The organism is Bradyrhizobium sp. DOA1 (assembly GCF_001593325.1).
In the GTDB taxonomy this organism is placed as follows: Bacteria; Pseudomonadota; Alphaproteobacteria; order Rhizobiales; family Xanthobacteraceae; genus Bradyrhizobium.
The window spans coordinates 5,753,775-5,811,445 of the sequence record NZ_JXJM01000001.1; the positions used below are offsets into that span (position 1 = coordinate 5,753,775).

Genomic DNA, 57,671 nt, shown 5'->3' on the forward strand with positions numbered 1-57,671 from the left:
CGCCGAATGAAATCGGCATAGCGTGATCTACCGCAACGAAGACCGCCGTCTTTTCTGGAGCTTTACCAATGACAAACTGGGCACATCCTTAGAATGGGAAGCAAGCCCAGATGCAGCGGGGCAAGGGCTATTCCTCACGTCTTTCGTCCGCCAGCCCTGCTTGAGGCAAAACTGGTCCTTGCTGGCTCCCACTTGGCCCGTTAGGGGCAGCGATCTGCATCCAAGCCTTCCCGGCGATGAAGGTTGCGCCGACGCAGGCGAAGGCCTCACACCAGAACGGCGACGTGACGCTCATCTGCGATAACGCGAGCGTCACATGGTAACCAGCGATTCCAGCCGGAATCGCAAAAACCGCGCCGATCGCGCCGCGCACGATGACCAGCCGTGTCACAGAATGGGCAAATTGAATAATAGCAAGCGTCAAGGCGGCACTGACGATCGCGATAGTCAGTGCACTAGTAATCGCACTGCCTCGATCCAAGGCCATCACAGCGGCCTTGACGGCAACAAACAATGGGAGGGCGTATATTGCGAGAGCAACAGTCAGCCAGAACAGCAGACCGAGCCCCGCGAGATTGAGGGCAAGTCCAAGAGCGATCACGGTGGTGGTCCCGTTTGAAAGAGTAGCGACTGCGCCTCCACCACCACCACGGCGCACTTTATGGGATAGATCCAAAAAATGATGAAATCGAGACGCAAATCCGTCTTGTACGGAAAATGCGATTTCCTGGGGCGATTGAGGCGCCCGGCCGCAGCTTGCTATTTTGATTTGAATTCGACCAAGACGGCCGAGGCCAAACCCAGGCCGGCATAGCTTCCCAGCCGGGTTTGCTGTTGTGAAAGCTCGTTTTCAGCTTCGCATCCTCTGCTACCCGCCGACTGGAACGCGGCAGAGCGCGGAATCACGTCCGAATAGATGTCCGAGCATCCTGGAAATGTGCTTGGACATCACGTCTGTAGGCACCCGCAGCAATCATTTGGTGAGCTCAAAAATGACAAGTGGCTGAATGCCGACACGGATAGCAACACCCTGCCCGCCGGCTAGGGATCGAGCCTACTCCGCTTTGATCTGGTCGGACGCGCATTTGCAATGTGTGGCGCTCCAGCAGGGGGATTCCAACCGCCCCAAGTGCACCGTTGCCACCTGAAATGCCGGCCTCAAGCCATATGAATTGGCATAAAAGTAGAGATCGGATACGGGCTTGGCGTGTCAATGAACTAAGCTTGGCTCCCTGATTACTTCCCTCACTAAAGTCTGACAACCACAAGGATGAGGAGCTTCATTCGCCAACTCAGTGTGGTTGCACCTCACCTCGGCCGATGAAATCCAGCACCGACCGAGCCTGAGCGATTTCACGTGAGATACGCTCCAACATCCGTATCGTAGATGCGTGCGTCCGAATGAGACCCGCTCTCTCGCACGCGATATCCAAGTGATGCATGACCTGTTCGTGGGTGGGAGCGACTCGATTCAGGAGCGCGCTGATTGTCAATGATGCGAGCGTGTGCTCAACGATACCGTCTTCGATCTGAATCAATTCTGATTGTCTCTCCTGATCGCTGGGCCGACTCTGACATGGGTTATCGACGAAAGTGTGTGCACCCGAGCAATTTGCTCAACCGGACGCTCACGTTGCGTGATCACTAGTGCGCATGAGGCGGCGAATCAACAGCGTCCCGGCGTTCGCGAGCCGCAGAGGCGCTGGCACCAGAGCGACTCAACCGGCGATCGTACAATCATCTGCTGGCCCTTGATGAGGGCAGATCAAATTGGTTAGAGTGCCGAGCACGATCAGAAATCGTCACACGAACATAAGCCTTCACCATTTCTGAACGCGCCACACTCTTGTGCGTGTCGGGCCAACTTGTCGTATTCTTCGGCTACCTTCAGGAGCCTATCTCTGGGTCTGCCGGGCGGGAGCGCATCGGCTTTGGTCCGCGTTGCGTGCGCGCGACCTCGCCACAGCTTTGGATCGTAGATTGGTCTGTATGTCTTCATGTGGCGATGATGCAATTCGTAGATCAAGATAATACGACGATCGACCTCCGTATCGTTACGTAGGCGACGCATCAGCAAGCCTCCCGCGGCGAATACCGCGCCGTTGCAGCGGCCACTTCACAATGCAAGGCGAAGCAGATTTCTTCTGAACGCCCTGCAAACATCCGAGAGTCCGGATTTCATCGGTTTTAGTGTCGCTCATCCTTTGGCTGCAGCCGGAGCAGATAGGACGATACCGCAATGGTGATGCCACTTCGCAAAGCTTACATACGAGTTTGTGACGTTAGGTTTACGCTCGCAATCGCTTGCGTGCGATTGCAACACATGTTGTTTGTCGCGAACGCGACCTCGCCTGACGTCTGGAATCCGCCAAAGCGTTTCCGAACACGACATCCGGCCGGTTGCGACTTACGTCTGCGGGTCTTGTGTTGGAGAAGGGCATATGCAGTTCAGTGGCGAACGTCTGTCGATCTTGTTGTCCTTGCTCTTGGCTGCGAGCGTAAGCACGATAGCGAAGGCTGACGAGCCCTCGCCGAAATACGTGGAGGTGCTAAGTGCACTGCAGGCCGGCAGGGAAGTGAGGGTCATACTAGACCTCAGTCGCTGTACCACCGTTGATGGCCAGCTCGGGCCGGCTGTGCAGGGCGGGCTGATTATCAGCGCCTTCAGGGTGAGCGCGCAGAACGGCATCAGCTTCGCCAATGCGCATCAAACCTTGGACAGCTCGGGACACCCTATCACCGAATACATCCGCCATAGCCTCAGCCGCGAAGGCAGGCTCAAGGTGAGGGCCTCCAAGCTGGCCGCCGGCGCGGCCGAAGCGGTGAATCAAGGTGAATTCGTTTGCGAGGTGCCAGATGGCGCAAAGTTTGTCTGGTAATCGGAAGAAGCATTGCGAGCGGCCCGGCTGCGCTTAGGTATCGGCGCAAGATTAAGTGGGCAAGTGAGCGCAATGGAACAATCGCGATCGGCACGATGTCAGAGAGAACAGCTGACGACAGCAGATGAGACTCTGTGCGGATCAGCTTGCCGGATCAGCATCATCTACCGCTAGTTGTCGAGATCGAGAGGCGACCAGCGCCGTCATCGGACGCGTGCTTTGGCTAGTAACTAAAGCTCCCGCTCTGTTCAATTGGCGCTTCGCGTTGGCACTAAAGAGGAAGTGACGTTCGGAATGAAAAAATTATTGCTTATATCTGCGATCGCTCTCGTGCTCGCGGCGGTGGTGCCCTCTTTGATCCAAGTCGCAAAGCAGGCTGTGCAAGATCTCGACACCGATACGCTCGCAGCCGAACCAACAAGTCCTTGCATCGGTGGCCCCGATGGATGTTTAAATCCTTCGCCGGATCCTTATGGTCAGTATATCTGCACCCGTTACCCAGAGGCGTGCCGACACTAGGGACCCCAGTATACAAATTGATGCCGCCAGAGCGGCGCGCGCTCCTTTGCGAGTGCGTCCGTTAGTAGCAACGAGAACGCCGCTGTCTCAGAGTGTGCTCCTGGACGACGGAGCTATAGCGGCTTACTACATGGGTGAGGTACTCTCTCATGCGAAAGCCACCCTCACCCGCCTCAACTCAGTAATCGAGAGCGTGTTCGCCACCGTGTGGCGGACGGTTGGGACAAAAGAAATCGCCCTCACCGCAGACCGCCAAACTGGTGGTGTTCGGGCTCATCGACGCAGCGTCAAAAGCGCAGGATTCAGGGCACAAATCGGTCGCCGTAAATCGATGGAGGTGTCAGATTCGGTGACGGCCTCGGGTCATTCCGGTCCAACAAAGCCGCACCTCATGATCAGCCGCATCCAGATTTACGCACAGTTCAGTGGCCGCGGCCGCTGATATAATACGTATTTGATCTCGTCTCTGCTCAAGAGCAGTGGCTGCGAGCGGCTGCTACCAACCTTCCAGCTGCGTCAACGCAAGAATGACTTGCATTAGACGCAACAAGCCGATGCACCCTTATTCCGCCACGATTTTGACGACCTCTGCCAGAGGTCGCGGTTCTACTCGGAAATCGCCCGAAAATGGACGCTCTTGCAGACCAATGAGTCCCAGCGCCATCACGACGGCAATTGAGAACACGCTTAGCGCAGTAATTTGCGCACCGGCCTTCTTCAGGTGCACCAACCCGATTGATATCTGTGTCACCACGCCAAGGATCAGGACGAGAATCCATTTGGCATCGATCGTCCGGTCGGAGGCTAACGCGAGCCGTTCGGAGCGTGCGATGCCCGCTCCGACTGCGGCATTTAGCAAGGTCGTCTGCACCGCCCCGCCCGCCGCTTGGGCGATCTGCGGATCGCTCACTTCTCGCATTAAAGCGGCATAGGCCGACTCAACCGATTGGGCCTCCTGGTCGCGCGCCATCGCAGGCCACTCGTCGTCCACGAGGGCGGCAACGTATTTCACAAGCACTGAGCGGAGGCTGCCCATGTCCGAAACGGAGGCAATACTAACAGCATAGATGTTGCGCAGTTCCGCCGCCTCTGACTGCACCGCGCGGGCCGCCTGACGGTTGCGATCGGTTATATCATTGGCCAGGAATCCGGTCAGGAACGCAAACAACACTCCAACCGTGCCGAAAAACGGAGCGACCACGCCTTCTACGCGGCGCACCGACACAACCGTTGCAGGGCTGAAACTCGCGATTACAATGCCAGTACCAGTCGTTGCGTAAAGAGCGATGAGGACCGCGAACAGCTCAAATGTTGGAAAGTCCAGCCAAGCTTTGATCATTGAGTTAGCCGATCCTCTATTGCAAGACGGCGAATCCGATTGGAGCGTATGAGCATTCGGGTCGGCCAATAATGTATTGGTAGTGAAAGCACAACGCTTCCGCCGCGACAGAATGACCAGGGGGCGGGCCCGTTCACTCAAGGATCTCAGCCATCAGCCGCTATGCGGAAATCAAACAATGGGCTCATCGTCACGGCAAGAAGAAGTCATAGGCTCGCCACTACTGCACGAGATTAGGTGAAGCGCACACGGCGTCGCCATTGCCAAGGTGTTTTCAAACGGGCATGGCCCAGCCCGAAGTCCCTGCCTGGACGAACAAGTCCTGGCGAAGCCAACAGTCCACGTCCGGCCCACCGAAGCAGGCGACGGTCGCCTGAGTTCCGGAACTCCATTGGTCGAAGTCGCTCGATAGCTTGCGCCTGCAAATTTGACGGAAGCGGATCGCTAGATGCGGGATACAATGCTCCATAACGAATCGCTGTCCCAACGCGCCAGGAACATTCTGCGACATTGGCCTTTTTACCGGGTTGCCCCGCTTCAGCGTCAATGAAGACGGCGCTCACGCGCCGTCGCTGCTAAACTTCCAGACCGGGATGCCGAACTTCTTGGCCTTATCGACGAGGTTATCCTGGATGCCTGTGCCCGGGAAGAGCATGATACCGATTGGCATGGCCTCCAGCATCGTGTCGTTGCGCTTGAACGGTGCAGCCTTCGCATGTTTCGTCCAGTCCGGCCTGAAAGCGATTTGCGGAACCTTGCGATTGCTGGCCCATTTTGCCGCGATCAATTCGGCGCCTTTCGGCGAGCCGCCGTGCAGCAGAACCATATCAGGATGCTTTGCGCGAACCTTGTCGAGCCGATCCCAGACGAGCTTGACGTCGTTGAAATCGAGCCCACCGGTGAGCGCAATCTTGGGTCCAGGAGGGAGCATCACCTCGGTTTCGGCCCTGCGTCTGGCAGCAAGAAAGTCGCGGCTGTCGATCATCGCGGCGGTAAGGGTACGATGGTTGACGACTGAGCCAGAGCGCGATCGCCAGGGCGAGCCGGTGTGAACTTCGAAATTCTCGGCAGCCTGGTCGCGAAAGAGCTCCATGGCGTTGCGGCGCTCGATGAGCGTGATGCCTTCGGCGGTGAGTCGTTCGAGCTCCACGGATCGTACTTCCGAGCCGTTCTGGTCGCGCTGGCTCCTCTGCTGCGCTTGCTCATTAGCGTCGAGTTCGCGTTCGATGTGGTTCGCGGCGCGATGGAAAAGATTGACGGTCGACCAGAGCAAATCCTCAAGGTCGGGCTCCAGGCGCGTGTCATTCAAGGTCGAGACAAGCGCATCGAAGATGTCGGCTATGGCGCCGGTGATCGAATTGCTGTCTGGCAGCCGCCGCGGATCGGGTTCGTCCTGCAAAGGACGAAAGCCAAAGAGCTGAAGTTCGGCAAGAGCGTGATCGGTCGGGGATGAAGCGTGGGTTGGCTCGAATTGCGGATCGTCGCTGTCGGTCGTCATGGTTGAGGTCCTTCGCCGGGTCGGCCGCGCCCATCGCGGCCTTCGTGGCGATCATCTGACGGCGGGCGGCGCGGACCAGAACCCAAAGCGAGGCGCTGGGCCGAAGCGAAGCGGAGGATGGCAGAGGCGCGGCTATTTTGGTTCGCGATGCAAAGGCGCGGAACGCGCCTGCGGAAAATAGCCGCGATCTCTGCCATTGCAGGGCCGTGCCGCTTGCCGTCCGATCGCCTCTAGAAGGCCAGGGAGCGGCTCTAGCCGCAAGCCCCAACAGGACCCTTCATGACCGGCCGGCTGATGGAGCGCGACCGGGACGTATCGAGCGCGGACATGCATATGCCGCTTTGGACGCGAAGATAAGGCGAATTCATCCAGGTCGACGCATGCAGACTTTCGCTATAGTTTTGGGCCTGCCAGCTAACGAAGTGACGACAAACGCCAGCGTCCGTCAGCGTGTCGCCATCCTGCTGCTGCTGCATCCGTTTCCTCATCAGTGCAAAACCAGCGCCGGCCAAGTTCGACGCGTTAATCTGACGATCGAGTACGCGACAAATGCGGTGCCCCTTTTGGCTGACGTTTCCTTCGATCACACATTCGAGCGACGGCGCCTCGGGTGACGATCGAGTAGCAATGTTTGAACGGTAGTTGGACTATTGTGGGTGCCCCTCGCGGCGGTTGACAAGTTCGAGCACCGACTGCGCCTTCCGAATTTCGTGTAAGACACGTTTCAATATTCGCATCGTCGATTTTTCCGTCCCAGCGAATCCCGCCTTTTTGCACGCCAGCCGAAAATGATGCGCGACCTGCTGGCGGGTGGGGTTGTCGGATTCTGCAGCGAGCTGGTCGACAACGAGGCCAGCATGTGCTCGGCCATCTCTTTTCCGCCTCAATCAAGCTTTGTGCCCCTCATATGATCGCGTTCGCCTGTAAGAGCTGCGCCGTCGGATTGTCGGCGAAGTTGCGGCACCTCGTCGAGAGAGCCCTCGGGTGGCTAGAGCATCGCATCATGCGCTGGTGATGACACTTGGCACGAAATGCCTTGATGTCCCGTACGAAACGCATGGCTTGAGCTGATGGGTAACCTCGACGGTGCTCCGAGCTCCTGAACGAAAACCAGCTACGTCTAAGCCTTTGCTCGGTTCTTCAAGCTCAGAAGCGCTGGGCGTGGCAAGCAAGCTATTGTGCTCATCGTGATGCAGAGCGCGCATGTTAAGCTGGCGCGATGGCCGATCCGCTGATGCACCGATCTCAAAGTGGCGTAGCTTTGGTCGTGGGCTTTTCGAGCCTACAACCTGCCGCAGCGGCAGATACAAGTTGTTTCAGCGCTTTGGCGGTGCGTTCATTACTAGGCAGGGATATGTAATCCGCATTGTTGAGGCGACTACTTTAGACGTTGGCCCAGATCGCATCAATGCACCTTGCAAGCCTCTCTCAGGTCTGCGAATGAAGTCGTTGATGCGCGGTTTCACGTCTGGCTCTATCGCATTCGGCTTGAGGCTGTGCCGGCATCAACCAGACAATCACATCGCCCAGTTTGCTTTGCAGGTCTCGCCGCATTGGGTCTTCCTAGCCCTTGGTTCAAGATGGCCTCACCCTTGTGACCTGTACTCGTCTGACGGAATGACATCTCACAGCCCGATGTTAGCCTTCCTTGGGCAGCATCCTGATTTGCCAACGGGGACAATGGCCTTCGGTCGTCGGCACGGATATTTTGTCGGCAAGAAACAGCAGGCTGCGGACTTCTGTGCAGTGCGCACGTTCTAAAGAAGCGACGCTCCATAGCACGAGAAGTTTCCTCGACCGTCTGAACGCCGATGGATGTTGACTTCGCCCAAGAGCAGCGCCTCTTAGAAATATATATTGGCGGGAGCGGAGCGCATTGATGGGGAGCTGGCATGGCAAAGCCCCCCGGGAACGGGCAGCAGAACTCTTCCGGAGCAAACCTTTGGCCCTCGGTGATCCTGCATCTTTCTTCAGGATGTATTGGCACCGCGTCAACCGTTGGAAGAGCTGACAGGCGTCAGCGCGACCACTTCGTTACAACCGGGCCAATGAAGCGGATGGCATCCTGCGGAGTAAATTGGAGCTGCAAGGCTGATCGTAGTTCACTGAGGCCGAAGGTTTGCAGGTCTTCGTTAAAGTCTGAAAGCCTAGGTGATAACGCAATCGTCTCGATGCCGGCCTGCATGGCGCGCTCGGTCAGGGCCGCGACGGCAAGATCGCCGGCCGCATCGGCATCACGTGCGATGTAGATGCGGCGTAGCGTCAGCGGAAGGAGCAAGGCGGCAAGATGGTTTGCCGAAAGCGCCGCAGCCATCGGCATCGCCGGAGCTGCGCAACGAAGCGAGAGGATCGTTTCGATACCCTCTCCTGCCGTAAGCACATCATCGACCACACCGAATCGGACCGCATTGCCGAGAAGGTCGCCCATGGCACGCCGCGGCGTGTCAATCGGCGCCTTTCCAAGACGCACGCGATCGAAGCCGTCAGGGTCGAGCCACGTGCGATGCACGCCAGTGGTGCGCCCCTTGAGATCCGTGACACGGGCGATCAATGCCGGCCAGATCTCCGTCCCCGAATCATCATCGGAACGGTAATAGCAGCGCGGGTGGAAGCGCAGCTCGCCATCCTCGACCAAAGCTGCAATGCCCCGCTTGCGCAAATAAGATTCGGCGAGGGTTCCGGCGACCGGCTGCGCCATCGCGAAGAGGCGCGCGGCCGCCCAGGGCGAGCCAGCCAGCGGCTTGTTGTGCGTAACCTTGAGCGATGGGGCAGGATCCGAACGAGGCAAGTTGAGAAATCGTCGTGCCTCGTCCGCGACGTCGCGGAAATCGAGAAGCCCGCAACTTTCGCGGATGATGTCGAGGAGGTCGCCATGTTGGCCCGTTGCGGCGTCCGTCCACTTGCCGGCCGACCCCTTGCGCGAGGCTATCAGGCGCACGAACATCGAGCGGCCTGGTGTGTTGCGGGCGTCACCGACCATCCAGTAGCTGCCTTGGCGCCGGCCGTTGGAGAGATAGTAGCGGCACACCGCCTCGGCTTCGCGCGAGAGATGGTGTGCCAGATCGTGCGGGTGGCGTCCCATCATTCGGCCTCCCGTTCGGTGCCCCACTCGAACGGATCGTGCTCGAGCACCTTAGTGATGATCTCAGCTCCGATTCTATCTGCGGGGATGAACACATGCAGCTTCCAAGAGGTGATCTCGTAAAAGAGGCTGTAAGCCTTGAGACGATCCGGCATCGTGTCGCTGAACCCTGAGAGTTCAATTCGGTGGACATCCATCGCTTGTACGCAACGGCACCCGAGGCGTTCTGCGAGTTTGAAAGCGGGCCGCCGGTCCGCGAGCGCCGCAAACGCTGCGTCCGCCCTCATTGCCGATACATCGGATTCGTCGAAAGCAGTCACTCCGTCGAAATCAGAGCCCAACGATTCCACAATGCGCGTGAGGCCCGAAACTCTCTTTCGTCGTCGATAGGCCCGCAGCGTGGCGTAGGCTGCAAGAAGGACGCCTTCAGTGAGCCTGATCAGGATCCGGCGGAACCGTGGGACATGCGCGATGAACAGCCGCTCCATCCTAGGCGCGGACCAGACAGGCTGCGCACCTTCTATTGATTTGCCCCGCTTGGTAGTCCAAACACCTCCTCGGTATCCGAACACCCAGTTGTCGATCAATATGCGGCCGACGCGGCGCTGCGTCGATAACTGCTCCAGGGCCTGCCTATCTTCGCAGCGGTGCGTATGGACCTTGATACGCCCCCAGTTTTTCCAAAGCATCGGCAACATGGAAATCGGCGATCCTGAGTTGCCAGGGTTAACCGATCCATATTTGCGAAGGGACGGGACGGCTTGCGCCTCGCAGGCTTCCTTGGCCGCTTTCCAAACCCGAGATCCGGTCGCGACAATGAGACCGAATCCGAGCCCCATGGCGCCCCCCCAAGACCAGCTCGAAGCAGAAACCGTGAGGGCTTGGAAGTAGAACGCGGGCCGCGCGAAGAACAGAAGAAGCTGCCGCGCGCGAAAACGCTGCGGACGCTGCGGCCGTCGACTCTGATGGCTTGAACATATGGAAAACCTCAGGAGAGCGGTTGCAGATGGATCCGCCGGTGCTCTCTCGTAATCCGACGGGCTCAAACAGCCCGTCGTCCCTCTTCCTCTCCATCACAGGGAGCCGTGCAAACGCCCGCGCCGGACCAGGTGCGCACTGCCGAATGGGCAAGAGCCTCGGAAGAAATCAGAGGGGCGGAAGAACCCGTCCCTTGCTGCGATCATTCGATGAACAACGACCGGCAAGTCGTCTTCGCTGCCGCCCCTAACTTTTTTGTCATTAATGCGAAATTCGCCCTGAAGGCCGGCTTCTAGCCGTGCTCCGATTCCGGATTGCGTGTCGACTATCGGAGCGGCCCAGATAGGCTGCCACTATCATCCAGAAGACGCTCGGCTATCTATCTTTTCTCGAGATCTTCAATGAGCAACTTCGAGGTTATCCGTCCCCTGGTGTTGTCTGCGATGTGGCGCCGGTGACGTAGCAATCTCTGCGTTGTCATGTCCATTAGCTCCCTCCTTAGGGACCGCTGATCAAGCCCACATCGCGAGGCCAAATGCCACCGGGCAGAATGTTCGGCAGCGCGCCCTGCTAACGGTCTGCGGCAGATCGTACTGACGACTCCGTCGCTCGGCATTATGGTGGTTTGCGCTCTTCAGAAGCAGACTTCGGATTCAGCAATCTGAAGGCAACATAAGTTTCGGATGTTGCTTTCGGCTCAGGATGGGTGCGCGATCAATGTGGTGGTCGATTACACCGATGAGTTGCTGATTGATCTCCGCAACCTGCGCCCGGCGCTTTCTAATGGGCGATGGCCAAAGCAAATTCGTCCGCGTCCAATCCCACCTTCAGGCTGTTCTGGACAATCGTGTGCATGGAGATCATCGAAAATCCGAGCGAGGCTTGCGAAACGCGCAATGCGAAGCCCCTGAAGGGCTTCAGCGGGCTCTTCGAGATCTGCATCCCCCTTCCGGCATGCAACCACTTGTCCCACGACACCACGATGCCAACGGCCTCTAGGGCTCCGCAATTCGCTTTGCCAATCGCGCATCCTCGGACGTGTAACCCAGAAACACTCGCGGCGTGACCGAAGGCTCTGTTCGACGCGTAACTAAGTCCGATGAAGTACCAGCAAGCATTTTTGAAGCCAGTACCTTTGGTACCTTTGTGGCGCCCGCAATCATACTATTATCGCCACCGCCGGCGCTCGCGGCTGATGGAGTGGAACCTGTCATGCAAGTAGTAGGCTGCGCGACTGTGAAAGACGATAAGAAACACTTTATCTTACTTCGACAAAGCCGCTGCAACGCTAAAACCGGCGGGCGTTTCCAGAGAGCCGGAGACGCCGAGCACCAAGGAAATCGCTAAGAACTTCAGCCCGATCAATTCCAAGATGATTGATGCGGATGACCTTCATGCCACCCCGCGAAAGTTCATCGGTAAGCCTATCGAGATTCGGAACGAGAGATGCCTTTCTGCCGCGATTGGCTACCGCTGCATTGCAGATCGGCACGGGACGATCGCCGCTGTGTTCGCCAAGTCCATTGCCCCAGCGGCTGAACGGAAGGGCACTGGAAGACGACTGCGGCACGCTCGAGATGATTGCGTCGCCCGTCTGCCGAAGGAACATTCGAATAGTTCCTGCTGACTACGGCGAAAATCCCCTCAACGGCGCTGCCAAGCGCACTACTGTTAGGGTGAGGAAAATCGAAATCCTACTGGCATCGCGACCAATGCGATAATTCGAAAGTAAAGGAAGCATTTCCGCTGCTCCAGAGACCGCATGGAAACAGAAGCGGCGCGGGATGTATCGACATCGATGACAGTGAGAAAAGCCGACGCGGCAAGATCGAGCATGGAATGCTGGTGACCGCAAGATAACGATCGACACGAACCTGTAGCCATCGTTTAGCTCCTCAGCGACATCGCGGCTGGCTCTATCGACGATGCGACTTTGTAGCGAGTCCAAGTGTCGCTTAGTCAGCTGGATGCCGCGGCCGGCCACGATCTGCCCCTGCCGGCACGGCGGCAGATACCAGGCGCATTTCCGGACCACTATGTGGCTCACGAGTGCCGTCGACGCCATGCCATTCTCAGTCGGGCGCTGGAGAATGTCCCCTGGACACGCTATCGGCTCAGTGAAAGCAGCCGTTCTCCCGTATCCGAGCCAGCAGACTTTCTCGTCATGGTAACACCAAGGATGCCGCTCGAGTACGTTGGATGGCCCACGATCCACCCATCGGCCGGTCTCCGCAACAACTCCGGGCTGCAACATGCTGCTTTACCATCGAGGAGAACAGCTAAAAACTCAAAACGAAGGTAATTTCCTACGTGAGCGTTCAATAGCTAATGTTTAGAGGAATATACATAGGTTTATAATGCGCCTTTTTCCGCTGTGCTTATTTTAGCGAGGTCGTAGAAAGCGCCCAGGAGCGCCTGTCCGGGTCGAATAAAGTGCTGTATTTTTAGCCTGATCATTAATCTCTCCGCCAGAAGGACCGGACGGCGACAAGCATGTTTAACCAGCTCACCACATTGGAACGTTCAGGGACGCAATTCATCGTCGGCAGCATTACGCTAGCAGCAGTGACGCTAGCTTCCTTGTATATCAACAGCCCTTTCGCAGCCACGGCGTTCGCCTATCTGGTGGTGATCTTGCTGTTTTCGCTGATGGGCAGCTTCATCGTATCATTGGTCCTTTCCATCGTCTCCGTCGCTAGCTTAGCCTACGTGTTTACGCCGCCGAGTTTGAGTTTTCGGATCGATGATCCCCGAGACCTTGTGGTGGTTGTCGCTTTCCTGAGCGCGTCGATTGTCGGAACGCACCTGATAGGAAAAGTTCGCCACCAAAGGGAAGTTGCGCGTGAGACCGCGGCCAAGCTACGGCACAGTGCGGCCGATCTGCATAACCGCGAGAAACTGTGGCGCGCAATCTTTGAGCATAACCCGGCCATGTACTTCATGGTCGATGAAGCCGGGACGGTCCTGAACGTCAATACTTTCGGAGCGACCCAGCTCGGCTATACGCCTGCCGAACTAATCGGCGTATCCGTGCTGAAGGTCTTTCCGGAAGACGATCGTGAGGTCGTTCGCAAATGCATTGGGAGTTGTCTTACAGATATCGGCCAATCGCGCACCTGGGACATCCAGAAAGTCAGAAAAGATGGCTCGGTGCTGTGGGTGCGCGAAAACGCCAAAGCCATGCTGTGGGCCGATGACAAGCCCATCGTCCTCATTGCCTGCGAAGATATCACTGAACAAAAGCGGACAGAACTTGCGCTGCAGCGAAGCGAAGCCCATTTGGCCCAGGCGCAGGAATTGAGTCACACCGGCAGCTTCGGTTGGAACGCTGCCGACGAAGTCTTTTGGTCGAAGGAGAACTTCCGGATTTTCGAATACGATCCTGACATCAAACCGACACCGCAACACGTCCTTGACCGCACCCACCCGGACGACAAGGCTTCGGTCCAAGAGACGTTGGATCGAGCGGCGCGAGGCGAGGACTTCGAGCACGAATACCGGCTGCTGATGCCCGACGGATCAATAAAGCACATTCACGCACGAGCACGGGCCACGAGAACGGCATCTGGCGAGATCGAGTTCGTCGGGGCGGCGACGGATATCACGGCAGCGAAGCAGACGGAACGGCGACTGCTCCGTAGTGAGGCTTATCTGGCGGACGCGCAGCAGCTTAGTCGCACGGGCACATGGTCCTGGGACTGCCACCGTCGCTGTTTTGCGTATCGCTCCGCCGAAGTCAGTCGTCTATTCGGCTTCGACCCGGAAGAGCCCGTGACACTTGAGGCCATCCGCTCGCGTATTCATCCTGACGATTTACCGCTGCAGCAGGAAGTACAGCGTCAGGCTATTGAACAGAAAGCCGGCAACTTCGAATACGATTTTCGAATCTGTCATCCCGATGGGGCGATAAGGCACATACACGCCGTTGCGCACGCTGTGTTGGGAAGCGACGGCGTGACAGTCGAACTCATCGGAACGCATATGGACGTCACCGAGCAACACGCAGCTAGGGAAAAGTTAGAAAACACTCTTGCTGCGCTGCGTGAGAGCGAGCAACGCTTTCGTGACTACGCGGAAACTGCTTCCGACTGGCTATGGGAGACCGGGCCGGATCACCGGCTCACACTATCGGAGCACACCAGCGCTACGGGGCTCTTGGCCACAGGGGCCATTGGCCGGCCTCGCTGGGAAATCGCGTGCGACTTTGAAGAAGAACCTGAGAAGTGGCGGCAGCATCAGGCGACGGTCAACGCACATCTCCCATTTCGCGATCTGATTTATCGCGCCATTAGCGCGACCGGCTCGGCCATTTACTTCCAGACCAGCGGCAAGCCCTTTTTTGATGAAAACGGCAGCTTTCGTGGCTACCGTGGCGTCGCCACGGACATCACGGCGAAGATTCGCGCAGATCAGGCAGAACAAGAGCTGCGGAAGTCACAGGCAGATCTCGCGCATGTCACGCGCGTGACGACGCTGGGGGAACTAACAGCCTCCATAGCCCACGAGGTAAACCAGCCGCTCGCGGCCATTATCAGCAACGGCGATGCGTGCCTCGGCTGGATACGCCGCGAAATTCCGGATATTCCCGCCGCGCTCAGATCAGTGGAGTGGATCATTGAGGATGCGGTCCGGGCAAGCGAGGTAATCCGCAGAGTCCGTACACTTGCGAAGAAAGGTGATATCGAGATGGTACCGCTCGATGTCAATGAGGTCGTGAACGAAGCTATAGCGCTAGTGACACGTGAGATAGTTAATCACCAAGTGACCTTGCGAACTGAGTTAGCGCTCGCGCTTCCCACGGTCCTTGGTGACCGGGTTCAGCTGCAACAGGTCATCATCAATCTGGTGATGAACGGGATCGAGGCGATGCAAGAAGTTGACGACCGGGCCCGCGAGCTGGTGATAGAATCATCCATGGACAGTAAGGGACGTGTGCAGCTCTCGGTGACTGATTGCGGCGTCGGCATCGCTGAGGATGATAGGATTCGCATCTTAGATCCGTTTTTCACCACCAAGTCGACCGGCCTTGGAATGGGTTTGTCGATTTGTCGTTCAATCGTAGAAGCTCACGGAGGGCGCCTCTCAATCGTCCGCAAGCAAGGGCCGGGCGCGACCTTTCAATTTGCCCTGCCAGTCGTGTCGTGATTGGACTTTGACTAGCGGCACGGAGGAAGGTCAACGGTCCGCATGTACGATGGCGTCATTGTCTAAACCCACGGCGAGATGCCGATCTCTAACGGATCCTTTCACTGACGGGATCTGGACTTAAGCGCATTCGGATCGGCCCGCAAAATGCTGCAGAGCAGGCCTTCGGCTCTTGCCATCCGGTCCAGACGGCCAGGACGAGTGGGCTGCTGTCTTAGCTTGCCAAGTTGAACATTCACGTCTCCCAAAGCACGGGCCCAGGAAGGCGGAGCGTTCAGGAAAAATCGCGAGGGACTGTGGGCCCACAGACAGCCGCGAGCCGAAGCCTTTTATTTGCGACCTTAAGACTTCGCGAGCAAGCGGCGTCGAACTGTGGCTACCGGTCTACGAGGCAGCAAATAGCCGGGAGCTCGGGCTGGCCGAGCTGGGCATCAGGATTAATTCTGAGCAGTTCTGGCAATCCGCAAGTCCCCATCCGGACTCGACGTTCTGCAGCTGCAACAGCGGGTTTCACTGGAGGAGCCGATCCCCTCTGCACTTTGCAGCTCCAAACCACCCGGCCCGGGCCTCTCCAGTTGGACGAGAAGTGGCTCCGGACCGATCATCTTTGTGAACCAACACTTGCGAGCTGCCGACGGTCGCGGATTACGATTTTGCGCTGGCTTTTTCCGAGAAACTCGAGGACCAACTGCCTGTGCAGCTGGGGACAAGGCGCGCGACACAGTTTCGGGTGTCAGGCCAAGGTGGTCGGCAATATCGGACAATGCGCCGGCCGAGTGCTCGTCCATTTCAAGCAAAAAGGCGGCCACCTCTTCCAGCGAGGTTTTTCGTCCAAGCAGCATATGGTTCTCGGCGTGCTGCAGATTTTTGGCCGTCACCCTGAGCAAATTGCGGAGGACGACCGCATCGTTCTCGGCCGCGTCTTCAAGGCTGGTGCGCCTGATCAAGCGAACTGTCGTCGCGACGACTGCCTCTGCTGTGAACTGATGTCTCTCACCATTTTCAAGTCCGAGGATATCGCGGACCAGATGAAACGCACCCACCTGCCGCCGACCATCCGCAAGCTCGCCGTAAATCTCCTTCCCCATACTGTAACTCAACTCACCCAATTTGACGCTCGGATTTGCGCCGCTTGCAATCGCTAGGTCAGAACGCGAGTTGAAGCGAGGCGCTCTGTTGTTAGTGGGTGGCGCGAAAAAGCATGAGGCACTCCTGAGCTGGGCCGATTGCAGTTTGATGTCCAATCTTCTTTTTGCCATGAGGATCTTAGCTGATGATTAACCCGACATCCCTGCAAAGTTAGCGCCACTGCAGTCAAACTGCAGCTCTTGCCGCCTCGTCAGGAAGCAACGTGGTTTGCAAAGGCTACACTTGTACATCGCTTCAGCTCAGACTCAGCCCTATCAGTCAGCGCGGCTGCCATCCCGCGGAATCGCGGTGGTGAGTTGCGCTTGAGGATGACCGACGGATAAGGAGCGGTGGCGCAACAATACTCCGGTGAGGTGTCCTCACCCGACGTTGAGGCATGGTGAGATACAGGATCCCTCCGCCATTTTGATCTTTGGCGACGAGAAATAGGCGGCAGCGGTCGCGATCAAAAAAAGCAGATGAGGACGAGATCACAATGACTGCGAATTTTCCGGACCATTCGCCGTCTTTCACCATATCGCGCCCTATCCGAATCTCATGCACTAAACCTGCTGCTTCTGGCTGGAAATTGCATTTTTCCAGCGAATGTGCGCTTCGAATCTTGGCCCGACAACGTTCACACTAATGATGTTACGAGCACGACAATGCCGTGTTCGTTTCCGTACCAACCAATACAAAGTGTCGGTCATTGAGGTCCATCTAAACGGTCGCGCCACATGCAAGCGCGTAGTATCGGTTGCCTGCTATGAGAAGCCAGTCTTCTTGCTTCATCGCCCTTGATGCCGGCCTCAGCTGTCGGTTAGATTGAGTTGACTCAATTGGAGATGCTGCAGTGGCAATGGGTACTGTGAAATGGTTCAACACGTCCAAAGGATACGGCTTCATCAAACCAGACGATGGAGGCCCAGACATCTTCGTGCACATTAGTGCCGTTGAAAGGGCCGGCCATACCGGCCTGGCGGAAGGCGCCCGAATTAGCTACGAGCCCAAGGCTAGTCGTTCTGGGAAACTTTCTGCCGAAGACCTCAGAATTGGATGAGCTCGTCGGCAGGGATGGCAAAAGGCGAACTGAACTGCGTCCGGGACTCGATCAAGAAGAAGCATTCCGGCCTCAACACGCTGCGCCGTTGAGGCCGCCTCCTCGTCCATCAACCTAATTGCGTTGTCGAGACACGAGCTAGGGCCGTCGAGCATCTGTATGATCATTCACGGCAGCGAACAGGCTCGTCGACGCAAAACGGGCGTCAGCCCTGTGCCAGAGATTCGTAGAAGCATGAGTACGCGGAGCTGCCCAGCTTTTTCTGACCATCGCAGTCACCTCAAATGAACAAGCTCACCGGCGAGCGAGAGCAACTGGAAAGATAGATAGGGATCAACATACAACGTATTCTCACCCGTACTCCTAGACGTGTATAGGATCAGAGGCATGCATATTCGATCATCGCTGGAGCTTTGTTTCGTGGCACCGCCTAAACGACTAGAAGCCGGTTCTGCTATAGCACAAAGAAGAAGAGGCCGCTTGCCGAATTAGGCGAGAGATCTCGAGCCTTTAGAGGCAACATGGGATTGGTTTTTCATGAACGAGGATTTCTATCGGGCTCGGGCTTCGCAAGTCCGTGACATTGCTGAAAGAGCTGATCCATTCACCAAGCAACGTCTCTTGAAGCTTGCTGATAATTATGAATTCAGGGCGCGCAATCCTTCGCGTGCTTCCCGCCCCACAGCCCGACCGATTCCGCTTCCGTTCACGCAAAATGATCGCAAGGCCTGACTGACAAAGCACTCGCTCGATGGTGAAGCGTTAGCGATTAGCTGCAGTCGCCAGATCTAAGCTTGGGTTGCGCATTCTCTGTCATACCGCCTGCGTCTTTAGCAGCCTTGATCGGTGACGCCTTGACGGATTTGCTAGCCGGCTTCGCCGCGAATTCCAGCGGCTCCTTTGTAAAGGGGTTGATTCCGCTGCGAGCTTCAGTAGCGGGCTTGCTTACGACGGACATTTTTACGAAACCCCGGAACAACAAACTCACCGGCCTCGATGACGGCCTTTGTGTCGGCCTTGGAGAGCTGCGTTCTCAGCAATTGCGTCAATCGGCTGGTTTTTGGTCATCTTGGCCATGATGCATACCTAGACGAGACGCAGAACCCTTGAAGTAGATGTTCTAGGCCGGCCCCATAACTTCGAGCAGGGCGAGACCGCGAGGATAATTTAACGTCGGTTTTCCTCAACTTACGCGCTTAAACCTATTGGAGCCCCAACAAGGGTGGCTTCAACTGAATTTCCGGCACTATGATCGCTTCTAACATCAGACCAAGCTCGGTCGTAAGACGGTACAACTATCCCTCCTTCTCAAATCCGCCAAAGGCTCACGCTGCCTCACTCTCCGCTGTCGCGCTCACAATCGCATTGGGCGAATAGCCTGGATGTCGTCCGCTGTTTGCTGGGTTTGCGGCGCGCAGGCTTGTCCCCTCGCGCAGCCTTCTAATCACGTGGCGAAGCAATTGGCGTGCCGCACGTCGGAACGATGCCGAGCGAGGCACAGCAACCGCGGCGGACAGCTGACCTAGCTTCTCAAGGCGTGCTGTCTGATACCAAAAGGGTCGAAGATCGCGGCGGTGAAAATGACCGCTCAGATGGCGGACCTCATGACGGGCAGTGCGATGCCAATCGATCGGCTCTAGATAGGCTTGCGGCGGGGCCCCTACACGTTTCGGTGCATAGAAATACGATCGCCGCTGAATCAAAGCCGGTCGGCTTGATCAGGGCTTCGACAGCTGGTTCGACGAGCCGCTGTGGCAGCGCTGGCCGCGATTTTCGCAGAGCCGTCGCACTGGCATTGAAGACCGCAAAGCGCCTTGAGGAACGGAATTGCTAGCGCTTCTTAACCGGCGTCTGCAGCTCAGCAGCGATGCGAGATGCTCCAGGTTCTGTCGTCCGGCGCTTCACGCTCAAGTATCAGATCGTTGCTACCCCTCCATTGCTATTGCTTGTGATGGACTGTAATTGCCATTGCTTGACGTCGTCGGCTTGCGCTGAAGCCGGGATTCGTTCTGTGATCCTGACGCGGCTCGCTGACTACGTGCATTTCGCTACGACCCATTCGCCGGTTGGATGCCTACCATAAAAAAAACGATTTTGCCGATCTTACCTGAAGCCCCATAAGTCATGGCCGCGCTTTAGAAGGAGCAATCAGGAACTCGTGCGATTGAATTCTCTCTTCAGTCTGTTGCTCTCCAACTCGACCTGCTCGAGCATGTGGTGGGTTCACCGACGTTCGTTGTCGATCGTAATGCGCCCAGGTCCTGGCGCAGTCGCAAGATAGGCGATGATATGCGAATTCTCCTGGTAGATCGCGATGCCGCCTTTGTGCGAGCCGCCAAGGAAACAATGTTGGTTCGCGGTTTTGCCGTTGATGTAATCCACACGCTTGACGAAGCGGAGACGGCGCTAGGTTGCGCCAGCTATCACATTCTTTTGCTCGAATTGGTTCTGCCGGATGGAAATGGCTTGGACTGGCTGAAACAATTGAGACGCGAAGGATGTTCAATGCCCGCCATGATCATGAGCAGCCTCAACGATCTCGGCACCCGGATTGCGATATTCAATGGTGGTGCCGACGATTTCCTGCCCAAACCGGTGTCTTTCGATGAGCTCATCGCTCGCATGCGCGCCATTTTGCGACGATCGACGCAAATGACGGCCCCCGTCGTCTCCTTCGGCAACTTACATTTCGATCCTATCGGACGGCAAGTCTCAATTGGCGATCGGCCATTGAGAATTGCACGCCGCGAAGTCTGCATTCTTGAACATCTGTTGAGCCGAGCAGGCCGCACCGTGCCGCGGGCGTCGCTGGAGGAAGGCCTCTATGCGTTCGACGACGAAGTCTCAACCAATGCCTTAGAAGTGGGGATCTATCGGTTGCGGACACATTTGAACAAGTCGGGCGCGACGCTACGGATCAAAACCGCGCGGGGCGTCGGCTACGCGCTTGAACTGAAGAACGATCCGCTGCCTCGCCGATCAAACTTGAAAACGACGCTCCCTTGAAGTTCGCCCTTGATCTTCGCAGTCGACGGCCGGTCGCGGTTACAGCCACGTTTCTTGCGTGCCTTCTGTATGCCGTATGCACGGTCCCTCTCGTTCTTGCTCCCACTTCCGCAGCTCAGATAAAGCGCGACTCTAATCAGGGTGCGCCGCGCGCGACGGCTGACAGCCTTAGCGGAACTTTGAATCTTTCCTCCTCGCAGGGCAAGACCGTTCATCTTCCGGCGGCAGCTGCCAGCATATTTGTTGCCGACCCGACGATAGCCGACTACCAGGCGCCATCGAATACGACCATCTTCGTCTTTGGGAAAAAGTCAGGACGGACCAGCCTGTTCGCTTTGAACGACAATGGAGAGGCGTTAGCCGAGTTTCGCGTTGTCGTCACCCAACCTGTCGAGGATCTGCGTGCCGCACTGAAGGCCGAGCTCGGAGACTATCCGATCCAAGTCACTTATACGCCGCGTGGCGCCATTCTTAGCGGGACAGCGCCCAGTGCAGACGTCGTCGAGCGTGCCAAGAAGATCACAGAGCAGTTTCTGGGGGCGGGCGCGCTGGTCGTCAACAAGATCCAGGTCGCGGGCTCATTACAGGTTAATCTGAGCGTGCGCGTGGCGGAGGTCTCACGCAGTGCCATGAAGGAGCTTGGCATCAGCCTTTCTGCATCGGGTCAAAACGGCGCGGTCGTTTTCGGGTTTAGCAGTGGCAAGCCTGGCGGTTCCGGTGCGAGTCAGGGCGGCGGCACGGCAAGTATCGGATTTGGCGCTGGCGGCACGAACATCAGTGCTGTTCTTGACGCACTCGCCAACGAGCACCTCGCGTCAGTGTTGGCGGAGCCAAATCTTACCGCAATGTCCGGCGAATCAGCAAGCTTCCTCGCAGGCGGCGAATTCCCAATACCGGTCATGCAGGACAATCGGCAAGTCTCAGTTCAATTCCGTCAATTCGGAATCAGCCTAGAGTTCGTTCCGACCGTTCTCAACAATAATCAGATCAATATCCGCGTGAAGCCTGAAGTCAGCGAGTTATCGAAAGAAGGTGAGGTCAGCATCAACGGAATGTCTCTGCCCGGCCTCTCCACGCGACGTGCCAGTACTGTCGTCGAGCTTGCCAGCGGTCAAAGCTTTGCAATCGGGGGGCTGATCAGGCGCAATTTCAACACGGACATCACCACGTTTCCTGGGTTAGGCGATGTGCCGATCCTTGGTGCGCTGTTTCGCTCCTCCTCATTTCAGAAGCAGGAGACGGAACTCGTCATCGTTGTTACCCCCTACATCGTGCGGCCAGCATCGTCTGCCGGCAAGATAAGCGCGCCGACTGACCGCATCCGACCACCATCAGACGCGGGGCGAACGTTGACGAATACGTTGGCAAGCTCGCCGCGAGGCCGGGATGCTCCCCGCACCGAACCAGGCGCAACCGGCGCGGCCGGCTTAACTATTGAATGAGAACCGCGATGAGCCTGCGAAACCTGGGCCACCTGATCGCTGTCGCGGCAACCGTGGGCGGATGCACACATACTGATGCGACCTATTCTGGGACGCCTGAGCAAGGAATCCAGGTGGAGCAGAAGACAGCGGTCTTGCGACTACAGGCTCTCGGTCGTGCCGAGAGGTACGGTCTGCGTGATTTCATTGCGAATGCCAGTCGCGGTCGACGGGATGCACTCCATCTGGAGGTCAGTGGCTCGCCCCGGCTGGTTACGCAGGTGGCACACGAGGCACGCACGATGGGCGTTCCATCTTATAATATTCGCCTGTCCGCTTTCCCGGTAGGTCTGCCCTCCCATTTCGGCGTCCGAGTCGAAGCGATCACCCACGAAGCACATCCTCCGGTCTGTCCAAGCCTTTCAATCGTCGGCCCTTCAGTGGACGACAATTCTTTCAATCCAACGCTTGGCTGCTCGATCCGGAATAACCTTGGCGTCATGCTCAATGATCCGGCCGACTTGTTGGAGAATAACGCTGTCATGTCAACCAGCGGTGATCGCGCGGTAGCTCCCCTTACCGCACGGGGGAGCGTCACGCCGGGCAACAAGAGCAACTCGGAAGACGAAAGTCACACCCGGGTTCCCGCAGAAGCCCAATGAGCGGCTCGTACCTGCGCAGAATGAGCATTGGTTGCCACCGTCGACCATTTCGGTAGTCCTCTAAGGCGTGGGCCGCCACAGCAGCTACCCTTCCTCGCGTCGGTTTCAGACCCCGCCAAGCCCGTCAGTTGGGGTCTTTGACTGCGCCGCCCGAACGCATCGAGTTTCCGTGAAGCTAGGCCAGGCCGGCTGCAAAAACTGCCTGAGCGACCCTCTCAAAACACTCCATCGGAACGGCCTTGCCCATCGTAGCCTTTCGAATCAGCTGCCGCGCCAGCGCGGGGTCCCGGATAATACTCAGATGCAGGGTCCGCGCCTGGTCAACCAACCGCGAAGCAGGTTCGCCCTCGGCGCGGCAAACCAATACAGGGACTCCAGTCTCCCCGCGAACATAGCGCAGCCCAATCAATATCGCCGGTCCCGTCAGTATTAATGTAGCGCGATGGATGCCGAGTGGCGCCTCGTTCGCCGATTCGCGACGGAGGCGACGGTGTTCACCCTTTATCTGAGGATTGCCTTCCTGTTCCTTAGTTTCGCGTTTTGCTTCGCTCTGTGTCATGCGCATGTCACGCAAGAACAACCACCGCTGAATTTGCAGATCGGTCAAGCCGCCGATCAGAAATGCCCCAGCAGCGATCTCAATCACAAACTTGAACTCTTTGAAGACAAAGCCAAAACAACCCAAACCGCAGATAGGCAAGTATACCAGCGCCTTCCAAGTCGCGATTACGGTGAAAAGCAGGATTGCGCCGAGAACGAACACTTTGATCAGCGACTTACAAAGCTCGACAAGCGATCTCTGAGAAAAAAGTCGTTTCAGTCCTTTGATAGGATCTAATTTCTCAAGACTTGGTTTTAGTGGCTCCACGGAGAGCGTCAGCCCACCATTAGCCAAGACACTGGCAAGGATGCCCGCAGCCACGGCCGCACCGATGATTGGGCCAACGCTGATCATCGAAAGTTCGATCAATCCGACCAATGCCTGCTGGACCGCACTATTGAATGGCTGCCCCTGCAACTTGTCGACGAGCTGCACCCCTTCACGCCATACGTCTTCGATCGAGCCCGCTCTGAGGCATAAGCAGCCGAACCCGGCGCAGATGCTGAGCGCGCTCACAAAGTCATTGCTGCGAGGGATCTGTCCTTTCTTGCGCGCCTGCCGTAACTTCTTAGGAGTTGGCGGAAGCTTTTTTTCTTCGCCCGAATCGTTCATTTGAAGAACTTCTCGAGCCACTCCAGCACGCCGTAGAACTGGATAATCTCCGCTCCCATATATTCAATGAGGAAGACGGTGTAGCTGACCATGATGACCCCAAAGGCGACATTCTTGATGATGGCGGAGAGATCGTTCAGCTTAATCTGCGGCGCAAAGCGCCCAAGCAACATGAGAGATACCTCAATTAAGAGCAGCGGAGCCAGCACGGGTCCCGAGACCAGCAGGGTCATGTACATGATATGGTCGAGAAGCGTTATAAACTCCATTGCGCCTTGCAGGGTCAGGGACGGTAGTAACCGATACACGGGCCAGATCAGATAGCTGCCATAAAGGCATTTGACTATCGTCTGCAGACCTCCAGACAGAACGAAAATCGTAACCGCAGCAGTACCAAGAAAAAGACCCGTGGCCGAGGCTTGGCTGCGCGTCGCAGGATCGTCCAGCTGGTTCGAAACACCTCGCTGGGTGTCGATGATTTCGCCAACTGCCTGTATGCTCCATAGCGGTACGCTTAGTAGCATCCCGAAAACCAGGCCGATAAATATCTCCTTGAGACCAAGGAAAGCGACGGCGATCATACGGGTGGCCGGATCCAGCGTTTGCAATCCGGCTTCTATATGCGCAAGGCATGGCAGACCCATCACGATCGTCAAGCTTGTGCGGATCATCCCGCTAATGTGGGGGCGGGTAAATACGGGAAGCACCAACATAATACCGAGGGCCCGGGCCGCACTAAGGCCGGCTGCAACGACGAATTCAAGCGCGGTCTGGATTAGACTTAGCGTCTCGGTGGGTGGCAAGCCATTCATTTGATGTGCTGGTACGCCTGAGCCAATCCAAGGCAGCTCCGCTCGCTGCGCCATGATGTTTGACGTGACAAAGCCTCAGAGATCGACGGCCGGGTGGCCCCTTACGTGAGCACGGCCGAACCGCGTCCTGCGCGGTGCGCTCACGTTTCCATAGTTCATGCTTGCGGCTAACGCTCGATAAGCCTACGCAGTCCCAACAGTCCACCAGTGAGGCTTCACCACAAACTTCGCCTTGGATTCTCTCCTAATATCTCGATGTGAGGGAGGGAAATTCAGCGAAGATATGTTGGGCTTGTTCGATAAGGGGGGCGCTTAGCACCGGAGAAAACAGAACGAGCACGGCGACAACGACGAGGAGCTTCACGGTAAGAGGCAAGGTTTGATCCTGGAGCTGTGTTGCCGCTTGGAGGATGCCAACACCCAATCCGGCCACGAGAGCTGCCAAGAGCGGTGGCAGAACCCAAATCATAAAGAGGACGAGAGATCGGCTCAAATGAGTAAGAATGCTGGCTTCGTCCATATTAACCTCCGGGCGTGGCGTAGCTTAAGACCAATCCATGCATGAGCCGCGACCATCCGTCGATCGTGACGAACAGAAAGAGCTTAAAGGGAACAGATATCATTGTGGGCGACACCATTGACATGCCCATGGCCATCAAGATCGTCGTTACAATTAGATCAATCGTTATGAATGGAAGATAGAGAAGGAAACCGATTTCAAACGCACGTTTAAGTTCTGAGATTAGAAACGACGGTACAAGGATCGCAAAGTCATCCGTTGTTGCCTTACTGCGCATCTCCTCAGACCAAACCTGTTCTGTAGAAGAAAGGAAAAACGTGCGCTGCTCCTCAGAGGTGAACTTTTTCAGGTGAGCGCGCAGCGGCTCACTCCCTTCCTTTGCGGCTGTCGCCCAGTCCTCGAGGGTTTGATAGTGAAGTTGCGGGTCCGTAACGCGGTTGTAAATCTGCTCCAACACTGGAGCGCTAATGAAGACGGTAAGGATCAACGCAGCACCGTACAGAACGATGTTCGGCGGTATGGACTGGGTCCCGAGTGCGTTACGCACGAGGAAGAGAACGACAGAAACCTTTAGGAACGCCGTCGTTGTGACGACTGCGAACGCCAGCAGACCGAGGCCGATCGTCAGTGCAACAAGTGCAAGGATGCTTGGCTGAATGTCAGTCATTGACTGCCAACCTGCCACGTAGCCTGATAGCCAATTCCTCCCCGACACGCACGATGTCGCCCTGACCGATCAATCGACCATTGGCAACAATGTCGACCGGACCGTCAAGGGGGCGGCCAAGTTCGAATACATGTCCTTCGTTGACGCCCCTCAGCGTACCCAGCGGGATTGGCCAACGGCCGCATTCGAACACCAGCGTAATCGCGATACTGTCGATGTCGGTTTCCGAAAGGGAGGTGGGTGGCTGTGCTTGGTTTCGTGTCGTCATACATGCACTCTTTAAAGGGTGGGGTTGCAGGCGGAACGGTCCCCGCAGGATCAGTCTGTCGTCAGCGACCTCGGCCGGGGCCCACAATTTGTCGGCAGTGAGAATGACCTGGCCGCGTGCAAGGGGAATGACCTCCGGCAACAGCGCGTCGCCAGCTTGTGCTTGTCGAACAAGCCCAACGGACACGCATAGCGAGCCAATTTCTCCGGCAACCATGATAGGCAATTCCGGAGAAAGCTTATGCATCTCTCGGGGCAATTGGCCAAGCAACTCGCCTAACGTACAGAATGCAGGCGGGACCCGACCGTCGAGGGACGAGAATAGGAAAAGGCGCGCCTTGCTCGTAAGCGACCCGTAGGCGATGTCCAGTTCCAGATGAGGGCCTTGCGTCGTTGCTTCGTCGATCCGGATAACTTGCAAATCTTGCGCTAACAAGTTCTCCAGTTGAACGAGCAACGGTTCAAGCGCAAGTTCGAGGACGAGAGAGCGGGCTGGGTCCGAAGGTAGGCTAAGGCCATGCTGCACCGTCGAAATCAGCGCCAACACCAGCGGGCGTGGCAACGAGAAGATGGCCGTTTCGGCCCCGATGCGAAATACGCAGTCGAGCATCGACGCCGCCGATGGCTGTGCCTGCCAGACGAGCCGGTTCATCCGCATCGATATCGGCGTATCGCCAAGGTGGCTCTTCAGAATCGTGCGTCGAGCGGCGATCTCATTGAGCCATGAGACAACGGTATGCGACAATCTTACCGGAGGATCGAACAGAGCGGGTTCACCCAGCACATTATCGGCGCTCAATTCCACAGAAGGGGAAGTTTGCTCCGGCATAAGACAAGCAGCCATCAGATTGGATCGCCAAAGATTGAATCGCCAGCCGCCCTGCTGCGCGATCCGCCCTTGTACCGCAGCAAGATGTCATCGTCCGTTTCGATTTCAGCTGCGAACTCGGAACGAGCATTGGTCGTGCGCTGAGCATCGCACTCAATCTTCTGCCATTTCTGACTCGCCGCCGAACGCTTGGACCACACGGCCCACGCCTCATCAACCGCGGCCTGGACCTCATCTTGAGTGATGCGCGCCTGTTCAAGCGCCTGACGTGCCACAGCGATCTCAGCCGTGAGTCGCCCAATGGCGAGATAGCACCGACGATCGAGTTCGCTGACGCACATCGTATCAGACAATGCCAAGGCCAGATAAAGTTCAGCTTCGAGCATTGCGCGGCGTTTCTCGGCGCTTACCAGATTCTCGGAGGCTCTCTCCACGGCTTCAACCGCGATCTGGCGTTTGGCTTGCATATTGGATAACTGACGAAGCGCGCTTCGCTCCCTCATGTCCTTCACCAGCCGCAATTTTGATGCTTCGAGCGGTTTCAAGCGATCAGACGCGACATCCACGTGACGGTCTCCTCAAAAGTGGACAGCTCATCCTGCCCCTGACGCAAGAAATTCAGCAGCTTCTCGATGGAGGCTATTGCGCGGTCAGTTAGCGGATCGCCCCCTTGCTTGTATTCACCGACCTTGATCAAGAACTCGGCCTCATTATAGCGCGAGAGCAGGTCACGGAAGACAGAGGCGGCCTTGCGATGTGGCACAGAGACGACCGCATCCATCACTCGACTTCGGCTCGACAGCACGTCGATGGCCGGAAAATGCTCTCGTGCGGCGAGCGCGCGTGAAAGGACTATATGACCATCGAGAATACCGCGAGACTCTTCGGCGATTGGATCGCCTGTGCCGTCACCTTCGACAAGCACGGTATAGAAGGCCGTGATCGAGCCGTGCTCGCCCATACCGGCACGCTCTAATAGACCCGGCAGCAACGCAAAGACGGACGGAGGAAAGCCGCGCCGCGTCGGAGGTTCTCCCGCGGCAAGCCCGATCTCACGCATCGCCCGGCTAAAGCGTGTCAATGAATCCATCATGAGAACGACGCGCAATCCCTGATCACGAAAGTACTCGGCGAGTGCCGTCGCCATATGAGCACATTGCGCGCGCTCGGTTGCTGATCGGTCGGAAGTCTCAACGACGGCAATCGTACGACCGAGTGCATCGCCAATATGGCGCTCGATGAATTCACGCACCTCACGTCCGCGCTCTCCTATGAGCGCAACTATGGTCACGTCGGCGGCCGCGCCTTTAACAATTTGCGACATTAGTGTCGACTTGCCGCAACCAGCGTCTCCATAGATCCCAATCCGCTGGCCTTCGCCACACGTCAGAAGTCCGTCGAGCACGCGGACACCGAGCGCAAAGGGCCGCTCAATGCCACGCCGCCTCATTGGGTTGGGCGCCCTACCCCGGAGGGGGCGAGTGTGAGCCGTCTTTATCGGACCCTTGCCGTCGAGGGGCCGGCCGAAGCTATCGATAACGCGGCCAAGCAAATCGGGGCCAACTGAGACTTCCTGCATCCGCCCGGTCGGCACCACTTCCGCGCGGTTAGACAGGCCTATCATGTCGCCGATTGGCGTGAGCAACACGCCCTCGGGGAGCAGACCGATAACCTCCGCCTCAAGTGACCATCCGGTATTGTGATCCTGCAACAGGCACAGTTCCCCAACACGGGCTCCCGGCAACACGGCATGAACCAAGGTGCCGACGGCCTTTGTGATCCGTCCGCGCACGGCGCGCGTATTGACGTGCTTTGCCGTAGATCTCAGAGATGATAACGCCGCGTGCATAGCTCCTTCACCAGCCGCATCGTCATGGTCCGTTGGTTGCGTGGTCAAGATTGGCCTTCCTGTGAAGACCGGCTAAGGCTCAGCCGCAATGTGCGGAGCTGCGCGGCAAGTCCTAGATCGACATTGCCAAACTCGCTCCACAATACACACTGATCCGGTGTCAGAGTCGGGTCCGAATCAATTCGAACTTTCGGTCGACCATCCGTTCCATCAAACGCCGCGAATTCGCGTATCAGCGCATCGGCGTTCACAGGACATACATGTAGACACACTTCCGCGCTGCCATATCTTTGCTCGATGGCATGACGAACGGACCTCACTAACATCTCGCCCGGATCGAAGGAGCCTACCAGGCCAGATAAGATCTCCATGACGAGCTGTGGCAATTCCTGTTCTAGCACGGCTTTTCGCCGCGCGACCTCACAAGCAACCCGGGCAACCAGCCGCGCCATTTCGTCCGAGCCTGTCCTCAGGCCTTCGGAGTGGCCGCGTGCCCGCTCGCGCTGATAAGCTTTCCTTGCCCAGTTGCGAACCTGCTGTAGATACCGCTCTGCTAGCGCGCGCGTCCGTACCGCATCGGACCAGATAGCAAGTTCCGAGGCTGGTATGAGGGGACCCAGCGGGCGTATCTGCGGGCGTTCTGGCAATGCTAGGTCATTCCTGGTCATGCGGGCCGTGTCTCCGCGGCCAATTGAGCCATCACCAAGGACAGCAATTGGCCTGCGGCCTCGTGGTGTTCGGCGGCTGGCTGCTCCGCGGCGGTCCCGACAGGCAAGCAGAGAAGCACGCGGGCACGGTCAAGTTCCGACGCTTGTTCGAGCCAGGCACCAAGGCAGGCATATCCGTCATGTTCAATCCGTTGCGAAAGTTGCTCCGGATCGACAATCGCTTCGGTTGCGACGGCACTGGACAAGTGTCGAATAGCGCAAAGATGTGCTTCCGCACCAATATTCTCGATCAGAAGAGCAAGATCATGCTTTGACACCAAGTTGAGCACCGAACGGGCGTGCCAGATACTGCCGACAAGTAGTGACGCGCGACGCGGATCATGCCCGAGCAGAACGTCTCTTCCCCGGTTACTTCCGTTCGAGACCAGTTCACTGCCGAGCAGTAAAGCGGCTAGCCTTTCCTGCAGTCTGGGCGTTTTCTGCAACTGCAGCACTGTGGAAGGCGTCAGTAACGGATCGAGATGCGCGGCAAAACGGCTTGGATGGATCAAGGCAGCAAACTCGCGAGGGCGATCTGTATGTGGGCCTGGCGAACGATTTGGTTCTGTCGATGTCATCAATACTGCCACTAGATTCCGCCTATCTCGAATCCGAGTTCAGTTTTTTACCGGCAGTTTTGACGGCGCGCATACTCGCACCTGGGCCGAGATTTGCCACTTTCCGCAAGAATTGACCGAGCTGGCGCACACGCGTGCTCAGCAGCAAGTAGCATAAGACGCCCAAGGCGGCGCCGGCCCCTCCGATACCCACCGCAAGAAAGGGGGTCGACACAAGCTTGCCTGATTGCCCCGCAGCAGCTGCTGGCACGGACGACAGCTCATGTTGAGCCCGCTCAACCGGCACGAACACGACTGTTACCTTGTCGTATGATAGCCCTTCGATGCTGTTAGCGACGAGCATCTTGATCTGGGGTAGCAAGGCGGAGAGCTTTGCATTGGAGTCATGTCGAATAAAGACCGACGCCGAGGACGGAGTAGCATCTTGTCGCAAAAGGTCATTCTTCGGCAGAACAACATGCACACGAGCCGAGAGAACACCATCGATATCGTTGATCGTGCGCGACAACTCTTCGCTTAGAGCGTAAACATAGCGGGCGCGCTCCTCGAGCGGGGAGGCAACCAGGCCCGCCCCCTTGAACACCTCCCCAAGGCTTTTGAAAGGTTGGCGCGGCAAGCCCTGGTCATTCAGCAGGTTGATCGAAAAGGCAAGTTGCTTTGCTTCGACTTGAATCGTGCTGGTACCATCCTTACCGACAACACGGACGGCATCGACGCCCTTGCTAAGGAGAAGAGCGAGCATTTCGTTGGCTTCGCGCTCCTGAACTTTAGTATAGAGATCGGCCTTGCAACCGGCCAACGAGAGCAGAAGCGGGAATAGGAGAAATGCATGAAACCACCTTCCTGCCGGAGCCCCGAAATCGATCCTTCTCTGCGTCAAGAGAGCCATCGACGCCGCCTAGCCCGCTGATAGCAGCTTGTTCAGAGATGAACTTACGGCGCCAGCACTCTTGGAAACGAGCGAAACCTGAATGACACCGTTGTAAGCATCCTTCAGATTTGCCAATGTCGATTGGAAATGATCCACGTCTTCCGGCTTGCCGACCGGATGCATTTCAACTTCGTGCGAACGCAAGACCGGCCGCGCGGCCGGCCCAAATTCGAGACTCTTCGGACGAGCCGGGTCGCCGGCGGCCGCCGAAGGAAGTGCATTCGCAGAAAAAAGCCTGCCTCTGTGCATTGCAGAAAGATTCTGAAGAACGCGCTCGCCGAGCGGACCTGCCTGTGTGACGGCACGTTCAACTTCCGACGGAGCCGGCACGCCACCACTCACCGAAGAGGCCGGATCTTGCTTCGAAGCCGCCTGCGCAAGACTCTCATGAAACCTGTCTTGCGCCGATGAACAGACCTCAGAGGGACATTCAGCGGGGTTGGCAGAGATCGGTATAATGCCCAACATCGTAGAAGAAATCATTGCTCTCTCGTGATGAGATTAGCTGTGTTGCCGTCGTCGGCCCACCAGCCTAGAGAAGCCAGCTGACAAAAAGCTGACAGGAATCTCGAACACCGTCATTTAAAATTGCGCTTGGCTTCCAATTTGCGCCGAATTTTCGGCTTCAGATTGACGGACAAATTTTGGCGCGCGTTCTCTAGCGCCAAACACCGTTGATCCTCATCCGAGCCACGAGGCTGCAGATCTTGAAGAGCCTTCTATACATTGGAATTTTCATTTTTTTGGGTCTCGTTAGGGCTCTCGCCGCCCCGCTGTCGCTGCCATCGGCTCCCTATAGTTACACGGTTCTGGACCAGGACCTCGCGGCCGCATTGCAGGAGTTCGGCAACAATTTGAATATCCGAGTCAATGTCAGCCCCGAGGTGAAGGGACGAATTCGCGGGCGAATGCCGGACCTTGCACCGCGAGAGTTCCTGGACCGTTTGACTAATCTCTACAATCTTCAATGGTACTACGATGGGCTGGTGCTTTACGTATCCCACGCAAGCGAGGCACAAAGCCGTCTGCTTGTCTTGAATCCGATCACTTTGAATTCGTTGAAGTCGGCATTGGATGCACTTAACATCTCCGACGAGCGCTACGTCGTGAGAGCCGCACCGGGAGATGGGCTCGTCTTCGCTTCCGGTCCCCCTCGGTTTATCGCGCTTGTGGACGAAACGCTCAAAGGCCTAGTGACGGAGGCACAGGCGCGGCCAAACTCCACGATGGTGGAAAAGCGGGCACACGAGTCGGTTTTGATGCTGTTTCGCGGGGCCTCAAGTACGGTCATTCGTGATGGACGACCTGAAATCCCTCTCTCGTCTGCGGCGCCACAACATGACAGCGTGGTTCAGGCGCCTGGTCCAGGTCAAAGATGAGCTACGCCTGGATTGACTTGCGAAGGAGCGCAGTACGCTCGCCGTATGCTTGGTCAAGGTCAGCTTTTCGGTAGCTCCTGCCGCGAGACGCGGGTGTGCCGCGTTCTTCCAGCCGGTCGACCATGGGACGCCGCGAAATCAGGGTGGCATTTTTGCACGAACCAGCGAATGCGACTGATCCACCGAGTTCTTGTTGTTACCGATACCCGCAGCAGGACGCGCGACCGCGCAACAAATCAGCGCAATAGGGGCACTCAACAAGACGCTGCAGCATTGGGCGCCTTTAAGTTGATTCAGAATTCTTCTAAGCGTCGTCAGCTTCTCGAAAGCTAATCAATCCTACGATATCGAGCAAAGTACACAGACGACGACGCTGCTTTAGGTTCTCGCAGACATCAGGCTGCGGACGCACCGATTAACCGGGAGCAACCGATCGGAGCCGCCGGAGTCTGCCCATCGATACTACTTCCTCGCGATCTCGGGCTGCACCACACGACCGTGGCGCAATCTCATACCACAGGATGTATAATGTCACTCACCGACCTATCGCTAGCCCCTACTTCAACCGCAGCTTTCTCAGGGCTTGCTCCCGGGCTGCCGTCGGCGCAGGAGCTTTCTAGCTTCGAGACGATGCTGGCGAACTACTCCTTGAAAGATACCGTCGGCCCCGCGCCACAAGATCTGTCGCCGGCAGAGTCGGCCAAACAATTAGCGGAGGGACTCGCGCACGAGGCGTGGAATATCCTACCACCAGATCTCAGGGCCGCACTGGTTGCATCTGGGCAGGCCCCGGAGCCCCCCTCTGCTGGCAGCCCCGCTGCGAGTGCAACCGAGCCGGTACCCAGCTCAAGGATCACATGGAACAGCGGCACGCTGACTGATGCCGAGTTGCGGATTGTGTCGGTGCTGAACCGCCATAAAGACAAATGTCCGCTCGATTGGAAGTCTCTCGGAGATTTGGCCAACGATCCCTCGACACCGCCGGATCTAAAGGGGGCGATCGAGGAACTGCAGCAGGACCCGGAGCTCTTCTATGCAATAGGCTCGCAAGGCGATGGCCGCTGCGGCGGAAAGATCAAGGCAGGCGATCTCTCCGGCTTTTCCGACCATCACTCACAGGTTGCCGCATTCCAGGGGCAGCAGGCCCAGAGCTACGAGCATAACTACATTCCATCGGATGGCACCGGAAATGGCCAGCCATCGGTCATGACCCAGACTGATGCATTACGCGAACTCTACCTGTATTCCGATAACCTGCCGAAGAACCTGAGCCTGGCCGATTTCCAGCAGATCGTCGATGGCGAGGCCAAAACCGGCAAATCCCCCCCTCAGGTTCTCGCGGCGGCGCAATACTTCCTTAGTCATCCGGACGAATGGAAACAGTTGTACGGTGGCTCGGTAGATAAAGTTCACAAAGAGGACTTCTTGCAGGTTGCTTCATCATCGATGAACCTGACGCAGGCCGAGTTGGATACGCTAGGTACGATCAACAAGAACCAAGGGGCTTTTTTCGAGAAGGGTGACCTAACCCGCGACAAGCTGGCGAGCATGGTCGATGATAAGAGTCTCGCTCCGGATGTGCGAAAGGCGGCCTCCCAGTTGCTCTCGGATCCTCTCATCTTCGGCCTAATGAACAATGCGATCACCGGCTATCATACCCACCACAAGTTCTTCGACTTCGGCGGAGGCCATACCGTTGATTCCGGCAACATCAGCAACAACGATTTCAAGCAGTTCTTCAACAACATGTCGGCAGCAAACCGAACCGCTCACCAGTTGAAGACGCATGTCGCTCAAACGGCTGTCGAGCAGTCCGCCGTCGCAGACATGATGATGGGCGTGACGGATCAGCCCGACATCAAATCACCCAAAAAAAACGGAGGCGCTTTCATGCACGCGCTTGACGGCGTGCTGAAGGTGGGTTCGAACGTGCTCGACTGGGCAGCGACGGCAGTTGGTGTACTTGGTTTCATCCCGGGCTTGGGCGAATTGACGGATCTCGCCTCAATGGTGCTCGAGAGCGAGTCGCAAGCAGCCAATCTCTTGCACACCGCCATCACAGGCGGCAACCTAAAGCAGGCGCTGGAAGAAGCGGGGCTCAGTCTTGCGGCGCAGGCGGTCGGCTGTATCTCCGGCCCGGAGGTAAAAATAGCTATGCGCGAAGGCTTGGCGAAACAGGCAATCCAGGAGGCCGCGACGGCTGGCGTCAGCCTGCCGGTTTCGATGGCTCAGTCTTACGCGGAGGACTATTTGAACAACGTAAAGGGGCGCATTGAGTCAGAGGGCATGCAAGCTGAAGGCGTTTACACTTAGGCAGGTGGGCTCTTTTTAGTCGCGTCGAGGAGCTGGGCGAGCTTGCGCGGCCTCCGCGTGGATGGGCCCCGCAAGCTTTGTCAGCATCTTGGAGCTCCTCACGCACACCGCCGGTGACTTGTTTAGTCGGTCGACGCCGCGCCGGCGCAGCGAGAAAGTAATCGATCTGCGGTGAAAGCGTCGCACAACCGTGAGTTCAATCGTCCCAGCAACCTTAGCAATTCCGGTTGCCTTCGAGGCACGTCGTCTCCGACGACCTGACCGCGAGCAAATGCCGAAGGAGGTGGAGATGTGGCGGCGATGGTGAGCCGGAACATCTCCGCTCAGCTTTTTATCCCTTGAGGTGTTGATCTTCGTGTCAAGACAGTTCGTTTGATGATCGCGAGGCCGCACGGCTCAAGCGGTCCGATGATCAGGATGGGCTTTCGTTGGCACGAACTATCTGATCTCTGCCTGTTGAGGCGCTCTCAACTCGGATTTCGATCCGGCAAAACCAGCCACATTTTTCTGCCCCTCGTCAGCTTGTCGAAAGCTAACGCCCCGACAATAGGATTGTGGAGATCGCCTCCCTTGGATGGATCGAATCGAGATAGGAGAACCCGATGCGCATTCCGAGTTCAAACGCCGGCGCGGGCCTTGAAACTGACCTCCATGCGGCTCGTGGCGGCAAAAAAGGGGCGCACACACGTGACCCCCATGACGAACATGACCGATCGCCTAGTGCAAGCGGTCCTGTCAACGCGGCGTCTAATCCAGACAGTGGCTCGCATGATGCCGCTTTGCGACAAGCGTTCAACGTCGCTCTCGGAGCGGTGGCCTTCCAGCTTGCAAACAATGCCATGACGAGTTTCCAGGATACCATGGCCGAGACAGAGGAGAATTCCTGACGTCGCATATTGCGCCGTCAGGAAACAGGAGCCGCTGGTAGCGGCAATATTCCGAAAGAGGAGAAATAACATGCCTAATGTTGGTGCATCTCATACCTCGACTGCAACCGGGGCTGCTGGCACTGTCTCTGCGGCGGCCGGCGCCGGGGCGGCGGACGTGGCCGCAGAGGCTGCGTTCCAAGGGCAGATCACCGCTCTGACGACCGCCAGCACGCAGGCGACTGAAAGAGACGTTGAACTTCGCGTCGTTTCAACGAACCTCACGACCATCAAGAAAGTAGCCGACGAGCGAGTGCAGTAAAGGATGGGGTGGGACGACGCTGTCGCCCCACCTCTCGCTCCTGCGGAATCGATGAAGCTGCGATAAGCCGTACGGCTTTGCCGTACGGCTGCCTTCGCTCTTGGGAGGCTTTCGACCGTGAACGAACCAAATTCCACGCATTTCGAAGTGCTGTCGGGGCTTTATTCGGGGCTAACCGGCAAAGTGGGTATGGTATCTACTGTGATTGGCAGCGGCCTGGATGCTGATCTGGTCTTCATTGAACAAGGCCTCGAACGCCATCACTTTCGTATCACCCCAAATCGTAACTCGATCGAAATTGAGCCTCTTACCGGGGACGTCATGGTCGAGGGACACGAGAATACTTCTGCGAACGATCACATTGTTGTCCCTCTCCCGGCCGTCATGCACGCGGGGGACATGTCTATACGCTGGTCGATACCGGATTGTAGACAAGCTGGCTCTATTGGCCGATGGGTCGGATGGACCGCCGCATTCGTCTCGGTCCTGATCAGCTCTGTCGCGGTCGGGGCAGTCTCAACCAGTTTGGTCCAGACGGACGGCGCTGTTGCCCTGAAAACCGACTCGCCCCCTGCCGTGGAAGTTGCACCCAAGCTGGCATCTAACGGTGCTGATGCATTGACAACCGATTCAGCTGCTCAATGGCTGCAAGAGGAAGTTGATAAAGCTGGCCTTTTCAATATCAAAGTCAGATCCGAACCAGGTGTTGTCGCTGCCGACGGTAGCGTGACGCCCGCCTCGATCCCTAAATGGCGGGAAATCCAGGAACGGTTCGATCACGATCGCAAGGGCGCATATGTTCTCATCAATGCGGTAGCCGCCAAGGAGGAAAAGACGCCGTCCTCAATTGCTGTCGAGGCCGTTTGGCGCGGGAGTGATCCATATATGGTCATCGCCGGTCAAAAGTATTTCGTGGGCGCGCTGTTGAATAATGGATGGACCGTCAATGACATTGGGGAACGACGTGTGCTCCTGAGCCGGAATGGCCGGCTTGTTGCTCTCCCCTATTAGATTTTCAGCCGCCGCGAAGAAGGAAGGAAAGTGTCATGACCAGGCTGCCCCAGCAATTGGTAGAGCCTTGGGCCTCGTTCCGGGGGGCGAACGTTGACGATCAGACACTTACCACCACGCCTACCACTCCTAAAGCCGAGGCCAGCAAAATCGAGCTATCGCATGCAAATGGCCGGAGAAGCCACACTATTTTGCGGGATACGGACCAGCAAGATGTGGCTGTTGGCGCTACGATTGAGACAGCCCTGCAGCTTAACTCAGTCGATCCGGTTTCACGCACCAATGTCAATCAGGCGGGCACCCGGATCAGTGAGATCGAGCCAGGTCCAGAAATTGCCTGCTTTAACGGCCCCAACCTCGCGAACAACCTGCTCTCCTTCGTCGCGCCCCGCCTACGTCACTCGGATGTTCTGCGCCCAGAGAAGCAGGGCGTTCTTCTGGAGCGTTTGGCGGATACGCTATCGGCCGCGGCAGATGGCTCGGCGCCAAGGGAAGACATCGAGATTTTGCAGCTGGAGTTGGGGCGGCTACTCCTGCTCCAGCAGAATCACAACGGCTTGATCAAAGGCTAGCGATGGCCAAGCTTGACGGAGAGCAACACCTCACACCGCCGCCGCCAGTTTCAAACGCCGCTGAGGTCTTGCCAATCTCTAGGACCGAGCGTGATTTGCTCTGCGCGCTTTCCTATGTCCATCTTGCATGCGGTCAGAGCGCACAGAGCCTGGCGCTCTTGCGAATCGTAGCTCACGAACATTCTCAGGACGTCGAGTTACTCCGCATTCTGGTCTACGCTCTCATCTCAGAGGGCCAGGGTGATGAAGCACTTGCGGCTTTGGATAGGCTAGACGAACTTGACGATCAGCCGTCTTCGCGTCTGCCTTTGATGGTCTTGCGCAGCCAAGCGCTGCGCAACGCCGGTCGCATGGCCGAAGCTCGAGTAATCTTCAAGACCTATGTTTCATTGCGGAGCAGCGCAGCTCCAAACAAACGATAGTCGGCTTCTCATGGCCAACGTACTACGTACTCTCATTGTGCGCGCGCCGGCTAACCCGGATTTGATGGTCGCCTTGATGCTTCTTTTGGCGATCGGAATGATGATCATGCCGATCCCGATCGTGGTAATCGACATGCTGATCGGATTCAACCTCGGTTTTGCCGTACTGCTGCTGATGGTAGCACTTCATCTCAAGACGCCACTTGATTTTTCGTCCTTGCCGGGTGTCATCCTTATCTCCACCGTCTTTCGTCTGGCTCTTACAGTCGCAACGACGCGGTTGATCCTCGCTGAGGGCGATGCCGGCAGCATCATTCATACGTTCGGCGACTTCGTCATATCAGGCAATATCGCTGTCGGATTGGTCATATTCCTAATTGTGACCATGGTGCAGTTTATGGTTCTCGCCAAGGGCGCCGAACGGGTCGCAGAAGTGTCGGCGCGTTTCACGCTCGACGCGCTGCCCGGCAAGCAAATGGCAATCGACGCGGAACTGCGCAACGGGCACATCGATCAGCACGAAGCTCGCCGCCGGCGGGCCGCACTGGAGCAAGAAAGCCAACTTCACGGTGCCATGGACGGCGCTATGAAATTCGTGAAGGGCGACGCTATTGCCGGGCTCATAGTCATCGGCATTAACATGCTGGGCGGCATTACAATCGGCTTGCTCTCCAAGGGCATGCCCCTTGAGGAGGCACTCCATCAATATACGATCTTGACCATCGGTGACGCGCTAATTTCGCAAATTCCGGCTCTGCTGCTATCAATTACAGCAGCAACCATTGTCACCCGCGTCAATGGTCCTTCCAAGTTGAAGCTCGGTGCCGATATCGTCAGCCAACTGACGGCCAGCACACAAGCGCTCCGGTTGGCCGCTGGCGTCTTGATTGTGATGGGGCTCGTGCCGGGCTTCCCTTTGCCTCCGTTCATCATGCTTGCCGCGCTCTTCGGTGCAGCAAGCTTTGTCAATGTTGGTGTAGACGGCGAGCAGGCCGCGGCCAAGGCAGGCGATAGTACCACCGGTTCACCTCCAGCTCCACTACAGGCTCCGAAGCAAGCCGTCCCTACAGAGGCACTGCCGATCGCGCTATTCCTCGCACCAAATCTCTCACATGGGATCGATAAAGAGGAACTCGAGCAGTCTATCGGGCAGATTTCGGCACTCGTCTCATCTGATCTTGGTATCACAATTCCCCGCATTCCCGTCCAAGCCGACAAGCACTTAGCGGAATCGGAGTTCAGGGTAGATGTTGAGGGAGTGCCTGTCGGGCGAGATTTTGTTGACCCGATACAACTCCTGCTCAACGATGACGTCGCGAACATTGAATTAAGCGGCATCCCTTTTCGCAAAGACTTAGAGACAAATCGGGTCTGGATTGAACAAGGTCATGCGCCGGCTCTTAGAGCAGCCGGAATAGGGCATCACCGTGCGAGCGAAGTCATCGCCTTGCGCGTGCAGTCGACCCTCACCCGCTATGCACAGCGCCTGGTGGGCATTCAGGAGACCCGGCAATTGCTCGGCCGCATGGAGCAGGAATATGCCGATCTTGTGAAGGAGGTACTGCGCACGACCCCGGTGCCTCGGATCGCCGATGTCCTGCGCCGCTTACTGGACGAGGGAATTCCCATTCGCAACACTCGTCTAGTTCTTGAGGCGCTGGCGGAATGGAGCGAGCGCGAACAAAATGTCGTCCTGCTCACCGAATATGTTCGCTCCGGTCTGAAGCGACAGATCTGTCATCGCTATGCCAACGACCACCGTGTGGTGGCGGCCTTTATTGTTGAGCGTCAAACCGAGGATATCGTGCGCGGTGCAGTGCGCGACACCGCTGTGGGGCCTTATCTGGTTTTGGAGGATCGCGAGAGCGAAATGTTGCTTTCGCAGTTCCGCAAGATCAATTCGAGCGTTGCACGTGGTCAGAACCAACCCGTCATTCTGGGTTCAATGGATATCCGGCGTTTCCTCCGGGGTTTCCTGATCCGCAACGGCATCGACCTGCCTGTCCTGTCGTATCAAGATCTCGCTCCGGATTTTACGGTCCAGCCGATTGGATCGGTCAAGCTCGAAGCTTCAAAACATAATACTCCCTCAGGCGACGTCGTGACGCGATCGCCGCAGCCAGCTAACAAAGCACAGCAGGTGGTCGCGAAATCGTAGTTTATTTTGCATCAGTTAACTCGGACGGCGAATTCTTCTCCTTTGGTTCGACGTTGTACTCAGCCATCCCTGCTACGCTTACCTTTCTGCTACTCAGAGATTCGCCTAAGACCGCTTTTTGACCGCAGCAAATGCCCACTCCAGATCCACTAGGCAGCAACAACGAGGTCGATCCTGCTATGCACGAACGCATTGCTTCCGCTCTCCAGCGGGTGCTGGCCGGGAGACTTTGAGCGAAACGCTGAAGCAGCAACGAGGCGACGTGCTTGCGCTCCCTCTCCTGAGCCCTGCTGGCGCACAAGCGCTCGGAAGAGGCACTTGAGGTGCTTGACAAGTTCTACTTGTCAGGCCCTGCAGTCCAGCCCGTGTTGAATGCGCGAACGGGGGTTGTACTCGATGACGAGGGGCGCCACCGTGAGGCACGAGCGTTATCGGCGAGCTCTCGCAATGGCTCCCAACAATCCTATGCTGCGCAGCCACCTCGAGCTGTCGATCGCGCTTGCTGAGGCGGGCAACCGTTACACAGTAGGACACTACCAGCCGCCCAGCCAAACGGTCCTAATCGCAATGGCTGAATCGCGCAAGTAGCAGGCAGGATCTGGTGCTGTCCGCCTTAAATGCCTGCGCTGGACGCGAAGTTGTCATAGTGTTACCCACTGGAACGACATCGGTGACATCTTTTTGGCGTGTTCAACCGAAGCGGCCGAAGACACTCGTTGCCCTCAGATTACCTCATCAAACCGAGAAATCCTAACCGCTCTGATTTTGAACATTGACGCACAGTACTCCTCGAGCAACCGTCATAATGCCGCCTGCCGCGCGAATGATTCTTCTTTTCCAGGGTGCTAATGAAAAGCCCCGACCTGAAGCCGGGGCTTTGTTGACGTATTCATCGCCCGCAGCTCATAAGCGCCGCGGTGCTGTCTTTACAGCTCCCTCATCCAGGCGAGGTGATCGGCTTCGCTGGGCTCAACCCTCGACTGTAAGCCGACCATCTCGAAAGAATGCTTGCTGATCCACGTTACATGAAGTCACCATCCGAATCGGACGCTTGTGCAGCCTCATCATCACTGTCAACTTTAGATAGATAACGCTGAGAATTAGTTTCACGCTGCCATTTACCGTCGTCGTTGATTTTCCACTTTCCGGACCTGGCTGCATCGAGCACCATGTCGTCCTCATCGACTTCAACGAACCCCATGCTCTGTGCCCGGGCTTTCGCTTCTGGGTTGGCAGGACGCCAGTTCACCAAGGGCCGTTCGCCGTCTTGCCGAAGTTGATGCTCGAGCAGAATATCGCCAGCGTTTGTAACCAGCGGATGAGCAACCTGGAAATCGACAATTGAGGTGACGCTATCTGCTCCGGGGAACTGTTCTCGCCACCTGTTGCTTTCGAAGTCAGTCATGGGGAATCCCGGCTCCGTTCTTTGGAGCCCTACGCTCCTATTACCCAATTGGTAGCTGTAATATCGGGCATCATCAGAGTCTCTTCTAATGCTATAGTCCTTGGCAACCTCCGATGTGCGCCTGGCTCTATCCGATACGAATTGGGAGTACTCGTGTGGATTGTTGGCGATTCGGTTGATTTCCTCGCCATGAAAGTTCCTCACTTCTCTCCTGAATGTCGCTCTGTCGATCTCGACCACAGGCGGACTTGAAGAGAGAGAATAGCGCGAAGATGAGCTACCAGCTGCATCCTCCAATCGCATCCGAGAGAATGCATCCGAAAAGTCTTGGTTTTCGGAATCTGAGTGTTCAGCATGGTAGTTTTCATACGAGGAACTACCGGACCAATCGTTAATTCGCCCGTACATAGCGACCCTGCTCCTTTGGATCATACGTGTTGCATTGCTTGCAGGTCATTCGACCTTATCCCCCCTTAGACAGCTTAGCTGTCCACAAGCTGACGCCAGCAGATAAATGGAGGTCAGGCGGGCTGACGGTGCTAGCTGTGATCGCGCGCAGTTCGTGCGATCCTCTTCGGACCGCCCTCATCAACTCCGCTGGCATCAGCTCTCTTCATACGATGGCAGCCGATTGCGCCTGTTGCTCGTTGTCGTCTAGTTCGGCCATTTGGCTTGGCGCTCACAAGATCCCAGCAGCGGCTTTGCCGCAGCCGACGTTCCCATGCCGCTTCAGATCGGTGCCTGAGGAGCTCGGTAATAGGCGCTTCACATCAGGCATCCACACCAAACTGGACGAGTGCTTGGTTCACTCAACACCCGCGGGCGAAGACGACGATTGTGCGGGACGTCGCCCTGAAATGGCAGATCGAACAGCGCGCAGATCAAAGGTCGGGAGGAAGGGCCATCCGGGCGTTCACGCCCCATTATCCAACCCAAATCGTTATCCGGTCTACAAAGGGAGATCATGGCCGCCAGGGCTGGCGCGATTAAGCCGAATGCAACGGGGCATTCGAAGCCCAAGTACCGGCTGCGCATGGTTCAAGAGCGCTCCTCTTTGACCATGGTCGCCGCCAGCGCGATCCTGCTTCGCCTAATCCAGCAATCGCCCCGCAAGAAGGCCGAGCATGCATCAGCCGAAACTGTGAAACCTTCTGATCGGCTGTCCGCGCATAATGCCCGACGAGTCGGATGTTACGGCGACACTATCCGGGAGGTGTTGGGGTTTGGCGATACAGCTGCATCAAGTCACTCGCTCGAAGATGACGTTGATGTCTGTCATTGCAGTAAGCCGGTAAGACCTACACTCCATCAGATGATGATCCGTGCCCTGTTGCTCTCAAGAAAAAGCTCACGCGGCTCGCACTGAATGACATCGGGTCTGATCCGCTCGTATTCGACGGCTTTGATCAGATCGTGATCCAGTCCTTCGCAATCGATCGATAAAAAGTCGATTTTGGCTACATAAGGGATCAACAGCATCGTTGATGCCGACAGCGCTCACTTCGATGCGGTCGCGTATACCTCCCAAGCCATCGAAGTCGCCGAAATTTTTGACATCCGCTTCATCCACAGAGGAACGTCATGGGCGCTTCCGATGAAGAGCGTGGCGAACGCCTGCGGAGCAGGCAAGCCAACTGCCGGAATGAGAACGTCTCTCGGTCGCGCCGTTCGGATCAGTGCCCCCTATTCAGGATTGGGTTCGACCAGAACACCTCGCGCGCCTTTCTGATACATAAGATGTACTCGAGGTAGGGACGGGGTGATTGGCGCCGATCTCGTCGTGGAAAGCACTTTCCCCGGACCTTTGGCTCTTGCAGAGTCTCGCAGCAAAAATGCCTTCCAGAATCACGTCATCTCCGGCTTGTGCATATCTAGCCGGGCAAGATGTTTGATCCGAGAATGCGGAAGACTGAGCCTCTTGACTTCCCGGATAATGGACTGGCTTCAAACTCGGAAAACATAAGCTCACTCTCCACTGGCGCTACGACCAGCTTGCAGTTGGCAGCCCTTTGACATTCCAGCATCGGCGTGCCACGTGTGAAATATCTTCTTCCTTGCGCAACGTGAAAGAAACACGCACGCATGCCGATCGACGCACTGCAATGGGCCGCGACACGTTGTCAGGCTCTCAACATTGAAATGTCAGCCGGGCATCCATGGCGCGACAAAGATAAAAAGATTCGGATTGGTCTACCGCCCCAAAGGGCCCTTACGTATGGCAGGGTGAAGTGTGCTATGGCGATTTTCACCTCAAGGCGCGCGAGGTTCGCTTGTAAAGCGCTGTCATGCAGTGAGGGCGATCCAAGAAACTGAGGTAAAATGCGATAAATTGATAATGAGCGTTGCATGCTATTTGGAAGCAAGCATCGTCTCACATGGAGTTGCCGGATGAGCCGCCTTCGCAGAAGCACATCCACAGACATCGCGCCTTTCATGAACGGAGCCGATGTCGCTTTGTCGGCCTGGACTGCGCCGCGATAATCCCAGATAATTTAAGCCAAGAACCTGGGCCGCCGCCAAGCGTCGCTCTCGTCAGTTCTCAATCGCCTCGGGCCACGCCGTGCTGCGCATCCTTGAGCCGACAATCAAAGACTAAGAGCGGCTTTCATCGTCTGGTCACAAGAGGGGGGCGATTCGGAGCATCGAACATCGGCCATTAATTCGCGCAAGCTTCTCTCGGCCCGCTTTTGGCCTGCAGGGGTTGGCATCTCGAACGTAAACGGTGACAAATCGAAGCCGCTTTGCGTCCGGGGCAGCAAAGATCTTAGGAGCAGGAAAGGCAGATATGTTATCGTGGCTGCGTTGATAGATGCCGCAATGCCACTTTCGATGGTCTCGAGAACTTGCAACTCCATTCTGTGGAAGCGAAGTGCTTGCTTGCGCTGTTCGGGCGACAATTCTTTCCATATCCGCCAAAATGCCAATTCATCTAGCGTATCGATACCCATGCCGTAGTAGTTCGGAGCCACTATAGGGGGCGATCCAAACGCCCAATGTACGGCCTTGGCTCCCGCCGTAAGCAGCATACTCGTGACAGCCTCGCTCGTGTCCCCACGAATGAGGGCCTCATCGACCATTATTATTGTACTATTCGCAAGGCCATTTCCAAAGGCGCGGTACTTTTGAGCAATGCGAGACCTTCGGTCGCTGAATGTGCCAATGAGAGTTCGCTGAAGAGATTTTGTTGCGGCGACTTCCTGACGCTGGGCGAACACGCCGTAGTCGGCAAGAGATGCAAACAGGCCGTCGGCGTACGGCCCCCCAGTATGCGGCATGGAGGAAACAATAATGGGCGCCGAGCTCGGTTCTTTTTGCAGTCGCTTCGCAACAATGCCACCAAGGGCGAACCCGATGTTATAACGGGTTTCGAGATGTGATTGGCCTTCGATCGATGTGTTCGGATTTCCTAAGTAGAGAGTTTCGTAGGCGCAGAGTTTGGCTTTGTATCGCCGGTTGCTCACGGGACCTTCAACGCAATGCCCCGTTTTCCCGTCTACAAACTTGATGTGCCCCGGCAAGATCCGTTCGTTCTTACCCTCTAGGCCGGAAAAGGCACAATTTTCCGAAGCAAAGAGCAAGCACCCGTCAACCGTTTGCATTGCTTCCAGTGGTCGCAAGCCACGTCGATTACGGTACGCAATGAGATTCCCCTCTCCGTCTAGAATAAGGGCGCTAATTGCGCCATCAAACCGCCCATCAATCTCCCGAAAGATTTTTTCGTAGTTGACGGGTAGGCCGTGCCGCCAGAAGTCTCTTTGACAAGAGCATTCAATCCACTTCAGCAAGAGCTCAGCGTCTGTGTTGCCGCTTAACCTACGGCCCTGCGCGAGCAATTCTCCCCTGAGTTCTCCGCCGTTGACCAAAGCGCCATCCATAGAAATTGACAAATGGCGGCTAGTGCCCGCATTTATATGAATTGGCTGAAGGTCGCCACCGCTGATCCCGCGGCGTTTGCTATGGATATGAGCGATTGCAACATGGGGTCTAAAGTTCGGATCGTCTTCACCGTTCTCGATGAGCACCGAATCGCACGATGTCTGAAGCGCGCTAGCGTAGCGAACACCCTCCTTATGCATAAAAGTTGCGACACCGATTCCCGCCTGCCCACGAAGAGTAAGTTTCGGAACCATGTGCTTGAGCTGATCATAAACCGTTGCCCGTGAATTGCTTGAGGAGCATAGAAACGCAGCAGCAATACCGGACATGTTTTCAGCCCCTCCTTGAAGAATCGATGCCCTTGGGTCATCACAGGCGAATGTATTTGACCGCGAGCAATGAAGACGTGGCTCCGTCTCTCGTTAAGCAAGCGCCGTACCAGTCGTGAGGCGGCGCGGCTCGCGCCGTCAGTGCGACGGGACTGAAGAAAATCTCGCCATTTTGTTCGTGATAATCTCGCGTGGTTCAGATCCAGACACGTTGTCTGAAACGCGACGCGTGAGTGCTCCTTCAGGATACACCAGGACGTCGGCGATGTTCTGGACGGCTCTGTCCCATTCTCCCGACCGACCTCGCGCACCGAATTGTATGTCGCGGAGTTTCGTTTCGTTAGGTTCACCAGGGGAACGCCAGCGGCTTACTCGGTCGCACCGGCTTGATGGCAGCCAATTCATAATCGGCGGATTCATTGCGCATCAGTTTGAATCATAGAAGTTCGACCGATCGCAACGCTCATCATGGCCAACTCCGGTTTGGCGGTTACGGGCAGAAGCGGACATCATCAACCCGACAACAACTCTCGCCGAAAACGCCCGTCGCGGACTTGGCATAACTTTATTGTTCGTAATCAACGCAGGCGAGATTGCTGAAGATGCTGACGAGGATGCCCGACTTGAGACGCATTCTGGTCTTCGGTTGGCTCGGCCCGGCGATGAGCTTCTTGGTCATCGCCGCATTGACGGCCTCGGGCGGGGCCCACCAATTTCAGCAGCGGCAGTTTTTCTTACCCATTGTTTATAATGTCGCGCTTACCTCATCCCGTTCGGGCGTGCGGGGCTCAACCATCATCTGGCTAATTGCTGCGTCGCCAGCAATGATTGCAGGTATCATAGCTCTGGGGGGAAGGGGGATACACGTTTGATCGGCTATTGCGGTAGGGGAGGACGTAGTGCCACTATTCACCGTATCCGTCTGCTTCTGCGCCCCCGGGCAAGAGCTGGCACCAAGATACACCGCGACACGTGACACACACGGCGGAAGCAAGCAACGGTGCGGAAGCTGTCATCATGGTTTTAGCAGATATTGAGTTCGACGCCCGCGCTGAGCTGGTGCACTTCATCCATGTCACCAGTCCCAGAGACGGGTAAGGTCCAGCACCAAAGCTCCGCCTTGAAGAGGAGTTATCTGCTTTCGGCCGATCACGACTTTTGCTGCGGTTGCACAATGACGGTCGTATTAGAACGTAGCGACATCTATGAGCGCGCCCCGTTAGTACAAAAAGTTGACCTTTAACTTCCGATCCTCTGTCCTGGCCGCGGACTGATCAAGCTCGTGCGCGAGGCGGCCCTTTTTACAGCGCGCATGACCGTTGCTGGTCCCATAGAGTTTCTGATCCGCCGACCGAATCCTGATCAAACTCTCGTCAAGGGGACGACATTCAGAGAGCGTCAGGATTGGGATTGGGTGTTCCTGCCAGGTCGCAAGCGGCTTTGAACACCGCCGCTATCCCTTGCTGACCGGGAGGCTTCGCTCCAGCCCCTGTCGGTGTCGGTAGGCGCAGAGCAAATGATATTGCTGTCCGTCGGCAAAATGTCGTAGCTTTTTCGCACCGCAGATCTGTTTTGCATCGCTATCTGTTCTGCATCGCTATCTGTTTTACTCGGGGCTGGTTTTTTCATGTGAACTTTTGACCTAGCGCGAAATCTGACTTTCATGGGCCGCCTTTGGCGGCCTTTTCTCGAAGATTGTAAGTAGGCTGCATTTGCATTGTCGCGCATACGCGCATTGCGTACCAACTCTATCCTGCGAGCTCCAGCAAGCAGGTCCAAACGGGTCCGACTGGTTCCGTGAACTGAAGTAGCGTGGCTATCGAATAGTACCTGTTCTGCGACGGAATGGGCGGGCAACCGATTTTTAGAAGGGGCACCGACTGGATCATGCGCATCGCGGGCCGCGAGGCTGCTTTAAAGTGACCGCCACTTGATCGTCGATGGTGTGACCGCCTGCCCCAAAGAATGCGATGTATCAGAACTGGCCTACGAACAGTTCAGTCACGTCCCGTCGGCGGAGCGAAGGAAGGGTCGGATACGGGCGAGGCATCCCGAGATATAGACGTATTCAACGATGCGTCGCGCGCCTCTGGCTCATCGGCCGCCCAGGTCGTGGACAACGTCCAAAAGCTGAGCAACAATCTGAGTTCGTTGGAGGGGGCAGGTCAACGACTTCTTGATCAAAATGCGAGCGTAGCGCGTGGAGTGGAACGCATGTCGCGGCCTCTATCGGACTAGCTTTCCTGTCAGCTCAATGTTTTGATCTTATGATCGGCCGCAATCCAGGAAGGTGGCGCCGCGAGAAGCTAAATGGCTTTCAGGCCCGTCGAACGTTTGAGAGATTTCGGCATTGGCACGTTAGGCAATGTGAGTTGCTCGATTTTACCCCGCATTCATTCAAGCCTGACCGGCTCAACACCAGTTTGAAGGTATGTCGCGCGAAGACGATTGAGTCGTTCATTGAGCTGTTCGTTTCTCCACGACGGGCGGCCGAGGACCTCTTTCGGCTTCCGACCCGTCGCAGATATCTGGCAATCCTTCTTGCTCTGCATGAGAAGCCTGAGACAAGCGGTTCAGGCGGCCTCAGCTCCCTCCATCGTCTCGGCGATCACCGCATCGGGCAAATAGCCGAGGATATAGTCCGCGGCCTTGCTAGCCTGGCTTGCGGCACGAACGATCGCGCGATTGTCCTCCCGCAGAACTTCCAACCAGGAGGCGATGTAGTCGGCATGCCGTACTGTCGGAACGATTCCGAGCGAGGCACAGGAGAACGCGGCGGACAGCTCCGCTATCAACTCCTCAAACGCGTACTTCCTGGTGCCAAAAGAGCCACTGAGATCGCGGTTGAGCCGTGAAGAATGACCGCTTGCGTGGCCAAGCTCGTGGAGCGCCGTGCGATGCCAATTGATCGGCTCGAAGTAGGCCTGCGGCGGCGGCACCTGCACATAGTCTTCTGTCGGCACATAGAAGGCACGATCACCGCCAATGCGGAACTCAATGCCAGTCGACTTGATCAGGGCTTCGACAGCTGGCTCGATCATTCCCTGCTGCCGAGGAGGCGCAGTAGCCGCGATTTCCGAAGGCAGGCCGTCGCACTGATCCGCATTGAAGACTGTAAAGCGCTTCAGGAAGGGAATCGACAGCGCTTCCTCGCCGGTCTCTGCAGCTCGGCGCTTTTCATCATTCGGTACGAAGCGGTCAGCATAGAGCACTGTCGTACCACGCTCGCCCTTGCGCACATGACCGCCGAGCGAGAGCGCCTGGCGGAAGGTGAGCCAGCTCTGACCAGCGAAGCCACGCTCGATGACCGCGCCCCAAAGGATCAGGACATTGATGCCGCTGTAGTGCCGCTTGGTCGAGGCATTGTTCGGCATGGCAAGCGGGGCCTTTGCCGCCGCTGTCCCCCAAGGCTGCACCCATGGAACTCGGCCGGCCTCGAGCTCGGCAATGATATTACCGGTAATTTCGTCATAAAGGCCTGCCCGGTTCTGCCCGGTCCCGCTGCGAGGATGCCGTTTGGACATCGCTAATCTCCGAGAACGGGCGCCGGCGAGACTCTCTCGCGGCTATGAACCCGTCACCTCGAAGGCACTCCCCTTTAACTCTCGGACCCTTGCTGAGCTATGCGCAGATCTGACCGGCTGCGACGGCAGCCCCACAGCGGGCGCATGTGTTTGGTGAATATGCAAGGCAAGAATAGCTTCGGCGCGTACAGACGAAGGCGCTCGTTGCACGGCAGGCGTACCTTGGCGACGCCGGACCGACCGGGCCCCAAGAGAAAGCGAAAGTGCACCCGCTATGGGTGGCCGGATCCGGAACAAAGCAGGTGGTGTGACCGCGAGGGATCAAAGTCCTCCAACCGAAGGGCGACGAGGCGCGCGCTCGCTTGCCGAGACATGCCGACCGATCGGTCAAACTAATCTCGGCGAGGGCATGCCTCGGTGCTTCGATGTGCCGCTGCCCGATTGATATCGAATGTCACTGAACAAGGATCGTTCCGCGTGCACGACACTTGGCTCGCATGACAAGATTGTCAGAAACCAGAATCATATTTCGAACCGGAGGGTCTTTTGGGTAACGGAGAAGCCAAAACCCGTTGCTGGTTCTGGGAATTCTGCTTGACCATATGCCTGACTTACGAGGTTGCGGGACACCGCGGAGCAAACCTGCTCGCCAGCAGCAGGAAACGCGTCACGAGAAAAGACGCGTAGATGGTCGTCCCAACTGACAAACCAATCCAGATACCAATCGCACCAAGTCCAATCTTCAAACCGAGCACGTAACTAAGGGTGAAGCCGATTAACCAATTAGCTACGCAGGCGAAAAGAAGCGGGATGCGAGTGTCCTTCAGTCCACGCAAGCCGCCCGCCGCAATGTGCTGAGCGGCATCACTGATAAAGAAGCTCGCGCCGACCAAAAGGAGGTTGGCCGCCAAGTCTGTCGTCGCGCCCGCACCCTCAGTCGTATCGTCCACAAACAGGCCGACGATTTCAAACCGTACGGCGACAACCGCGATAGTCAGTACCGCAGCAGCCATAATGCCAAGGAGTATAGCAATGATCCCAGCTCTTTTGACGCCCGGACCGTCCTGGCGACCTACGGCGTGACCGACGCGCACGGCCGCCGCCGTGCTTATGCCTACTGGAACCACGAATAGGACCGTGTCGACCTGAAGGGCGATCTGATGGGCAGTAAGCGCTCTAATGCTGACGAGGCCGGCCAGGAGCCCCGCGGCCAAAAAAAGTCCGCCTTGCAGCAAAACGATGAATGAGACCGGAATTCCCATCGCGATTAAACGCTTCATGAACGGCCAATCGAATTGCCGCAGCCGCGCCAGCACGTGATAGTCGCGGAAAGGGGAGCGCATTGTGGCGAACCACAACACGACCAAGAACATCGTAAAGTTCACGAAGCTGCTCGCAAGGCCGGCTCCGAAAAGCCCAAGTGGCGGCAGGCCAAGCTTCCCATAGATGAGCAAATAAGCCATGAGCCCATTGAGAGGAATGGACCCAATCGTAATCCACAAAACCGGCTGCGGCCGGTGGACCGCAGCCATGAAGTTGCGAAACCCGTGAAAACCCAGGGCCGGCACCACGCCAAAGGCTAGTCCGAGCAGGTATTGCTGCGCGAGGCGCGCCACCTCGGGCGCTTGGCCGAAAGTGAGGAGTGCTCGTTCTCCGTTTAGCGCAAAGGCAATGATCGGAAGCGATAGCAGCAGGGCCGCCCAGAGTCCCATGCGCACCGTGCGTCTGAGCGCGGCCAGGTTTTTCGCTCCGAACGCCTGCGCTGCCAGCGGCGCGATCGGGGCCAGCAAACCGACGCCGAGTGTGAAACCGATGAGGAAGATCACGACACCCAGTGCTGCCGCAGCAAGCGCCTCGGGACCGAGGCCTCCGATCAGCGCGAGATCGGTCGTCATCATCACGACTTGCCCAAGCTGCGTCAGCACCATTGGCCACGCGAGCTTCGCAAGTTCAGCAAACTCGATAACGAGCTGATGATAATCCAACGGTGTCGTGCGCTTGTGCTGGAAGTCCAGCACTTCTTTTTTCACTCGTTTATCCATACAACACCGCTGGCCGGTTTAATTCGCCGGCCCTATCATCTCTGCTTTAGGAAAGGAGTATCCGCTGCCTCGAGCCGGGACCGCTGCCGAACGATGCATCGTCAGAGTCTTGCCCAGTCCCTTCAGAAACGGCAGGCGTCAGCGCCACCGATAGGTTCGGTGCTCGTCCGCAGCTCCCAACCGGCGAGAGCAGCTAGGTCTGCACCAGCGCGCCACCTCACTTTCTGTAAGTATGCGGTTGATGGCCCGCATACAGAGATCGGGATCACTGGCTCGTCATGAAGCAAACTCGATTTCGACGTGCTCAACCTTGCTGGCAACATCCCGCAGGAGCGCCGGGCCAGGCGCTGCCGACGTTGAGGATCCCGAAGTTGCGGCCCACGCACACCGGCATCTGATATCCTCGTCACACCTGGGAGTCCTTCGAGCGGCTGTCCTCACTAAGTCCTGCCATACAAAGCTTATGCCAACCCGAGAACGTTGAATTACAAGGCAATCTGCTAGCCGGACGTGTTCTGGCCCTGACAGCAGGTCGCAAATCGGACAACCAGGATCAGCAATGCTTCTTCTCGATTCCGAAAGTCGGTGAGACAAACCGCCCATGCGGGCTCGAAGGCTGGCCTTTCTTCGATTTGGATCACTCGGATTTTTATGTATTCAAGGTGAGCTGCAAGATGATCGAATGGCCTGGAATCACTAATCTTCATGCGTCGGATCTTGGAGGAGTTCGGTACACACACGTGATGAGATTGGGATAGGCGTCGTCGCGCTTAAGTCATTGCTTAAGCTGATCTCCCCCTGCAGACGCGCCAGCGTTTTTCGCGAAGGAGACCCACGTCAGACTCTGTCCTGACGCCACCCTATGGTCCGGACGATAGTCTATCTAGCCGATGCAAATCGCCCGACCGAGAATAGGAGATACTATTTTTGGTCACTGGATTCTCCGCGAAGAACGGCCGCGAGCCTCACTGACGCCGGCCCTCAGGCCGTTGTGGAAAGTCCACCATTCGTCCCATTCCACCCAAGCCAAAGGAGACGTGTTGCAAGATTATCCGTCCCTGCCTTACGCGGCTCTCTGCGGGCATCAGCAAAAAATGCGGAATGTGACCTGTCCCCTTGCCGGGCTTGACGCGGGGACTGCTACCCAGCCGGGAGAATGGTGGTCCAGGAGTGGGCGCGGGCGCTAGGCAACGCTCAACCGAAGGCAGCGCTGCATTCCTTGGGGGAGTCCCAAGTGCCGACCGAGGTGGTTAAGGACGAATGCGCCTCCCCGAAGGGAAGATCCGAATCTGCTCGCTGAACGCAATGAGACCTTAGCTCAGAACGCCTTTTGGGAGCGACACCTCTTGGTGCGAGGGATCGAGTCAGGATGGCCGACCCTAAGCGGCTCGTTTCATGAGAGCCTGGTGAGGCGACAGTCGCGTGCGCAAACGGCGAGAACGCAAGACGTAAGCCCGTGGAAGGCGGACGTCCTCTCTGGCCACCGGCATCTCTGGCAAGAAATGTCGAGCCCCCCTCCGCAGTCCGGTCAGGGATACGGAATTGGGGCCCTCCAACCGCCGGCGCAGTGAGGCCCTCAGGCGGCGTGCGGCAGAGCAGCAAGGCCTTCGATCGCGCACAACACGGGCCCGGTCGGGGCTTGTAGTCCTTTTGCCGCGACCGAATCGCCCATATAGTCGCAAAATGGGCAGTTTTGCGATCAATACTGACCCAGATAGCGAAATTGGATAATTTGGCCGCACCAGCATTCTTAGCGGCTTTTACGCGCTTGGTGCACTTTTAAAGGGGATGCAGCGTGACATTTTACATGAACCTTCGCGTGCACCAGGAGGGTGCATCATGAGCGAGTTTTCGCAAACACCACAGTCGCGCGCAGATACCGATGAACCGATCGTCTTGATCGTCGACGACGACGCTTCGATGCGCAAGGCTCTTACAAATCTGTTTGAATCAGTAGGGCTTAAGGTCAAGGCTGTTGGCTCTGCCGCGGAGGTTTTGCAGGCGAACCCGCCCGAGGTACCGAGCTGCCTCGTTCTCGACATCCGCCTACCAGGATCGAGCGGCCTCGATCTGCAGTCCGAACTTGCTGAGGCCAACATCCACACGCCGATCATCTTTATCACAGGTTATGGCGATATTCCCATGACCGTCCAGGCTATGAAGAGCGGTGCGGTCGACTTCCTGACCAAGCCGGTACGCGAGCAGGATCTGCTCGATGCGGTGCGGGCCGCGATCGAACGAGATCGCAAGCGGCGCGATCTCGAAAAAAAAGTCTCTGACCTACGATCCCGGCTCGAAAGTCTGACCCCACGCGAGCGCGATGTTCTGGCCCTGGTCGCCTCCGGCCTGCTGAACAAGCAGGTGGCGGGCGAGCTCGGGCTGGCAGAGATTACCGTCAAAATCTATCGCGGCCAGGTCATGCGCAAAATGGGCGCGAAGTCGCTGGCTGAGCTCATAAGAATAAGTGAAGCTCTCGGGATTTCTCGACCAAAGGGGAACGTACAAACCTAAGTATGCTTTTCAATTCTGCTTCGAGCCCTCACTTTCCAACGCCGGCCGCAACCGCGGCGAGCAGTTTCCCGGATCTCGAGCAAACAGTTTGCCCAAGCATTCCGTCATTTCAGTCATCGACGACGATCCATCCGTTCGCGGCGCCACCAGCAACCTTCTGGCATCGTACGGATACTTGGTCCACGCCTTTGCCTCCGCGGAGGAGTTCCTGAGCGCTGCGGAATTGACAGAGACGTCCTGTGTGATTACCGACGTCCAAATGTCGTTGATGAGCGGAATTGACCTGCTGAGGCATATGCGAAGCCTCGGTTATCGCATGCCGTTCATCTTCATCACGGCCTTCCCAGACGATGCGGTCCGCGCTCGAGCAATCGAGGCTGGCGGGATTTGCTTTCTTGCTAAACCGTTTGCCACGGCTAGCTTGATCAAGTGTTTGACCATTGCGCTATCAAGGTCAGGCGGCACACCCGCGTGAGGGGCTTGGCCGCTCCCAGAGCAATCAGTCCTAAAACAGGCACGACTGCGAGATTCCAGCAAGTTGAGCAGCCATTTCGCGGTCACTTTGACGTGACAAGTAGGTTGATCGCGTCGACGGCGGTGCACTCATGAAAATCCATGACGTGCACCAAAGCTTCACCCGCCGCTCAAAGCGGATGTTCACTGTCGAGGCCTAAGCTTGAGCCAAAGACCTGGATGCAATCTCAGCCCAATTAGCCCGCGAGGCTTACATGCGATTCCATGCACTGTGAAGCGAAACCGCCAGATCATGTAAGCAAGAATCAATTGAAAATTGGAATTGACAGTCCAGATGCGGGGCAGATGGTGTCCTCCGCCGAAGGGCAGGTAGCATCGGGCGTCGTAGGTCGAGCGTTCATTAAACCTTTCCGGCAGAAACTCCCCAGGACGATTCCAATATTTTGCATTGCGATGCAGCGAGTATGCGCAAACCATGACTGCGCTGCCCTGAGGAATGTTCATCTCGGACACGATGTGATTCGTCCGTACGTGTCTGCCTTGCATCCACGCGGGACGATAGAGTCGCAAGCTTTCCGTCAAGGCCGTCCGGAGCTTGGAAGCTGATCCAAAATTCCGAAAATCGAACTCGGGTCCGACTGCCGCCGCTTCTTCAAACAGGGCCTCTTCGACACTGCTTCCCGAAATAAGCATCAAGGTCCAGGCTATGAAGGTCGCGGATGCGTGGAAAGCGTTTATCAGCGTACGGATCATCGCATACGCGACCAGGTCTCCCGGCAAAGCCATTTGGCCATCAAGATCAGCATCCAGCGTTTGATCTCATGTGAGATCTCGATCGTGCTTTGATCTGCCGTGCTTTGATCTGCGACGAATGGCGCAACACGCTCTTGAAAGCCAGCTGCGCTCTGACTTAGCTCAGCTAGAATTGTATCGCACGGCTTCACATGACCGGCGGAAATTGCTTTCAGGTTTAGCCGTGGGAACGCCGATGGAGCATATGCATTCACAATTTTTCTGTAGTGGTGCTCGCTTGTATCGTAACAGTCAGTGTCTTTATATAGGAGCGGCGAACCAATTCAGGAAAGTTGAAAACGACGATCTGACGGCCGCCTGTTTTGGGACCTGTACAGATCGGTGTGGCTTACTCCCAACATAAATGCAGCAAAGTCCACCTGATCGTGCATTGGGGCCTCCATTATATCGCAAAAAGCCCGTCAATTCCCATCCAACCCATTCATTCTAGGCGATGCAATGAGCAACTGCGGTTGCCAGCTCCTATAAATGGCCAAAGCAGCGACGCCTCCTCGCCCTGCCGTCAAGGGGCAGGGCGAGGTCAGCGGTACCGCACTTTCGGCCCTGCATAACCGGGCAGTCGTGCGCCCGATTTCGTTAGCGCCCCTTAGCGGCTTTTGCTGCAGCTTTTGCATCCTGCGGCATAGCTCCAAAGCCGCCGCGGCTCGAAGAGCCACGAACTTCTTTCGTTTTGGTCTGCTCTTGACTTGGCATGGGCGCTTTCTCTCCGTAAGCCCAAGATCCTGTCGTGCTGCTCATGGTCAGCTCCTTCCTACTGGCCTCGATTGGTCTACGGTGAGAGGGAGCAAGGGTCGTGCCAGCGTCCCTCGCGAGCTGTCAGCGCCTTGTCGCGCTTCGCAAAGAAGCCGAGAAGGCGCGACAGCACGCAAGTGTTTTGGATCTCACACACTTGTGCCGCGCTGTCAGACGTCGAACAATGATCGAGCGGCTGACGCAGTCGGATCTGTACAGACAAGGACGAGAACTAGATTCGTTGCGGCCTGAATTTCGCTCCGACCGAACTCAGGCTAACGAGCTCAGTCAAGTTCAGACCAGACGCGGGCTCCGGCATGAGACGCAACCGCGTTTTGGAAGAGATGGGGTCCCGATCGCCTGACCAATCTGCCGCGGTCATTGCGATCGAGCAGCAATGGATGAATTCTATCCAACGAGAGGGGAAGCCTAGGAGCAGAAAAGAGGGCGACTGACGCACTATCGAGATTGAAGACCTTGGTTTGGTCGCCTTGAGCGGTCCTACTAACGACGAAATTGAATTATTGTTTCTGATCGATGTTAGCCTTGCATCTTTCGCCTTGTCTGCAATTTTCTTTGTCCGTCGCTTGGGCTCGTCGTCAACAGTCAGGTTCTCTGCGCAAAGCCAGGACGGACACTCTAGGGCTCCGCAGCATACAACCTAACGCCGCGGCCGATTCAACCCGTATGCGTGCCATCCTGGTGTGAGATAGTTGCAGTAGCTGCATGATCGGATTGTTTGCTAACTTCAAAGTCGCGTCACCTCCGCTCCCAAGGGTGACGCGGGGGCGGACTCGGCGTATTTCCGATCCAGTCGTCGGTGCCGCCCCTCACGCCACTCTTCTCGCGACCGGTCTTAAGAAGGTACTGCGAAACTGGGGTAGCTTGCATCTCTTTGCCTCCCGGTGGCGGATCTAGTTGCAATCGTAGGACGCGAAACGTATGCGTATACGATCATCATCGCCCCGCAGAGTAGATAAAGCGCGATTGAGCTTTGCGAGAGTGTTGGCGTTGAATCAGTTCCCTCGCGCGGCCGCTCGGCCGAGGTACGAAGCTTGGGGACGTGCCGATCCGCTTTTGCCGGGATTTGCACCAGGCTTCCGCTCCGCAATAGCGCGGTTTGTCTCATGTCGGTGATGCCTATGTTCGAACCCGCGCATTTCGTTCAGCTCCGAAGAGGCTGCCGCCGGCGGCTCGCCGCTTTCATCCAGCTGTTGTCAACTGCCAAAGTTAGCGATTGAGCAAGATAAATATGGCGCTTATTTCCGAGATCAGAATGAGGGGCATCAGCGAACCTGTTCACGCTCTCTCGCTGTTGCGGACATGGCGGTAACTCGACGAGAATCCGGTCCACTGAAGCAAGCCACGGCGAACTCCTGTTGCCAGCGCGTTCATCAGCGCTAGCGTTCGCTTCAGTCGGAGCCGGTATCCCAGCAGTCAATCAGATGAATGGCATTAGCGATGACGAAGAATCTCGAGGCACTAATCTCCGGCAGATTCTTCCAGGCCTAGATCATCCGTCGCGACATCGTGCAGACCTCGGCCGAGCAGTCACACTGCGCTCATTGCGCGCGGGCCAGTTAGCAACGCTAATGATTCAGATAGACACGCTTATGAGAGCTGATTTTTTGCTGGCAGCCCTTGCTCCCAAAAGAACCCCATCCTATTTCAGCTGCGCCTGCGTTAGCACTCGCGGGCACAGACTGCTAACAACGTTGAAATCCTCAACTCCTGCAAATGTTTTAGGAGGACTGCATGCACTTTCGTCCGCTTCATGATCGCGTCGTAGTCAAGCGCATCGACGCAGAAGAGAAGACCGCTGGCGGCATCAT

43 protein-coding genes and 1 pseudogene (1 of these 44 only partly in view) are annotated in these 57,671 nt (G+C 56.8%); 19 read left to right on the forward strand and 25 right to left on the reverse strand.

Translation table 11 applies throughout. The features are described from left to right. Positions 1 to 127: 127 nt before the first annotated feature. Complete coding sequence (locus tag SE91_RS26565; RefSeq protein ID WP_061849737.1) at positions 128 to 601, reverse strand: hypothetical protein; 474 nt, start codon at positions 599 to 601, stop codon at positions 128 to 130. A 1,840-nt stretch (positions 602 to 2,441) separates the two neighbouring features. On the opposite strand from SE91_RS26565, the gene SE91_RS26580 reads away from it, so the two are divergent. Together SE91_RS26580 and SE91_RS36560 are read left to right on the forward strand one after the other, a co-directional pair. Continuing rightward, positions 2,442 to 2,879 (forward strand): VirK family protein, encoded by a 438-nt coding sequence (locus SE91_RS26580; protein ID WP_061849739.1) that lies wholly within the window; start codon positions 2,442 to 2,444, stop codon positions 2,877 to 2,879. A gap of 649 nt (positions 2,880 to 3,528) precedes the next feature. After that, the gene (locus SE91_RS36560; protein ID WP_156489800.1) at positions 3,529 to 3,840 is read left to right on the forward strand and encodes a hypothetical protein; all 312 of its coding nucleotides are present in this window, start codon (positions 3,529 to 3,531) and stop codon (positions 3,838 to 3,840) included. Positions 3,841 to 3,960: 120 nt separating this feature from the next. Here the strand turns inward: SE91_RS36560 and SE91_RS26585 are convergent, their stop codons facing one another. The 6 genes from SE91_RS26585 to SE91_RS36570 all read right to left on the reverse strand — a co-directional run bounded on the left by SE91_RS26585 (position 3,961) and on the right by SE91_RS36570 (position 11,904). Next, entirely contained in the window at positions 3,961 to 4,737 is a 777-nt protein-coding gene (locus SE91_RS26585) for a bestrophin-like domain (protein ID WP_061849740.1), read from the reverse strand. A 559-nt stretch (positions 4,738 to 5,296) separates the two neighbouring features. After that, positions 5,297 to 6,235: a DUF2493 domain-containing protein gene (locus SE91_RS26595; protein ID WP_061849742.1), complete on the reverse strand. Its 939-nt coding sequence runs from the start codon at positions 6,233 to 6,235 to the stop codon at positions 5,297 to 5,299. Between the two features lie 2,017 nt (positions 6,236 to 8,252). Further along, complete coding sequence (locus tag SE91_RS26605; protein WP_061849744.1) at positions 8,253 to 9,317, reverse strand: DUF7146 domain-containing protein; 1,065 nt, start codon at positions 9,315 to 9,317, stop codon at positions 8,253 to 8,255. Continuing rightward, positions 9,317 to 10,156 (reverse strand): strawberry notch-like NTP hydrolase domain-containing protein, encoded by an 840-nt coding sequence (locus tag SE91_RS26610; protein ID WP_082813830.1) that lies wholly within the window; start codon positions 10,154 to 10,156, stop codon positions 9,317 to 9,319. Before SE91_RS26610 ends, SE91_RS26605 begins: the two co-directional genes overlap by 1 nt. Positions 10,157 to 11,075: 919 nt before the next feature. Continuing rightward, on the reverse strand, positions 11,076 to 11,237 hold the full coding sequence (locus tag SE91_RS36565; RefSeq protein WP_156489801.1) for a hypothetical protein: 162 nt from the start codon (positions 11,235 to 11,237) through the stop codon (positions 11,076 to 11,078). A 346-nt stretch (positions 11,238 to 11,583) separates the two neighbouring features. Continuing rightward, positions 11,584 to 11,904: a hypothetical protein gene (locus tag SE91_RS36570; RefSeq protein WP_156489802.1), complete on the reverse strand. Its 321-nt coding sequence runs from the start codon at positions 11,902 to 11,904 to the stop codon at positions 11,584 to 11,586. An 884-nt stretch (positions 11,905 to 12,788) separates the two neighbouring features. On the opposite strand from SE91_RS36570, the gene SE91_RS26615 reads away from it, so the two are divergent. After that, positions 12,789 to 15,440, forward strand: coding sequence for a PAS domain S-box protein (locus tag SE91_RS26615; protein ID WP_061849746.1), 2,652 nt, complete (start codon positions 12,789 to 12,791; stop codon positions 15,438 to 15,440). Positions 15,441 to 16,041: 601 nt separating this feature from the next. Here SE91_RS26615 and SE91_RS35670 read toward each other — a convergent pair. After that, positions 16,042 to 16,699 (reverse strand): annotated as a pseudogene (locus SE91_RS35670) (helix-turn-helix domain-containing protein). A 722-nt stretch (positions 16,700 to 17,421) separates the two neighbouring features. Between SE91_RS35670 and SE91_RS35675 the strand changes: the two are divergent. Both SE91_RS35675 and SE91_RS35680 read left to right on the forward strand, forming a co-directional pair. Continuing rightward, a complete protein-coding gene (locus SE91_RS35675; RefSeq protein ID WP_082813831.1) occupies positions 17,422 to 17,628 on the forward strand; it encodes a cold-shock protein in 207 nt (68 codons plus the stop codon). Positions 17,629 to 18,165: 537 nt separating this feature from the next. Beyond that, positions 18,166 to 18,360, forward strand: a complete 195-nt coding sequence (locus SE91_RS35680) for a hypothetical protein (RefSeq protein WP_082813832.1) — start codon at positions 18,166 to 18,168, stop codon at positions 18,358 to 18,360. A gap of 37 nt (positions 18,361 to 18,397) precedes the next feature. Here SE91_RS35680 and SE91_RS37825 read toward each other — a convergent pair whose 3' ends face one another. Then, a complete protein-coding gene (locus SE91_RS37825) occupies positions 18,398 to 18,586 on the reverse strand; it encodes an HU family DNA-binding protein (RefSeq protein ID WP_245318543.1) in 189 nt (62 codons plus the stop codon). Positions 18,587 to 19,917: 1,331 nt separating this feature from the next. On the opposite strand from SE91_RS37825, the gene SE91_RS26625 reads away from it, so the two are divergent. From SE91_RS26625 to SE91_RS26635, 3 genes are read left to right on the forward strand one after another with little or no spacing between them, the layout of a single operon-like run. After that, positions 19,918 to 20,634, forward strand: a complete 717-nt coding sequence (locus SE91_RS26625; RefSeq protein WP_061849748.1) for a winged helix-turn-helix domain-containing protein — start codon at positions 19,918 to 19,920, stop codon at positions 20,632 to 20,634. Next, positions 20,631 to 22,076 carry a type II and III secretion system protein family protein gene (locus tag SE91_RS26630; RefSeq protein ID WP_061849749.1) on the forward strand — a complete coding sequence of 482 codons (1,446 nt, stop codon included), beginning with the start codon at positions 20,631 to 20,633 and terminating at the stop codon, positions 22,074 to 22,076. Before SE91_RS26625 ends, SE91_RS26630 begins: the two co-directional genes overlap by 4 nt. Positions 22,077 to 22,084: 8 nt before the next feature. Further along, positions 22,085 to 22,717, forward strand: a complete 633-nt coding sequence (locus SE91_RS26635) for a CpaD family pilus assembly lipoprotein (protein ID WP_061851341.1) — start codon at positions 22,085 to 22,087, stop codon at positions 22,715 to 22,717. 175 nt (positions 22,718 to 22,892) lie between these two features. Here the strand turns inward: SE91_RS26635 and SE91_RS26640 are convergent, their stop codons facing one another. From SE91_RS26640 to SE91_RS37275, 11 genes are all read right to left on the reverse strand, one after another. Then, positions 22,893 to 23,930: an EscU/YscU/HrcU family type III secretion system export apparatus switch protein gene (locus SE91_RS26640; RefSeq protein ID WP_061849750.1), complete on the reverse strand. Its 1,038-nt coding sequence runs from the start codon at positions 23,928 to 23,930 to the stop codon at positions 22,893 to 22,895. Beyond that, the gene (gene sctT / locus SE91_RS26645; RefSeq protein ID WP_061849751.1) at positions 23,927 to 24,742 is read right to left on the reverse strand and encodes a type III secretion system export apparatus subunit SctT; all 816 of its coding nucleotides are present in this window, start codon (positions 24,740 to 24,742) and stop codon (positions 23,927 to 23,929) included. The genes SE91_RS26640 and sctT overlap by 4 nt, the downstream gene beginning before the upstream one ends. 244 nt (positions 24,743 to 24,986) lie before the next feature. Continuing rightward, the gene (locus SE91_RS26650; protein ID WP_061849752.1) at positions 24,987 to 25,262 is read right to left on the reverse strand and encodes an EscS/YscS/HrcS family type III secretion system export apparatus protein; all 276 of its coding nucleotides are present in this window, start codon (positions 25,260 to 25,262) and stop codon (positions 24,987 to 24,989) included. A 1-nt stretch (position 25,263) separates the two neighbouring features. After that, on the reverse strand, positions 25,264 to 25,929 hold the full coding sequence (gene sctR / locus SE91_RS26655; protein WP_061849753.1) for a type III secretion system export apparatus subunit SctR: 666 nt from the start codon (positions 25,927 to 25,929) through the stop codon (positions 25,264 to 25,266). Next, a complete protein-coding gene (gene sctQ, locus SE91_RS26660; RefSeq protein ID WP_349540893.1) occupies positions 25,922 to 27,040 on the reverse strand; it encodes a type III secretion system cytoplasmic ring protein SctQ in 1,119 nt (372 codons plus the stop codon). The genes sctR and sctQ overlap by 8 nt, the downstream gene beginning before the upstream one ends. After that, entirely contained in the window at positions 27,040 to 27,591 is a 552-nt protein-coding gene (locus SE91_RS26665; protein ID WP_061849754.1) for a hypothetical protein, read from the reverse strand. Before SE91_RS26665 ends, sctQ begins: the two co-directional genes overlap by 1 nt. Next, complete coding sequence (sctN, locus tag SE91_RS26670) at positions 27,567 to 28,874, reverse strand: type III secretion system ATPase SctN (RefSeq protein ID WP_156490056.1); 1,308 nt, start codon at positions 28,872 to 28,874, stop codon at positions 27,567 to 27,569. Before sctN ends, SE91_RS26665 begins: the two co-directional genes overlap by 25 nt. A gap of 44 nt (positions 28,875 to 28,918) precedes the next feature. After that, positions 28,919 to 29,542, reverse strand: coding sequence for a type III secretion system stator protein SctL (gene sctL / locus SE91_RS26675; RefSeq protein WP_061849756.1), 624 nt, complete (start codon positions 29,540 to 29,542; stop codon positions 28,919 to 28,921). Further along, positions 29,539 to 30,093 (reverse strand): nodulation protein NolU, encoded by a 555-nt coding sequence (locus SE91_RS26680; protein ID WP_245318544.1) that lies wholly within the window; start codon positions 30,091 to 30,093, stop codon positions 29,539 to 29,541. The genes sctL and SE91_RS26680 overlap by 4 nt, the downstream gene beginning before the upstream one ends. Before the next feature lie 88 nt (positions 30,094 to 30,181). Next, positions 30,182 to 31,048, reverse strand: coding sequence for a type III secretion system inner membrane ring lipoprotein SctJ (sctJ, locus tag SE91_RS26685; protein ID WP_061849758.1), 867 nt, complete (start codon positions 31,046 to 31,048; stop codon positions 30,182 to 30,184). 9 nt (positions 31,049 to 31,057) lie between these two features. Beyond that, positions 31,058 to 31,573, reverse strand: coding sequence for a nodulation protein NolB (locus SE91_RS37275; protein ID WP_245318545.1), 516 nt, complete (start codon positions 31,571 to 31,573; stop codon positions 31,058 to 31,060). Positions 31,574 to 31,797: 224 nt separating this feature from the next. On the opposite strand from SE91_RS37275, the gene SE91_RS26690 reads away from it, so the two are divergent. From SE91_RS26690 to sctV, 7 genes are all read left to right on the forward strand, one after another. Next, a complete protein-coding gene (locus SE91_RS26690; RefSeq protein ID WP_061851343.1) occupies positions 31,798 to 32,469 on the forward strand; it encodes a secretin N-terminal domain-containing protein in 672 nt (223 codons plus the stop codon). A 630-nt stretch (positions 32,470 to 33,099) separates the two neighbouring features. Further along, complete coding sequence (locus SE91_RS26695) at positions 33,100 to 34,782, forward strand: HrpF/NolX family T3SS translocon protein (protein WP_245318615.1); 1,683 nt, start codon at positions 33,100 to 33,102, stop codon at positions 34,780 to 34,782. 602 nt (positions 34,783 to 35,384) lie between these two features. Further along, positions 35,385 to 35,669, forward strand: coding sequence for a hypothetical protein (locus tag SE91_RS36575; protein WP_156489803.1), 285 nt, complete (start codon positions 35,385 to 35,387; stop codon positions 35,667 to 35,669). A 418-nt stretch (positions 35,670 to 36,087) separates the two neighbouring features. Then, the gene (locus tag SE91_RS26710; protein ID WP_061849762.1) at positions 36,088 to 36,981 is read left to right on the forward strand and encodes a SctD/MshK family protein; all 894 of its coding nucleotides are present in this window, start codon (positions 36,088 to 36,090) and stop codon (positions 36,979 to 36,981) included. 35 nt (positions 36,982 to 37,016) lie between these two features. Further along, positions 37,017 to 37,553, forward strand: coding sequence for a hypothetical protein (locus tag SE91_RS26715; protein ID WP_061849763.1), 537 nt, complete (start codon positions 37,017 to 37,019; stop codon positions 37,551 to 37,553). A gap of 2 nt (positions 37,554 to 37,555) precedes the next feature. Further along, entirely contained in the window at positions 37,556 to 37,975 is a 420-nt protein-coding gene (gene sctY, locus SE91_RS37360) for a type III secretion apparatus assembly chaperone SctY (protein WP_061849764.1), read from the forward strand. A 10-nt stretch (positions 37,976 to 37,985) separates the two neighbouring features. Next, positions 37,986 to 40,133, forward strand: coding sequence for a type III secretion system export apparatus subunit SctV (gene sctV / locus SE91_RS26725; protein WP_061849765.1), 2,148 nt, complete (start codon positions 37,986 to 37,988; stop codon positions 40,131 to 40,133). Between the two features lie 1,021 nt (positions 40,134 to 41,154). Here the strand turns inward: sctV and SE91_RS38320 are convergent. Further along, positions 41,155 to 41,970 carry an effector protein NopP gene (locus SE91_RS38320; RefSeq protein ID WP_502687155.1) on the reverse strand — a complete coding sequence of 272 codons (816 nt, stop codon included), beginning with the start codon at positions 41,968 to 41,970 and terminating at the stop codon, positions 41,155 to 41,157. 532 nt (positions 41,971 to 42,502) lie between these two features. Between SE91_RS38320 and SE91_RS36580 the strand changes: the two genes are divergently transcribed. Next, positions 42,503 to 42,904, forward strand: a complete 402-nt coding sequence (locus SE91_RS36580; protein WP_156489804.1) for a hypothetical protein — start codon at positions 42,503 to 42,505, stop codon at positions 42,902 to 42,904. Positions 42,905 to 44,123: 1,219 nt separating this feature from the next. Here the strand turns inward: SE91_RS36580 and SE91_RS26735 are convergent. The 3 genes from SE91_RS26735 to SE91_RS26750 form a co-directional block, all read right to left on the reverse strand. Then, positions 44,124 to 45,743, reverse strand: coding sequence for an amidophosphoribosyltransferase (locus SE91_RS26735; RefSeq protein WP_245318546.1), 1,620 nt, complete (start codon positions 45,741 to 45,743; stop codon positions 44,124 to 44,126). 2,573 nt (positions 45,744 to 48,316) lie between these two features. After that, complete coding sequence (locus tag SE91_RS26745) at positions 48,317 to 49,267, reverse strand: ArdC family protein (RefSeq protein WP_061849767.1); 951 nt, start codon at positions 49,265 to 49,267, stop codon at positions 48,317 to 48,319. A gap of 611 nt (positions 49,268 to 49,878) precedes the next feature. Then, complete coding sequence (locus SE91_RS26750) at positions 49,879 to 51,297, reverse strand: MATE family efflux transporter (protein ID WP_245318547.1); 1,419 nt, start codon at positions 51,295 to 51,297, stop codon at positions 49,879 to 49,881. Positions 51,298 to 53,148: 1,851 nt separating this feature from the next. Here SE91_RS26750 and SE91_RS26755 point away from each other — a divergent pair. Both SE91_RS26755 and SE91_RS26760 read left to right on the forward strand, forming a co-directional pair. Further along, on the forward strand, positions 53,149 to 53,820 hold the full coding sequence (locus SE91_RS26755) for a response regulator transcription factor (RefSeq protein ID WP_061849768.1): 672 nt from the start codon (positions 53,149 to 53,151) through the stop codon (positions 53,818 to 53,820). A gap of 88 nt (positions 53,821 to 53,908) precedes the next feature. After that, positions 53,909 to 54,295 carry a response regulator transcription factor gene (locus tag SE91_RS26760; protein ID WP_061849769.1) on the forward strand — a complete coding sequence of 129 codons (387 nt, stop codon included), beginning with the start codon at positions 53,909 to 53,911 and terminating at the stop codon, positions 54,293 to 54,295. A 182-nt stretch (positions 54,296 to 54,477) separates the two neighbouring features. Here SE91_RS26760 and SE91_RS35700 read toward each other — a convergent pair whose 3' ends face one another. Next, the gene (locus SE91_RS35700; protein WP_082813836.1) at positions 54,478 to 55,080 is read right to left on the reverse strand and encodes a cytochrome P450; all 603 of its coding nucleotides are present in this window, start codon (positions 55,078 to 55,080) and stop codon (positions 54,478 to 54,480) included. Positions 55,081 to 57,594: 2,514 nt separating this feature from the next. Here SE91_RS35700 and SE91_RS26765 point away from each other — a divergent pair. Further along, positions 57,595 to 57,671, forward strand: the 5' portion of a protein-coding gene (locus SE91_RS26765; protein ID WP_061849770.1) for a co-chaperone GroES. Its footprint extends 238 nt past the window's final position; 77 of the gene's 315 nt are visible here — the first part of the coding sequence; the start codon lies at positions 57,595 to 57,597; the stop codon falls past the right edge of the window.

What these genes read in the sequence shown, in the direction of transcription:
- SE91_RS26605 (WP_061849744.1), bottom strand. Translation starts at nt 9,317, where the DNA reads ATGGGACGCCACCCGCACGATCTGGCACACCATCTCTCGCGCGAAGCC.
- sctJ (WP_061849758.1), bottom strand. Translation starts at nt 31,048, where the DNA reads ATGGCTCTCTTGACGCAGAGAAGGATCGATTTCGGGGCTCCGGCAGGA.
- SE91_RS26580 (WP_061849739.1), top strand. Translation starts at nt 2,442, where the DNA reads ATGCAGTTCAGTGGCGAACGTCTGTCGATCTTGTTGTCCTTGCTCTTG.
- SE91_RS37275 (WP_245318545.1), bottom strand. Translation starts at nt 31,573, where the DNA reads ATGATTTCTTCTACGATGTTGGGCATTATACCGATCTCTGCCAACCCC.
- SE91_RS26625 (WP_061849748.1), top strand. Translation starts at nt 19,918, where the DNA reads ATGCGAATTCTCCTGGTAGATCGCGATGCCGCCTTTGTGCGAGCCGCC.
- sctL (WP_061849756.1), bottom strand. Translation starts at nt 29,542, where the DNA reads ATGACCAGGAATGACCTAGCATTGCCAGAACGCCCGCAGATACGCCCG.
- SE91_RS36570 (WP_156489802.1), bottom strand. Translation starts at nt 11,904, where the DNA reads ATGTTCCTTCGGCAGACGGGCGACGCAATCATCTCGAGCGTGCCGCAG.
- SE91_RS35680 (WP_082813832.1), top strand. Translation starts at nt 18,166, where the DNA reads ATGAACGAGGATTTCTATCGGGCTCGGGCTTCGCAAGTCCGTGACATT.
- SE91_RS35700 (WP_082813836.1), bottom strand. Translation starts at nt 55,080, where the DNA reads ATGGCTTTGCCGGGAGACCTGGTCGCGTATGCGATGATCCGTACGCTG.
- SE91_RS36580 (WP_156489804.1), top strand. Translation starts at nt 42,503, where the DNA reads ATGGCCGCCAGGGCTGGCGCGATTAAGCCGAATGCAACGGGGCATTCG.
- SE91_RS26585 (WP_061849740.1), bottom strand. Translation starts at nt 4,737, where the DNA reads ATGATCAAAGCTTGGCTGGACTTTCCAACATTTGAGCTGTTCGCGGTC.
- SE91_RS36575 (WP_156489803.1), top strand. Translation starts at nt 35,385, where the DNA reads ATGCGCATTCCGAGTTCAAACGCCGGCGCGGGCCTTGAAACTGACCTC.
- sctR (WP_061849753.1), bottom strand. Translation starts at nt 25,929, where the DNA reads ATGACTGACATTCAGCCAAGCATCCTTGCACTTGTTGCACTGACGATC.
- SE91_RS26650 (WP_061849752.1), bottom strand. Translation starts at nt 25,262, where the DNA reads ATGGACGAAGCCAGCATTCTTACTCATTTGAGCCGATCTCTCGTCCTC.
- sctV (WP_061849765.1), top strand. Translation starts at nt 37,986, where the DNA reads ATGGCCAACGTACTACGTACTCTCATTGTGCGCGCGCCGGCTAACCCG.
- SE91_RS36560 (WP_156489800.1), top strand. Translation starts at nt 3,529, where the DNA reads ATGGGTGAGGTACTCTCTCATGCGAAAGCCACCCTCACCCGCCTCAAC.
- sctT (WP_061849751.1), bottom strand. Translation starts at nt 24,742, where the DNA reads ATGAATGGCTTGCCACCCACCGAGACGCTAAGTCTAATCCAGACCGCG.
- SE91_RS26635 (WP_061851341.1), top strand. Translation starts at nt 22,085, where the DNA reads ATGAGCCTGCGAAACCTGGGCCACCTGATCGCTGTCGCGGCAACCGTG.
- sctN (WP_156490056.1), bottom strand. Translation starts at nt 28,874, where the DNA reads ATGCACGCGGCGTTATCATCTCTGAGATCTACGGCAAAGCACGTCAAT.
- SE91_RS26745 (WP_061849767.1), bottom strand. Translation starts at nt 49,267, where the DNA reads ATGTCCAAACGGCATCCTCGCAGCGGGACCGGGCAGAACCGGGCAGGC.
- SE91_RS36565 (WP_156489801.1), bottom strand. Translation starts at nt 11,237, where the DNA reads ATGCAGATCTCGAAGAGCCCGCTGAAGCCCTTCAGGGGCTTCGCATTG.
- SE91_RS26595 (WP_061849742.1), bottom strand. Translation starts at nt 6,235, where the DNA reads ATGACGACCGACAGCGACGATCCGCAATTCGAGCCAACCCACGCTTCA.
- SE91_RS37825 (WP_245318543.1), bottom strand. Translation starts at nt 18,586, where the DNA reads ATGTCCGTCGTAAGCAAGCCCGCTACTGAAGCTCGCAGCGGAATCAAC.
- SE91_RS26695 (WP_245318615.1), top strand. Translation starts at nt 33,100, where the DNA reads ATGCTGGCGAACTACTCCTTGAAAGATACCGTCGGCCCCGCGCCACAA.
- SE91_RS26610 (WP_082813830.1), bottom strand. Translation starts at nt 10,156, where the DNA reads ATGGGGCTCGGATTCGGTCTCATTGTCGCGACCGGATCTCGGGTTTGG.
- SE91_RS26615 (WP_061849746.1), top strand. Translation starts at nt 12,789, where the DNA reads ATGTTTAACCAGCTCACCACATTGGAACGTTCAGGGACGCAATTCATC.
- SE91_RS26640 (WP_061849750.1), bottom strand. Translation starts at nt 23,930, where the DNA reads ATGAACGATTCGGGCGAAGAAAAAAAGCTTCCGCCAACTCCTAAGAAG.
- SE91_RS26715 (WP_061849763.1), top strand. Translation starts at nt 37,017, where the DNA reads ATGACCAGGCTGCCCCAGCAATTGGTAGAGCCTTGGGCCTCGTTCCGG.
- sctQ (WP_349540893.1), bottom strand. Translation starts at nt 27,040, where the DNA reads ATGGCTGCTTGTCTTATGCCGGAGCAAACTTCCCCTTCTGTGGAATTG.
- sctY (WP_061849764.1), top strand. Translation starts at nt 37,556, where the DNA reads ATGGCCAAGCTTGACGGAGAGCAACACCTCACACCGCCGCCGCCAGTT.
- SE91_RS26755 (WP_061849768.1), top strand. Translation starts at nt 53,149, where the DNA reads ATGAGCGAGTTTTCGCAAACACCACAGTCGCGCGCAGATACCGATGAA.
- SE91_RS26735 (WP_245318546.1), bottom strand. Translation starts at nt 45,743, where the DNA reads ATGTCCGGTATTGCTGCTGCGTTTCTATGCTCCTCAAGCAATTCACGG.
- SE91_RS38320 (WP_502687155.1), bottom strand. Translation starts at nt 41,970, where the DNA reads ATGATCCAAAGGAGCAGGGTCGCTATGTACGGGCGAATTAACGATTGG.